This window comes from Pontibacter rugosus (assembly GCF_042678745.1).
Lineage (GTDB): Bacteria > Bacteroidota > Bacteroidia > Cytophagales > Hymenobacteraceae > Pontibacter > Pontibacter rugosus.
Map to the genome: position 1 here is coordinate 1 of NZ_JBHTLD010000008.1, position 47,744 is coordinate 47,744.

The 47,744-nt window shown below is 46.9% G+C and carries 44 protein-coding genes; 31 read left to right on the forward strand and 13 right to left on the reverse strand.

Annotated features, from left to right (window positions below; all coding sequences use genetic code 11):
• Positions 1–56: 56 nt before the first annotated feature.
• Positions 57–1,454 (forward strand): T9SS type A sorting domain-containing protein, encoded by a 1,398-nt coding sequence (locus tag ACFQ2O_RS01865; RefSeq protein WP_377522461.1) that lies wholly within the window; start codon positions 57–59, stop codon positions 1,452–1,454.
• A gap of 50 nt (positions 1,455–1,504) precedes the next feature.
• Here the strand turns inward: ACFQ2O_RS01865 and ACFQ2O_RS01870 are convergent, their stop codons facing one another.
• Positions 1,505–2,833: an amidohydrolase gene (locus ACFQ2O_RS01870; RefSeq protein WP_377522462.1), complete on the reverse strand. Its 1,329-nt coding sequence runs from the start codon at positions 2,831–2,833 to the stop codon at positions 1,505–1,507.
• Positions 2,834–2,951: 118 nt separating this feature from the next.
• Here ACFQ2O_RS01870 and ACFQ2O_RS01875 point away from each other — a divergent pair, with 118 nt between their 5' ends.
• The 3 genes from ACFQ2O_RS01875 to scpA all read left to right on the forward strand — a co-directional run bounded on the left by ACFQ2O_RS01875 (position 2,952) and on the right by scpA (position 7,476).
• Entirely contained in the window at positions 2,952–3,332 is a 381-nt protein-coding gene (locus tag ACFQ2O_RS01875) for a YkvA family protein (RefSeq protein WP_377522463.1), read from the forward strand.
• Positions 3,333–3,418: 86 nt separating this feature from the next.
• Entirely contained in the window at positions 3,419–5,257 is a 1,839-nt protein-coding gene (locus tag ACFQ2O_RS01880; RefSeq protein ID WP_377522465.1) for a methylmalonyl-CoA mutase family protein, read from the forward strand.
• 74 nt (positions 5,258–5,331) lie between these two features.
• Positions 5,332–7,476, forward strand: coding sequence for a methylmalonyl-CoA mutase (gene scpA / locus ACFQ2O_RS01885; RefSeq protein WP_377522468.1), 2,145 nt, complete (start codon positions 5,332–5,334; stop codon positions 7,474–7,476).
• 203 nt (positions 7,477–7,679) lie between these two features.
• Here scpA and ACFQ2O_RS01890 read toward each other — a convergent pair whose 3' ends face one another.
• Positions 7,680–8,222, reverse strand: a complete 543-nt coding sequence (locus tag ACFQ2O_RS01890) for an REP-associated tyrosine transposase (protein ID WP_377522469.1) — start codon at positions 8,220–8,222, stop codon at positions 7,680–7,682.
• Between the two features lie 102 nt (positions 8,223–8,324).
• Here ACFQ2O_RS01890 and ACFQ2O_RS01895 point away from each other — a divergent pair, with 102 nt between their 5' ends.
• The 4 genes from ACFQ2O_RS01895 to ACFQ2O_RS01910 all read left to right on the forward strand — a co-directional run bounded on the left by ACFQ2O_RS01895 (position 8,325) and on the right by ACFQ2O_RS01910 (position 12,675).
• Positions 8,325–8,720 (forward strand): hypothetical protein, encoded by a 396-nt coding sequence (locus ACFQ2O_RS01895; protein ID WP_377522470.1) that lies wholly within the window; start codon positions 8,325–8,327, stop codon positions 8,718–8,720.
• 88 nt (positions 8,721–8,808) lie between these two features.
• Complete coding sequence (locus ACFQ2O_RS01900; protein WP_377522471.1) at positions 8,809–9,021, forward strand: hypothetical protein; 213 nt, start codon at positions 8,809–8,811, stop codon at positions 9,019–9,021.
• A 230-nt stretch (positions 9,022–9,251) separates the two neighbouring features.
• Positions 9,252–10,889 carry an alpha,alpha-trehalase TreF gene (gene treF, locus ACFQ2O_RS01905; protein ID WP_377522472.1) on the forward strand — a complete coding sequence of 546 codons (1,638 nt, stop codon included), beginning with the start codon at positions 9,252–9,254 and terminating at the stop codon, positions 10,887–10,889.
• Positions 10,890–11,553: 664 nt separating this feature from the next.
• The gene (locus ACFQ2O_RS01910; protein WP_377522473.1) at positions 11,554–12,675 is read left to right on the forward strand and encodes a YncE family protein; all 1,122 of its coding nucleotides are present in this window, start codon (positions 11,554–11,556) and stop codon (positions 12,673–12,675) included.
• A 68-nt stretch (positions 12,676–12,743) separates the two neighbouring features.
• Here the strand turns inward: ACFQ2O_RS01910 and ACFQ2O_RS01915 are convergent, their stop codons facing one another.
• A complete protein-coding gene (locus tag ACFQ2O_RS01915) occupies positions 12,744–14,135 on the reverse strand; it encodes a DUF5723 family protein (RefSeq protein WP_377522475.1) in 1,392 nt (463 codons plus the stop codon).
• A gap of 276 nt (positions 14,136–14,411) precedes the next feature.
• On the opposite strand from ACFQ2O_RS01915, the gene meaB reads away from it, so the two are divergent.
• From meaB to ACFQ2O_RS01930, 3 genes are all read left to right on the forward strand, one after another.
• Positions 14,412–15,392 carry a methylmalonyl Co-A mutase-associated GTPase MeaB gene (gene meaB, locus ACFQ2O_RS01920; RefSeq protein WP_377522476.1) on the forward strand — a complete coding sequence of 327 codons (981 nt, stop codon included), beginning with the start codon at positions 14,412–14,414 and terminating at the stop codon, positions 15,390–15,392.
• Positions 15,393–15,540: 148 nt separating this feature from the next.
• Entirely contained in the window at positions 15,541–16,419 is an 879-nt protein-coding gene (locus tag ACFQ2O_RS01925; protein WP_377522478.1) for a hypothetical protein, read from the forward strand.
• Positions 16,403–17,062 (forward strand): ABC transporter ATP-binding protein, encoded by a 660-nt coding sequence (locus ACFQ2O_RS01930; protein ID WP_377522479.1) that lies wholly within the window; start codon positions 16,403–16,405, stop codon positions 17,060–17,062. Before ACFQ2O_RS01925 ends, ACFQ2O_RS01930 begins: the two co-directional genes overlap by 17 nt.
• 76 nt (positions 17,063–17,138) lie before the next feature.
• Here ACFQ2O_RS01930 and folB read toward each other — a convergent pair whose 3' ends face one another.
• Genes folB through ACFQ2O_RS01945 form a run of 3 tightly spaced genes read right to left on the reverse strand, consistent with a single transcriptional unit; the run spans position 17,139 to position 19,427 of the window.
• Positions 17,139–17,495 (reverse strand): dihydroneopterin aldolase, encoded by a 357-nt coding sequence (folB, locus tag ACFQ2O_RS01935; RefSeq protein WP_377522480.1) that lies wholly within the window; start codon positions 17,493–17,495, stop codon positions 17,139–17,141.
• A gap of 6 nt (positions 17,496–17,501) precedes the next feature.
• Positions 17,502–18,497 carry a DivIVA domain-containing protein gene (locus ACFQ2O_RS01940; RefSeq protein WP_377522481.1) on the reverse strand — a complete coding sequence of 332 codons (996 nt, stop codon included), beginning with the start codon at positions 18,495–18,497 and terminating at the stop codon, positions 17,502–17,504.
• Positions 18,498–18,506: 9 nt separating this feature from the next.
• Positions 18,507–19,427 carry a WD40 repeat domain-containing protein gene (locus ACFQ2O_RS01945; RefSeq protein ID WP_377522482.1) on the reverse strand — a complete coding sequence of 307 codons (921 nt, stop codon included), beginning with the start codon at positions 19,425–19,427 and terminating at the stop codon, positions 18,507–18,509.
• Between the two features lie 109 nt (positions 19,428–19,536).
• Here ACFQ2O_RS01945 and ACFQ2O_RS01950 point away from each other — a divergent pair, with 109 nt between their 5' ends.
• Entirely contained in the window at positions 19,537–20,184 is a 648-nt protein-coding gene (locus tag ACFQ2O_RS01950; protein WP_377522483.1) for a 4'-phosphopantetheinyl transferase superfamily protein, read from the forward strand.
• Between the two features lie 22 nt (positions 20,185–20,206).
• Complete coding sequence (locus ACFQ2O_RS01955; protein ID WP_377522484.1) at positions 20,207–20,788, forward strand: thioredoxin family protein; 582 nt, start codon at positions 20,207–20,209, stop codon at positions 20,786–20,788.
• Positions 20,789–20,861: 73 nt separating this feature from the next.
• Here the strand turns inward: ACFQ2O_RS01955 and ACFQ2O_RS01960 are convergent, their stop codons facing one another.
• From ACFQ2O_RS01960 to ACFQ2O_RS01975, 4 genes are all read right to left on the reverse strand, one after another.
• Complete coding sequence (locus ACFQ2O_RS01960) at positions 20,862–21,710, reverse strand: transglutaminase-like domain-containing protein (RefSeq protein WP_377522485.1); 849 nt, start codon at positions 21,708–21,710, stop codon at positions 20,862–20,864.
• A 120-nt stretch (positions 21,711–21,830) separates the two neighbouring features.
• The gene (locus ACFQ2O_RS01965; RefSeq protein WP_377522486.1) at positions 21,831–23,459 is read right to left on the reverse strand and encodes an acyl-CoA carboxylase subunit beta; all 1,629 of its coding nucleotides are present in this window, start codon (positions 23,457–23,459) and stop codon (positions 21,831–21,833) included.
• A 95-nt stretch (positions 23,460–23,554) separates the two neighbouring features.
• The gene (locus ACFQ2O_RS01970) at positions 23,555–24,652 is read right to left on the reverse strand and encodes an MlaD family protein (RefSeq protein WP_377522487.1); all 1,098 of its coding nucleotides are present in this window, start codon (positions 24,650–24,652) and stop codon (positions 23,555–23,557) included.
• A gap of 22 nt (positions 24,653–24,674) precedes the next feature.
• Positions 24,675–25,457, reverse strand: coding sequence for an N-acetylmuramoyl-L-alanine amidase family protein (locus ACFQ2O_RS01975; protein ID WP_377522488.1), 783 nt, complete (start codon positions 25,455–25,457; stop codon positions 24,675–24,677).
• Positions 25,458–25,529: 72 nt separating this feature from the next.
• Here ACFQ2O_RS01975 and ACFQ2O_RS01980 point away from each other — a divergent pair, with 72 nt between their 5' ends.
• The 10 genes from ACFQ2O_RS01980 to ACFQ2O_RS02025 all read left to right on the forward strand — a co-directional run bounded on the left by ACFQ2O_RS01980 (position 25,530) and on the right by ACFQ2O_RS02025 (position 35,321).
• On the forward strand, positions 25,530–28,205 hold the full coding sequence (locus ACFQ2O_RS01980; RefSeq protein WP_377522489.1) for a putative LPS assembly protein LptD: 2,676 nt from the start codon (positions 25,530–25,532) through the stop codon (positions 28,203–28,205).
• 79 nt (positions 28,206–28,284) lie between these two features.
• The gene (gene panB, locus ACFQ2O_RS01985) at positions 28,285–29,103 is read left to right on the forward strand and encodes a 3-methyl-2-oxobutanoate hydroxymethyltransferase (protein ID WP_377522490.1); all 819 of its coding nucleotides are present in this window, start codon (positions 28,285–28,287) and stop codon (positions 29,101–29,103) included.
• 112 nt (positions 29,104–29,215) lie between these two features.
• The gene (locus ACFQ2O_RS01990; RefSeq protein WP_377522491.1) at positions 29,216–29,884 is read left to right on the forward strand and encodes an RluA family pseudouridine synthase; all 669 of its coding nucleotides are present in this window, start codon (positions 29,216–29,218) and stop codon (positions 29,882–29,884) included.
• A gap of 210 nt (positions 29,885–30,094) precedes the next feature.
• A complete protein-coding gene (locus tag ACFQ2O_RS01995; protein ID WP_377522492.1) occupies positions 30,095–30,859 on the forward strand; it encodes an acyl-CoA desaturase in 765 nt (254 codons plus the stop codon).
• Positions 30,860–31,028: 169 nt separating this feature from the next.
• Positions 31,029–31,574, forward strand: coding sequence for a 30S ribosomal protein S16 (locus ACFQ2O_RS02000; RefSeq protein WP_377522493.1), 546 nt, complete (start codon positions 31,029–31,031; stop codon positions 31,572–31,574).
• 12 nt (positions 31,575–31,586) lie between these two features.
• Positions 31,587–32,168: a ribosome maturation factor RimM gene (gene rimM / locus ACFQ2O_RS02005; protein WP_377522495.1), complete on the forward strand. Its 582-nt coding sequence runs from the start codon at positions 31,587–31,589 to the stop codon at positions 32,166–32,168.
• 2 nt (positions 32,169–32,170) lie between these two features.
• On the forward strand, positions 32,171–32,848 hold the full coding sequence (gene trmD, locus ACFQ2O_RS02010; RefSeq protein ID WP_377522496.1) for a tRNA (guanosine(37)-N1)-methyltransferase TrmD: 678 nt from the start codon (positions 32,171–32,173) through the stop codon (positions 32,846–32,848).
• A 169-nt stretch (positions 32,849–33,017) separates the two neighbouring features.
• Entirely contained in the window at positions 33,018–33,371 is a 354-nt protein-coding gene (gene rplS, locus ACFQ2O_RS02015; RefSeq protein WP_377522497.1) for a 50S ribosomal protein L19, read from the forward strand.
• A 160-nt stretch (positions 33,372–33,531) separates the two neighbouring features.
• Entirely contained in the window at positions 33,532–34,116 is a 585-nt protein-coding gene (locus ACFQ2O_RS02020) for an inorganic diphosphatase (protein ID WP_377522498.1), read from the forward strand.
• 233 nt (positions 34,117–34,349) lie between these two features.
• Positions 34,350–35,321: a hypothetical protein gene (locus tag ACFQ2O_RS02025; RefSeq protein WP_377522499.1), complete on the forward strand. Its 972-nt coding sequence runs from the start codon at positions 34,350–34,352 to the stop codon at positions 35,319–35,321.
• A 62-nt stretch (positions 35,322–35,383) separates the two neighbouring features.
• Here the strand turns inward: ACFQ2O_RS02025 and ACFQ2O_RS02030 are convergent, their stop codons facing one another.
• A complete protein-coding gene (locus ACFQ2O_RS02030; RefSeq protein WP_377522501.1) occupies positions 35,384–36,082 on the reverse strand; it encodes a DNA repair ATPase in 699 nt (232 codons plus the stop codon).
• Positions 36,083–36,297: 215 nt separating this feature from the next.
• Between ACFQ2O_RS02030 and ACFQ2O_RS02035 the strand changes: the two genes are divergently transcribed.
• From ACFQ2O_RS02035 to ACFQ2O_RS02045, 3 genes are all read left to right on the forward strand, one after another.
• Complete coding sequence (locus ACFQ2O_RS02035; protein WP_377522502.1) at positions 36,298–36,705, forward strand: 6-pyruvoyl trahydropterin synthase family protein; 408 nt, start codon at positions 36,298–36,300, stop codon at positions 36,703–36,705.
• On the forward strand, positions 36,668–37,360 hold the full coding sequence (gene folE / locus ACFQ2O_RS02040; protein WP_377522503.1) for a GTP cyclohydrolase I FolE: 693 nt from the start codon (positions 36,668–36,670) through the stop codon (positions 37,358–37,360). The genes ACFQ2O_RS02035 and folE overlap by 38 nt, the downstream gene beginning before the upstream one ends.
• Before the next feature lie 131 nt (positions 37,361–37,491).
• The gene (locus ACFQ2O_RS02045; RefSeq protein ID WP_377522504.1) at positions 37,492–38,409 is read left to right on the forward strand and encodes a TIGR01777 family oxidoreductase; all 918 of its coding nucleotides are present in this window, start codon (positions 37,492–37,494) and stop codon (positions 38,407–38,409) included.
• 85 nt (positions 38,410–38,494) lie between these two features.
• Here ACFQ2O_RS02045 and ACFQ2O_RS02050 read toward each other — a convergent pair whose 3' ends face one another.
• Complete coding sequence (locus tag ACFQ2O_RS02050) at positions 38,495–40,822, reverse strand: penicillin-binding protein 1A (RefSeq protein WP_377522505.1); 2,328 nt, start codon at positions 40,820–40,822, stop codon at positions 38,495–38,497.
• A 194-nt stretch (positions 40,823–41,016) separates the two neighbouring features.
• On the opposite strand from ACFQ2O_RS02050, the gene ACFQ2O_RS02055 reads away from it, so the two are divergent.
• The 4 genes from ACFQ2O_RS02055 to ACFQ2O_RS02070 all read left to right on the forward strand — a co-directional run bounded on the left by ACFQ2O_RS02055 (position 41,017) and on the right by ACFQ2O_RS02070 (position 43,890).
• Positions 41,017–41,520, forward strand: coding sequence for a hypothetical protein (locus ACFQ2O_RS02055; protein WP_377522506.1), 504 nt, complete (start codon positions 41,017–41,019; stop codon positions 41,518–41,520).
• 95 nt (positions 41,521–41,615) lie between these two features.
• Positions 41,616–42,404, forward strand: coding sequence for a class I SAM-dependent methyltransferase (locus tag ACFQ2O_RS02060; RefSeq protein WP_377522508.1), 789 nt, complete (start codon positions 41,616–41,618; stop codon positions 42,402–42,404).
• An 89-nt stretch (positions 42,405–42,493) separates the two neighbouring features.
• Complete coding sequence (locus ACFQ2O_RS02065; RefSeq protein WP_377522509.1) at positions 42,494–43,372, forward strand: UbiA family prenyltransferase; 879 nt, start codon at positions 42,494–42,496, stop codon at positions 43,370–43,372.
• A gap of 44 nt (positions 43,373–43,416) precedes the next feature.
• A complete protein-coding gene (locus ACFQ2O_RS02070; protein ID WP_377522510.1) occupies positions 43,417–43,890 on the forward strand; it encodes a hypothetical protein in 474 nt (157 codons plus the stop codon).
• A 429-nt stretch (positions 43,891–44,319) separates the two neighbouring features.
• On the opposite strand, the gene rho is transcribed toward ACFQ2O_RS02070, so the two are convergent.
• Complete coding sequence (gene rho / locus ACFQ2O_RS02075; RefSeq protein WP_377522512.1) at positions 44,320–46,152, reverse strand: transcription termination factor Rho; 1,833 nt, start codon at positions 46,150–46,152, stop codon at positions 44,320–44,322.
• Positions 46,153–46,439: 287 nt separating this feature from the next.
• Between rho and serS the strand changes: the two genes are divergently transcribed.
• Positions 46,440–47,711 (forward strand): serine--tRNA ligase, encoded by a 1,272-nt coding sequence (gene serS / locus ACFQ2O_RS02080; RefSeq protein WP_377522514.1) that lies wholly within the window; start codon positions 46,440–46,442, stop codon positions 47,709–47,711.
• Positions 47,712–47,744: the final 33 nt, after the last annotated feature.

Here is a 47,744-nt window from a genome sequence, read left to right on the forward strand (position 1 = left end):
AAACTATTACAAAATATTTTATGTAAATTGTTTTACCACTACAAAAGTCTCTCCCTATGAAAACAAGATTGATTATTAGCATGATAGCGCTGTTCTTATTGCCGCTATTCGCACAGGCCACACATCTGACTGGGGGTTATATCAGTTATTCTGTAGATCCCCAGAACCCACGCAAGTATAATTTTGTGTATACGCTATATACAAACCGTGCTTCTTCTGCAGACGACCCATTCATTAACTTTGACATGGGAGACGGAAATAAAGTACAGGCAAATCGGAAGGAGGTAAAACAGTATAGCGAACAATTTGATATCAAAACCTTCTTATGGAGTTACACCTACTCAGCTAATGGAAATTATACTGTATCTCCGGTTTCACAGAACAGGGAACACGGTATTATCAATGTTCCTGCACCATCAGATCAAAACTCATTTGTAGTTCATACGAATGTGCAGGTAGATCAGTCCGTTAAAAATAAAAATGGGGTGAAGCTTGCTAGCACCCCTCTTTTCATGGCGTACGCTGGCGAAGAAATGCATCATAATTTAATAGCGTATGATGTTGACGGAGATGAATTAACGTATGATTTGGTTGTACCCAGAACCAGAATAGCAACCGGAGAAAGCATTGCTATAGCGGGATATACATTTCCAGAAGGTCTAACTATAGATAAATTTGGCGAGCTACGCTGGGAGATGCCAACAACAAAAGGCACCCACGCATTGGCTGTTAAAATTACGGAGCACAGAGATGGAAGAGTTGTGGGCTCTACTGTAGTAGACTTCCTACTAAATGTAATAGACCGCACGCAGCAACCAAGGCTAAATTTGGTAAACCAAGACCGCCTAACAGTAAATAATGATGGTTCTATACTTGCACGCCCAGCCCAGCCTCTGAAACTAGAGTATTTCCTACAGAATGCAGAAGGCTCTACTTACGCGCTTAGTGCAATGCAATTCAGCGACTTGGACACTTTAGACCTTGCCTCTCCAGTTGTAGCGGTGCGTGATTCTGCCAATGGCAAAGCTGTAACCTTAACCTTTACTCCTTCCGCCGAACTTACACGCCCAATGCACTATACAATAGGCATGCGTGGGCAGGCGGGCGTTGCTAAAGCTCCAATCACATCGGATCTGCCCTATAACTTTGACTGGAGCTATACTTACCTGATTATTGGAGAGCAGCAGCCAACGGGCTTGAGGGATGATCTTTCGAAGGCTGGCTTTATACTTTACCCGAACCCAATACACGATGAATTTGTAATCAAAGCTCCTGACATGCCTGGCATGTACCTGCAGTTGCGGGATACCAACGGCAGAACAGTACTTCGTATGAAGTTACAGCCAGGGCAAAACGCTCTCGTTCGTCCTGCTTCGCTCAGCAGTGGCATGTATTTTTACACCATCCTCAGCCGCTATAAACCTGTGGGAACGGGTAAGTTGGTTGTACAATAACAGAAAAGGCTGCCCTAGAGGCAGCCTTTCTTTTTACAACGAAATTAAGATTACTTCTTCCCGTTCATATAGTCCAGCGTCAGGTTTGTCAGTGTTTTCACACCTAGCTTCATGCCGCTTTCATCCACGTAGAAATCTGGCGTGTGGTGGGCTGGTGCTTTGGCCGGGTCTTGGCCTTTAGGCATGCCGCCTACAAACAAGTATAGCCCCGGAATTTCCTGCTGAAAGTAAGAAAAGTCCTCGGCTCCTGTCATGGCATTCATCAGCACCACTTTGCCTTTGCCAGCTGTTGCCTGAAGCGTTGGCAGCATCTTCTCGGTCAAGGCAGGTTCGTTATAGGTGATAGCAGCCATTTCTTCTATTTCTACCTCAGCAGTAGCACCGGCACTTTCAGCAATGTTGGTGGCTGTTAGGCGGATCTTATCGTGGATCTTCTTCTGCATGTCCTTGTCCAGCGTACGAATAGTGCCCTCCATCTGCACCTCCTCCGGGATGATGTTGTTACGCACGCCACCGTGGATCATACCTACTGTAATAACCGCTGCATCTTCAGTTAGCTCTGTCTGGCGGCTGATGATGGTTTGCAAGCCGTAAATGATCTGGGACGACACCACAATGGGGTCTACACCTGCCCACGGGTTAGCGCCGTGTACCTGCTTGCCTTTTACCTTGATGCGGAACACATCGGCTCCGGCCATAATGCCACCTGGCCTGTACTTAAGCGTACCTACTTCTGTTTGTGAGTTGATGTGAAGGCCAAAGATCACCTCTGGCTTCGGGCCTTTTTTTAAAACACCTTCTTTTACCATCAGTCTGGCTCCTCCCTCCTCGCCTGCAGGAGCGCCCTCTTCGGCTGGCTGGAACAGGAACTTAACCGTACCTTTTAAATCACTCTTCATACTGGATAACACCTCTGCTGCACCCAACAGCATCGCAATGTGTGTATCGTGGCCGCAGGCATGCATCACGCCAACTTCGTTACCGTTGTAGGTGCCCTTGGCTTTTGAGGCAAAAGGTATAGCAGCACGTTCGGTTACAGGCAAGCCGTCTATATCGGCACGCAGCGCTACCACAGGCCCGGGCTTGCCACCTTTAAGTATACCTACTACGCCATGTTTAGCCACGCCTGTCTCTACTTCGATGCCCATCTTCTTCAGCTCAGCAGCAATGCGGGCTGCCGTTTCGGTTTCGCGGTTGCTTAGCTCCGGGTGCTCATGAAAGTGCCGGCGCCACTCTATTACCTTCGGTTCTACTTTATCGGCCAGGTTGCTCGCTTTGGCCATTAGCTTGGTGTCCTGTGCCATGGCAGGAGCTGCTAAAAGCCCCAGCCCAAGGGCAGCAAGTATGACACGGTTTCTTAAAGTATAAGTTCTGTTCATGGTTTTGTTTTAAGGTGAAAGATCAAGATAATGAATTTAAGCTCATCTTGTACCTAGTGTGTTACAGCTACCGCCATACTTGGCCTGACTTTCCTGCTTATCTCCCGTACAAGCTAACATGCTTCGGAAATGGAAAGAGTTTGTACGGCAACTGAAAGAGGATATTTATACATTATACTTAGCCTCGCAGGACCCGCGCATGCCTTTTGCAGCCAAAGTGATGGTACTGATTACCGTAGCCTACGCCTTCAGCCCTATCGACCTGATACCGGATTTTATTCCCATTATAGGTTACTTCGACGACCTGCTGCTACTGCCGCTCGGCATTTGGCTTTCCGTAAAGCTGGTACCCAAGCCATTGCTGCACTACTACCGCCAGAAAGCCAAAGAGCAGATGCACGAGCGCAAGCCCAATTATGTAATGGCCGCTGTGATAGTTATACTATGGTTACTGATCGGCTACTGGATGTATCAGGCTTATCAGGCGCAGATAAATTAATGCTGTTTGCAGACAGATATAGCATCCGCCCAGCCTTACTTCGTAAGGGATAAAAGTCTATCTTTACAAGAAATTAGAACAAAAGCATGATGACTGACGAGCAGCAAAACCAACAGCGCCTGTTTGCAGCGTTCACCCCTGCCACAGCAGTTGAGTGGGAGCAGAAAGCACGCAAAGACCTGCGGGAAACGCCTCTGGAAAGCCTTACCTGGCATACCTACGAGGGCATCAATATAAAGCCATACTACGCCAAAGAAGATATTGCCGACCTGCCGTTTGTAAAGCAGAAGCCCGGCGACTTCCCTTTTCTGAGAGGCAATAAAAACGGAAACAACAGCTGGCTGAATGTACAGCAGATAAGTGTAAGCAACGATGGGAAGCAAGCTGTAGACAAGGCTGTGGATGCCCTGCAACGTGGAGCGGATGGCATTCATTTTATACTGGAACAACCTGATGCATTTGATATTGCTTACCTGGTAAACAGCATTGACTTAAGCAGCCACAGCGTAAGCTATACTATCACAAATCGTCCATCTGCATTCCTAAAGCAGCTTTACAATGTGTTGGAGCAAAAGCAGGTATCGCACCGTAACCTGAAGGGCTTTGTGAATTTTGACCCTGTAACCGGCAACGGCGGCCTGACAAAAGAAGAACTGGATGAAATAGCCGAGGTACTGGATCTTACCAAAGACAGCCCTGAACTTTATGGCGTAAGCGTAAATGGCACTAGCTTTAGCAGCCTTGGCGCATCTATCACACAAGAGATTGCCTATACTTTAAGTGCGGCCGTAGCTTATGTGCACAGGCTCACGTCGGCAGGAGAACCCCTGGAGTCGGTACTGCGCAATGTGCAGTTTTGCATAGCCTCTGGCACAAATTATTTCTTTGAAATTGCGAAGCTGCGTGCCCTGCGACTGCTTTGGTCAACTGTAGTAGAAGCTTACCAAACAGCTCCTGCCCTGGCTGCCCACCTGCGCATTCACTGTGCTACCTCCAGCTGGTACCAAACCACGCTCGACCCTTACGTGAACATGCTGCGTACTACCACAGAGGCTATGTCCGCTGTTATGGCAGGTTGCGACTCACTCACTGTAACGCCTTTCGACAGCACGTTTAAAGCTTCAGATGAATTTTCTGAGCGCATTGCCCGCAACGTATCCATTATCCTGAAAGAGGAGTCATACTTAGATAAAGCCATAGACCCGGCTGCCGGCTCTTACTACCTGGAGTCGCTGACGAATGAGCTGGCGCAGAAGGCGTGGAGATTATTTAACGAGGTAGAGGCGCTGGGCGGCTTTGAGGATGCCTATGACGGAGGATTTATACTTGGTTCTATCACTGAAGTCAGCCGCCTTAAATTTAAAAACATTGCCACCGGACGCGATATACTGGTGGGCACCAACAAATACCCGAACCCAAAAGAGAGCATCAGCTTTGACCCGGAGGCTCTTATACAGAGTGCCGAATTCGACACGACCCGCGCCGCTTACCCAACAGAAGTAATGCGTATGGCTACAGAGCTGCACCTGCGCAAGCGTAAACGCAGGCCAAAGGTAGTTGTAGCCTTGATAGGTGATGCTAATAAAAGAGCGGTGAATGCCACCTTTGCGCAGGAATTTTTCAGCTGTGCCGGTTTCGAAACGGAGAAGCGCCAGTTCTCATCAGTCGAGGAAGCATCTGAACAGCTCACGACTGCATCTGTGGAAGTTGTGGTTGTATCTGCTTCAGAGTCGGCTTTTATAAACGAATTTGGCCCAAGATTGCGCAACCATCACGCTAAGCCAACCATCATACTTGCCGACGATCCGCAGCACATGAAAGAAGAGATGATGGCCAACGGCTACGAGGAGTTTATCTTCGAAGACTGCGACATGAAAACACTGCTGGAAGCAGTGCAGAAGCGCCTGGCGAAAGATAATGACTGAATTTTGGATAATTGAATAACTGGATTCCTACTACTCATTCAGTCATTCAATCATTCAGTTAATCAAAATTGAACATGAAACCTGACTTCTCTAAAATAGACATAAACAAGGTAGCTGCTTCTGATAAAGCTCCTAAAGATCCGTTGCAACCAAAGCCGTGGAAGACGCCGGAGCAGATAGAGGTAAAAACTTTTTATACATCGGAAGACGCAAAGCACTTTGAGCATCTGGATTTTGCTGCCGGCTTGCCGCCATACTTGCGCGGCCCCTACAGCACCATGTATGTACAAAAGCCATGGACAATCCGCCAGTATGCCGGTTTCTCCACTGCTGAAGAATCAAACGCCTTCTACCGCCGCAACCTGGCTGGTGGGCAAAAGGGTCTTTCTGTAGCTTTTGACCTGGCTACGCACCGCGGCTACGACTCTGATCATCCGCGTGTGGTAGGCGACGTAGGTAAAGCCGGTGTGGCCATTGATTCTGTAGAGGACATGAAAATCTTGTTCGACCAGATTCCGCTGGACCAGATGTCTGTATCCATGACGATGAACGGTGCAGTGTTGCCTATTCTAGCGTTCTACATTGTGGCAGGCGAAGAACAGGGCGTGAAACCGGAGCAGCTAAGCGGCACTATACAAAACGATATCCTGAAGGAGTTCATGGTGCGCAACACCTATATCTATCCGCCGGAGCCAAGCATGAAGATTATTGCGGATATTTTCGAGTTCACCTCCCGTAATATGCCGCGCTTCAATTCTATCTCTATCTCGGGCTACCACATGCAGGAAGCAGGTGCTACAGCCGACATTGAGCTCGCTTATACCTTGGCTGATGGTCTGGAGTATGTGCGCACCGGCTTGAAGGCAGGTATGGACATTGATGAGTTTGCACCACGCCTTTCGTTCTTCTGGGCTATTGGCATGAATCACTTTATGGAGATTGCCAAAATGCGCGCGGCACGTATGCTGTGGGCAAAGCTGATCAAGCCGTTCAACCCGAAGAACGCGAAATCGCTCATGCTACGCACCCACTGCCAGACTTCCGGCTGGAGCTTAACGGAGCAGGACCCATTCAATAACGTTACCCGCACCTGCGTAGAGGCTATGGCTGCTGCCTTGGGCGGTACACAAAGCTTACATACTAATGCCTTAGACGAGGCCATTGCTCTGCCAACCGATTTCTCGGCACGCATTGCCCGTAACACACAGATCTACCTGCAGCAGGAAACAAACATTACGAAGGTGGTAGACCCGTGGGGAGGCTCCTATTATGTGGAGGCGCTGACGCATGAGATCGCTCAAAAAGCCTGGGCACTGATGCAGGAGGTGGAGGAGCTTGGCGGTATGGCAAAAGCCATCGAGACTGGTTTGCCAAAAATGCGCATCGAAGAAGCCGCTGCCCGCAAGCAAGCCCGCATCGACTCCGGAAAAGACATTATTGTAGGTGTCAACAAGTATAAGCCGAGTCAAATTCAGGAGATTGACATCCTGGATATTGACAACACAGCCGTGCGGGAATCGCAGCTACGCCGTCTGGCAAGTATAAAAGCCTCGCGTGACGAAGGCAGCGTACTGAATGCACTGCAAGCTTTAACTGACGCCGCAGAATCTGGCGTGGGCAACCTGCTGGAACTGGCGGTAGAGGCAGCGCGCAGAAGGGCCACCCTGGGAGAGATTTCAGATGCCCTGGAGAAAGTATACGGCAGACATAAAGCAGTCATCAGAGCCATATCAGGTGTGTACTCAGCAGAACTAACCGACGACGAAAGCTTTGCACAGGCCAAAGCTATGGCTGATCAGTTCGAGGAACTGGAAGGCCGAAGACCACGGATTATGGTGGCTAAAATGGGGCAGGACGGCCACGACCGCGGATCCAAAGTAATCGCCACCTCCTTCGCCGATCTCGGCTTTGACGTGGACATTGGGCCGCTGTTCCAGACACCAGCCGAAGTAGCCATGCAAGCCGCTGAAAACGACGTGCACGTAGTGGGCGTATCTTCGTTGGCAGCTGGTCACAAAACGCTGGTACCGCAGCTAATAGAAGAGCTTCGGAAGTTGGATCGCAGTGATATACTTGTAATTGTAGGCGGTGTAATTCCAGCCCAGGACTATGACTTCCTCTACAAAGCAGGCGCTGTGGGTATTTTTGGCCCCGGAACCATTATATCCGTAGCCGCGCAGAACATTCTGGAGCAGCTGATGAAGCAAGTGAAGAGTTAAGCCTTCTGATAAAGCATAAACTACAAAGCCGCAGCCGATGAATTCAGCTGCGGCTTTGTAGTTTTATACTGGCGCCGGTATCCAACCGGTGACGTGCAGTGGGTAGCGAGTCTCCAGACTCGCTTTTATACTTGCACAAGTGAGTCTGGAGACTCACCCACACCCACGGCACCGGATAGATTCCGGCGACAGAACAAATACATCTACTCAATCAGCACTATCTCTAATCTGCCTTTCTCTCCTGCATAATCCCGAGCGCTACTGTAGTACCACTGCTCAGGCTCTTCCACAAAAGCAGCTTTTACCGGGTTCTGATGCAGGTACTCCAGCCGCTGCTCCATCAACTCATTGGTGCTAAGCTCTACATAATGTCCGCCCAACTGCCAAAACTGGTATTCTCCATGGCTACTGCTTTTATCAGCAGCGCTCTTAAACATCCATAACAGCCAGTTTTTCCGGCTTTCTTTTGGGTTATTTTTTATTGCATCCACCAGAAACCGAGAAGTATATTTCTTCAGATCCCGCATCACATCCGTTAGTTTGGGCGCTGAGCAAATCAGGTGTACATGGTTTGTCATGATGCACCAGGCATACAGCGTCAGCTCTTTTTTCTGCTGGCAGTAGCTTAAGCTATCACACACCAACTCGCAGTAAGCGCGACGGGTAAATACATCAGCCCATTCTACTACTGTTAGGGTGATAAAATAGATTCCATTGGGATTGTTAGCCTTATACTTCAAGCTCATACCATAACAGACGCAGCCAAAGATGGGCAGGTTTGCATCATGCTCACAAAACTTTCCCCTATCCCACCGGTTTCTTACCCATAGAAATACCTACCTTTCGTCATGAAACTTAAACACATCATCATCCTCATTTCTGTTGCCCTTATTGGCTGGTTCATCTACGACACCGCTTCACTGCCAAGCGTAGATGATCTCGAAGGTAATTTCAAGGAGGTGACTGTATATCGCAACGAGAACAACACCGGCCCTATCACCCGTATTTATGCCGTAACCGTGGAAGATACGCTATGGCAACAGATGCAAACGTATGGTGATATGATGCCTCATACCAAGTATGGCAACACCAAAGTTTATTTCTTTCTGAGTAACAGCCCTGTGCCTACGCAAATCACTCCCGGCGATGAAAATATCAGTCCGGAGTATGAACAGTATGTGCTAGCAAAGTATGAGAAGGATGCAATGGGGCAGATTATATTTACAAAATACCCCTTCAGGTAATGCTTGATAATTTTACTAAAGCCATACTTATTTCATCATCATTAAAAATTTATCGTACAAATAAGCTCAGCAACTAAAACCGAAGACTATGAAAAGAAACTCAATATTTACCGCAGCTATAGTACTTGGCGCCTCCATGTGCCTAACCTCCTGCGGAGGTGAAAACACTGAAACTACCACAACTCCTAACTCTACATCTATTGAATCTGAAGATGCTTATGAGCGCGACAGGACACGGATAGGCGACACAGAAGCTGACACTTCTGGCATGATGATGGCAGACACAACAGCTATACAGTAGCTGAATTCACAGATTTAATTCCGCAGCTTATGAACAAGTTAAGTTTTATAGGCTGCGGTTTTTAATTTTAAGCGAAGAATAAAGAACAATTCAAGGAAATTACTGGCAGCAAATATGAAAAGTATATAGTGTGGCGGGGTAGGCTTGTGCAGTAGTGCTTCAAGTGCTATACTTGTCGCTTTGCTTCCGGATTGCGTATGAATGGCTATTCATCATAAGTTCCTTTTTACATGAAGCAACAGAAAGAACATACTTTTAGCACCCTAACATTTTTCCTTCTGCTACTATTACCGTTTACCTTCGCTATACAACCGTTGCGGGCACAGAAGCTGTATAAACCAGCTCAGGATTTAGGCGAATTGTTTGAGCAGGTGCAGCTACAGCATGTGTTTCCTGATTCCAAAACCTTTCCTGATGCTACCCCACTGCTGCCTCCTCAAGAAATATTACAGGCTTACGAGCAACAAAAAAGCCAGCTTGGCTTTGACTTGAAGGCATTTGTGATGGAACGGTTTGAAATGCCGCCACAACCTGCTTCTGGCTTCTCCACAGATACCACCCTCTCGGTAACAGAGCATATTGAGCGGCTTTGGCCTATACTTACCCGTGAACCGGGTGCCGATGGAGGCTCACTGATTCCATTGCCGAAAAAGTATATTGTACCAGGAGGTCGTTTTCGGGAGATCTACTATTGGGATAGCTTCTTTACCATGCTTGGCTTACAAGCCAGCGGTGAGACAGCACTTATCCAGAGCATGGTTGATAATTTTACGCACCTGATCAACACCACGGGCCATATCCCTAACGGCAACCGCACCTATTACCTTAGCCGCTCACAGCCGCCGTTCTATGCACTTATGCTGGAGATACTGGCACAGGAAAAAGGTAAGGCTATACTTAAAACCTATGCGCCTGCGCTGCGCCAAGAGTATGGCTTTTGGATGAATGGTGCAGATAAAATAACATCATCTAGCCCTTCACACCGTCGGGTGGTGCGCATGCCGGATGGCAGCATTCTGAACCGCTACTGGGATGATCAGCCTGCTCCCCGACCAGAATCTTATCGTGAGGACGTGGAGCTAGCCGAAGCGTCAGGTAAAAACCCAGAGGAGGTCTATCGCAATATCAGGGCCGCCGCAGAATCAGGCTGGGACTTTAGCAGCCGTTGGTTTGCGGATGCAGAAAACCTCAGCACCATCCATACAACTGACATCATACCTGTTGACCTGAACGCACTGCTTTACCACGTGGAACTTACCTTGGCCGAGATGGCCAGGCTGGAGGGCAAGCAAGCCGAGGCGAAGAAGTATGAGAAGTTGGCAAAAGCTCGCCGTAAAGCCTTACTGAAGTATAACTGGAGCGATAAAAATGACTTCTTTCACGACTACGATTTTGTAAAAGGCACGACCACCAATGTACCGAGCCTTGCTGCAGTTTTTCCGCTATACTTTAACATGGCCAATAAAAAGCAAGCCGCTGCCGTTGCTCAAAAACTAAAAGCAGATTTCTTGAAGCCCGGCGGACTGGTTACCACCCTCAACCATACAGGCCAGCAGTGGGACTCGCCTAATGGCTGGGCTCCACTGCAATGGATGGGTATTCAGGCACTGCGCAATTACAAGCACGATAAGTTAGCTGATGAGGTATCGCAGCGGTGGGTTGAGAAAAACCAGGAGGTTTTCCAAAACACGGGTAAGCTGATGGAGAAGTATAATGTCGTTAACATGAAGTTACAAGCAGGCGGCGGCGAATATCCCAATCAAGACGGTTTCGGCTGGACAAACGGTGTGCTGCTCAAACTCATTTCCCTGCACCCAGAGCTATTGGATATGACGCTGGAGGAGCTGGAGTTAGAGACACAGGATTAACAGCAGCAAAGCTAAGCAGAAGAAAGGGCACAACTAGTTGTGCCCTTTCTTCTGCTTAGCTTTGCTGCTCTGTCTATACAGCACCGTATCCTATCACCCCTGCCCCCCTTTTTAAGGAGAGGAATCTGTCATTGCTATTGCCAAAGTATAAGCGCTGTAGTTAGAGTAGTTCATTTGAACCCACCCCTAACCCCTCCGAGGAGGGGAATCAGTTCAAGCTCCGTAAGTAGAAGCTATCGAACCTAATCCCAGTCCTTGGGTTGAGCGCCTCGAGAGTTTCCGGTGACGAACGGAGTGAGGCAGCCCGAGGCACGAGGGCAGGAAAGGAAAGCAGCGCGATGCCCGAGGACGAGGCCCCGCGGCCGTGAGCGCTCCAAAGTATAAAGTGCAATGATTGGTGTTTGGGAGCTGGAGGATGAACTGGAGCTAGAAAGGATAGCTTGGCTGAAGATGCGATACGCAGAGGCAATGGAAGTATGGCCAAAGCTATACAGGCATGGCTCTGCGAGCCAATAGAAAACGCCAGCGGGAGGTATCTGGAGCAGTCGGAGGCACAAGCGGACGCTTGCAGAGTAGTCTAACCCTTGACACAAAAACATCATTCCCTCCTATACTTGGCACTAGGTTTGCAAAAGCACCGTTTAAGGAATCAAACCTCAAACCTATGAGCAGACTAAGACACATAACAGCCGCAGCCATCCTTACCTTCAGCAGTTTTGCAGCCTTCGCACAAGGCGAAAAGAATAACTGGTACTTCGGGAAAGGCGCAGGCATTATATTCTCAGGAGACACAGCTACAGCTACTAACAGCCGGTTATTTACAGAAGAAGGCAGCGCCACCCTCTCCGATGCAAACGGCAAACTTTTGATGTACACCAATGGCATCACCGTCTGGAACGGTGAGCACAAAGTAATGCCCAGTGGCAACGGCTTGATGGGTGGTAAATCTTCTACACAATCAGCCCTCATACTTCCAAAGCCCAACAGTAGCGACCTCTATTACATCTTCACAACAGATATACAGGCGCAGTCTAATGGATTGCGCTACACGGTGGTTGATATGACAAAGCAGGAAGGCAAAGGCGATGTTATTTCGCGTAACAGCTTTATGATAGCGCCAACCACCGAAAAACTAACAGCTGTACGCCACAGCAATGGCCGCGATTGGTGGGTAATAGCACACCGCTGGAACAGCAACGGCTATATGGCTTTTCTGTTGAATGAAGAGGGCGTGGAGACAAGGCCGGTGCTAAGTATGGTAGGCACTGTACATGGTGGCCCGAACCGTAAGGCAATCGGCTATCTTGTTCCTTCGCCGGACGGTACCAAGCTGGCTGCTGCTCTTTGGGACTCTGAAAGCAACTTCGAGCTCCTGAACTTTGACCGCAGTACAGGTAAAGTATCTGATCCTATACTTTTAAAGGGATATCAGGAGGCATACGGGGTGGCATTTTCACCTGATGGCAGCAAACTATACGGTACAGCCAACGGAGCTGGAGGCGGAAAAGCACAGGTAATACAGTTTGATCTAAATGCTGGAAGTGCCGATGGCATTGCTAAGTCAGCGGTGGTGGTAGCTACATCCAAGAGCCCGCGTTTTGGGGCTTTGCAAGTAGGGCCAGACGGAAAGATTTACGTAGCACGTCAGGACAATTACTACCTGGGCGTAATCAATAACCCAAATGCAAAAGGCGTGGCTAGTAACTATGTGGATGATGGATTTCACCTGGGTAAGCAAAAGAGTGACCTTGGCTTGCCGAATTTTGCACAAGGGATAAGCAAATAGCGTATAAATCAGAAGCGCCAGCCTCACAATAGAGGCTGGCGCTTCTGATTTATACCTTAAGTTAACTACTAAAGCGACTCCTGATTACCTATTTTAAAGCGAAGGAAAGCAAAGGCAAAGGATGCTCCAGGATTGTTTTCGGTAAGTGGTGCGGTTATATCGCGTGTGCTGATGCCGAACTCATAGGATTGCGCTATGAAGGCAATGCCAATCGGAAGGTTAAGCTTTTCTCCGGCTCCCGTCGATACACCAGTGCTAAAGCGGAAGAAGGAGGTTGGCATTACGTCTACTCCTAACCCGAAGAAGTCTTGGGAAAGGTTGCCCGGTGCGTTGTTAAGAGCGTGTACATAGTCTACTCCTACCTCTACTTTATTGCCAAGTTTTGCACCTACACCAGCTCTGAAGCGTGTTGGCAAATCTGTTTTAAGCTCATTTACAGGTGTAAAAGCCAGGGCCGTATCAATAATCTGCTGTGCCACATCTGCTACATCCTCAAAATCATATTCTTCCGCACTAATTATATCAGACAGGTAAAAACCTTTATCCTGCCCCTGCAAAAGGTTTTTGCTCCAGCGCATACTACCCATATCCGTCACAGAAAGGCTAACTTTTACAGTTTTGGCTATCTCAGCTGATAAACCTACGTCGTAGCCATGGCCTTTGCCAACAGGGCTTAACTGGTTATTGGCACCGCCATACCTGAACTGCGGATCATCCAGGTATCTTTCATAGTCAAAGTCCAGCACCGGCGAGGAAGCACTGTACGCTTTTACCTCACCATCCTTAGCACTTAATTCATACAAAGCCAGGCCTTGTAAATAGCGGTATCCCACACCTGCATAAATAGCAACGGCAGGTAAAGAAACCAACTTACGTCCATAAGACAGATTCCACTCATTTACCCACGATGCCTTCAGCTCAGTTCCATCAAACAACTCATGCACGTACACGCGCTCATCTTCATTTGTTTGCTGCACTACGGGAGCTTCCTGCCCTAAAAACAGTAGTTCAGAAAAATTTTTATTAAACCCTGCATGCCCCAGAATCCGCTGGCGGTTGCTAAAACCAAAGCCTCCTACTTTTGGTAGGTATACAGCTATAGCAAAAGTGTTCATGTCTACGCCTGCATTCAGTACGTTGTCTGATGTAAAAGCTTTGGCATAGCGCAGGCGGTCTTCCATCGCTAAGGTGCGCTCATCTTCTATTTTAGAAAAATCCTTGATAATAGTACGCGTAAAAGCTTGTGAACTAACGTTCAATCCTCCCTCCAGAAACGTAAATGAAACAGTAGGCGCACCAAAGCCCAGATTTGCAGGATTTACACCGATTGCCTGGTAATCACGTACAAAGGTATTCTGAACCCCGCCTCGCCCTGTTGTACTGGCATTACTCAGCTCGCTTTGCGCCTGTGCCGTTTCCATAGCCACTAAAGCAGCAGCCAGCATGAAAATCTTTTTCATTAAGTAATTGATGGATTGATAAGATGGATAGGTATTAAAAAAGCATTATAGCAGGTTTCTGTTAGTTAATTTAAAAGATGCTACACACATTTATACTTCAGACACTTACAACTAAACCGTTCTTTTGAAAAGCAAGTTCAGCCTTTTTAGGATAAATTCAATAATGCTGCCCAAAATTAAGTTTTGAATGTGTTATGGCCGCAAAGGTAGTATGGCAACCTAATAATCTTAATTTTGTAGAAGAGATACAGTTGCTGACACCAAACCCTTACCACATTGGCCAAACGATTTAGCCCTGACAAGTATGCTGAAGGTATTTTAGCCGGAGACCGAGTGCTATTGAGCCGCGCTATTACGCTGGTGGAAAGCAGGCTGCCATCTGATCAGGAACTGGCCCAGCAGGTAATAAACCTGGTACTACCGCATGCCGGCAACTCCGTGCGGATTGGCATAACAGGCGTACCTGGTGTAGGCAAGAGCACGTTTATTGAGGCTTTTGGCAGTTATGTGATTGAGGAGCAAGGTAAAAAGCTAGCCGTGTTGGCTATAGACCCCACCAGCCAGCGTTCGGGCGGCAGTATTTTGGGTGATAAAACACGCATGGACATGCTGGCCATCAACCCTAAAGCTTACATTCGTCCTTCTCCTGCTGGTAAATCGTTGGGCGGTGTCACCCGCAGCACCCGGGAGAGCATTATACTTTGCGAGGCAGCTGGCTTTGATGCTATTATTGTGGAGACGGTAGGTGTGGGGCAATCAGAAACGGCGGTGCATGCCATGGTGGATTACTTCTTGCTGCTGATGCTGGCCGGAGCCGGAGACGAGTTACAGGGCATCAAGCGCGGTATCATGGAAATGGCCGATGCCATTGCCATCACCAAAGCAGATGGCAGCAACATCAACAAAGCAAAATCAGCACGGGTAGAGTATCAAAACGCGCTACATTTATACCCGCTCTCGGCTTCTGGCTGGGTACCGCAGGTAAGCATCTGCTCTGCTCTTAAGAACAACGGCCTTGATAGCACCTGGCATACTATAGAAGAGTACCTGCAGCTAACGCAAAGTAACGGCTACTTCGACCAAAAGCGACGTGACCAGAACCTGCAGTGGATGTATGAGGCTATTCGGCAAAGCCTGGAAGAGCGGTTTTATGCCGCCCAGCAGGTAAAGGAGCAGCTGCCAGGTATAGCCAGTGCGGTAAAAGAAGGTAATAAGTCAGCTTTTGCAGCGGCGGCAGAACTGCTGAAGTTGGTGTAAAACCGACGCTTTGTTTAGCAGCAGTAAGTCTATACTTCATCACGAGCATATACTATAATCACCTACTCTATTGCAGCTCCTACAGGCATTATTCAGCATCAGAAGCAAACAGCTGATTCGGACTTTGCAAGGCCTTAGTTGGTATCATGTGCCTGTACTACTTGCTACGGCAGCCTTTCTCTCCTGGTGGTTGTTCCAGAAATTGCAGGAGGTTTCCTTTGCCATGGCCGCAGTAGCAGGCGCTGTAGTTGTTATACTGCTGCTTCATACTTCCCGCGCTGATAAAAAATTTATGCAGCACCTGGCCGCACGGCACCAGCTTGTATTTTGGGCAGAGTATAGTATACTGCTGCTACCCTTCCACCTGCTGCTTCTGTTTTCGGGGCAAGGGCTTCTGATTCTTTCTTTAGAAATGTTGCTACTGGTCGTTTCCTACCTTCACGTTAGCAGCCTTCCGAAAGTTAAAACAAGGGCTTACCCTTTCATCCATCACCAGAACTTTGAGTGGAAAGCTGGCATGCGGCAGAACCTCCTGCCTTTTCTCCTGATTTATACCTTAGGTATAGCCTTGGCCCCTCTGCCCTATGTAACGCTCTTGATGCTGTGGCTACTGCTTTTGATCGTGAGCACTTTTCTGCAGGAATGTGAACCATACAACTTGCTGTTGCTGCCAGAGAAAAGCCCCCATCTGTTTCTGAAGTATAAGATTAAGCTGCACCTGCTCCAGTACATCGTGCTAACGCTCCCGTTGCTGCTCCTGCACCTGGCATTACAACCAACGCATTTTATACTTGCCCTGGCTGCTTATACTATGTTTTTGTTAGTGCTGATGAGCGCGGTGCTGCTGAAATATGCACACTATGAGCCAAACGAAAAAGTATCTTCTGCCGCTTCGCTCCTCAACGCATTAAACCTAGCAAGCCCGCTGCTGCCATTCCTGCTGCTTTTCCCATTGGTGAGCAGCATCCGCAACTATAAAAAAGCAATTAACCGCCTCACCCCTTTTCTGCATGATTTCAGTTCATAACCTCCGCGTGTCTTATAACCGGCAGGTTGTGCTGGATAATTTGACGACTACTTTTGAAGCAGGCAAAGTACACGGCATCGTTGGGTTAAACGGCACGGGCAAAACCACCTTACTCAACACGCTTTTTGGCTTTATAAAACCCGCTACTGGTGAGATACTGTACCAAGGCGATAAACTTACCAAAAAGAATATCTCTTACCTGGAGACAACAAACTTTTTCTACAGCAACATAACGGGGCAAGAGTACCTGCGGCTTTTCTGCAGCAGCAGCGCAACGTATGAAGTATGGAACGATCTATTTAAGCTACCTCTAGACAATTTGATAGAAGGGTACTCAACAGGGATGAAGAAGAAGCTGGCGCTGCTGGGTGTACTGCTGCAGGACAAGCCGGTGCTCCTGCTCGATGAACCGTTTAACGGCCTGGACCTGGAAAGTATATGGCTTGTAAAGCGAATCATAGCCGACATCAAACCAAGCAAAACCATTCTGCTCACCTCGCACATCTTCGAAACCCTCACCTCTACCTGTGATTATATTTACCGCCTGGGCAACAACTCCATTGCCCATACTTACAGCAGAGAAGAATTTGGGCAGCTACAGGAACAGCTGTACAAAGAGCTGGACGAGAAAGCAGGCTTTTGAAGTATAGCCGCCCTAAACTAAAAGCAGCTGGCTCTGTTTCCAGAACCAGCTGCTTTACGAATCAATAAGTAAGATTTTATCTTGCTTCCTCCAGGGTAACTTTTGCCCACTTGCAGATGCCGCCCAGCGGAGGGTTGAATTTATATACATGCACCTTCACCGACTGTACGAACGGAAACTTGTCGTATACTTTGTCAATGATACGGTGGCCGAGGTGCTCCAGCAGGCGGGCAGGCATTTTCATTTCTTCCAGCACCAGCGCATACAGCACCTCATAGTTCACGGTCTCTTCTAGTTTATCAGTAGCAGCAGCGCGTTGCAGGTCTGTATCAATAATTAAATCGATGCCATACTTGTTGCCTATCTTCTGCTCCTCGTCGTAGTAGCCGTGGAAGGCAAAAAATTCCATGCCCTCCAGCGTAATCTGCCCCATGCCTCCTTAACCTATCTCGTCGAAGAAAGAACCTGTGCCTTGCTTAGCAGTATTACCGTTATAAGCGGCTGCGGCTGCATAATTATTTCGTGATGGCTCTGTAAGCGGAGGCTGAATCTCTGGCTGCTGTGGTGTTACAGGCTGCACATCCGGAATCGGTTGCTCAATGTCTGGCGCAGGCACACGGCCCGGGTAATCCGGCGCTGGCTGCTCAATCTCAGGCGAAGGCACATTTGGCACCGGCGTTACCGGCTGTGGTACCTCTGGCTGCGGCTGCGTTACATCCGGCGCAGGATCTCCAAGTGGAGTATAGCTATTTTCGCTTGCCTGCATCACAGCGACAGGAGCGTTAGATGCTGTTGTCTCTGCTAGTTGTATGGTTTTATTTTCTACGTTCGTGTTCATGTCTTTCAAGTTTTTCAGCAGCTCTGTGTTTTCAACTTCGATGTTGGCTGCCCTTGAAAGAATACTGTGTGTTGCCGCTTTTGGTTTTGCGTTCGCCTTCTCTACTTTCTCCATGGCCTCGTTGGCCAGGTGGCGCAGGTCACGCACCAGGCTATCCAGGTAGCTTTCCATGCGCTGGCAATCCTGATCCAGGGCCTTTACCTGCTCCTGCATTTCCAGCACTACACGCTCCGCCTGCTTCTTGGCATCTTCCAGCATCTGGCGTGCTTCGTTGCGGGCCTGGTTCATCAGTTCATCCGCTTTCAGCTCCGACTCACGCGCCTGCAGTTCAGCCGATTTCTTGGCCTGCTCCATGATGCTGTTACCGGTATCTTCAGCTGTTTTAAGGGTTTTGTAGAGTGATGATTCCACTTCGCGCAGCTTCTGCGTCTCGCGGTGCGAGGCGTCCAGTTTCATGCGCAGATCCTTGTTCTCGTCCTGCAACTTTTCCCATTGCTGCGAGAGCGTAAGCAAAAACGCGTTTACCTCATCCTTATCTAGTCCTCTAAATGCCTTCTCAAACGTTTTCTGCCTGATCTCTAATGGTGTAATCTTCATAACAAAACCTTAATTAATATCCCAAACTGAAATGGTGCGGTCATCACTACACGAAACTAACTGATTATGATGAGCCGACCAAAATAATTTATTTACCGAGGTGCCGTGGCTGGCATTGCGTACTTTGTCTATCACTTTCAGCAGTTTAAAAGTTTCTGCATCCCATACTTTAATAGATTTATCCATGCTGCAGGTGGCAAAGCGACGGCCATCGGGGCTATACGTGATGTGGTTGATGGTATACATATGCGCAATTACATAGCCTCGCTCCTTGTACTGCTCCCATACTTCCCACACCCGCAGGTGCGCATCACGCCCACCGCTCAAAAGCAGGCTCCCATCTGGTGAGTATACTACCGTAAACACAGAGTTTGTGTGTGACTTCAGCTCATACTTCAGCTCCAGCGTGTCCACATGATACACTCTGATACTGTTGTCGCTGTACCCTACCGCCAGCTCGTTTGTTTTCTGATTATAGGCCAGGCAGCGAGCACTTTGGTCTGAATTCCGGATGATGGTCTGAAGCTCGAATGTTTCTCCATCCAGCACACATACGGCACCATTGCCCATTGCCACAAACACCTTCCCTTGCGCTGCTGGTACATGCAGGATGTCGAATATGGCTACTTTTGGCAATGCCACTGACTTTAGTATCTGCTTGTTTGCCAGATCTATTACCTGCAGGCCTTCCTGATTCTGGCCCAGCAGCAGCAAATTGCGTTGCGGCAGGTAGCGCAAGGCGTATACCGAGGTAGTTACCCGCGCCATCAGCTCTCCGTTCTCTGGCGCGTCCAGGTTCCAGGCCACCACCATGCCGTCTCCGCCTGCAGAGTAAAAAATGTTAGTATCGCCAGCGCGTTCTAACGTATAAACACAATCGCGGTGGCCGGTTAAGGTGGTAATCTTCTCTACTTGTACTTTTATGGCCATACTGGCTGCTGCTCTTAGTCTCTGTTAAAAATCAGCTAAATTTACAACAATTACAGGTAACAGCTGATGTCTGTACTTGTAAAACCGAAACGCTTACACAATATTGCCTATGCCTCTGCTACACTCAAAGCAAATTAACTCAAACACCGTACTTGGTATCTGGCGGTTAGAAGAACCCCTGGAGGACCTGCTAAAGGCCTTGCCGCCTCATGCAAACGTAGATGAGCGGCTGGCACAAGTACACCCGAGAAGGCAGCGGGAGTGGCTGGCAAGCCGGGTACTGGCATATAAGCTACTGGAGGATTTAACACCGCTTCCGCTGCAGCTTTTGCGTAACCAGCACGGCAGGCCGTACTTCTCCGACTCCCGTTTTCATGTTTCTATCTCACACTCGCCTGCCTTGGCCGCTGTTATACTTTCTGACACGTATGAGGTTGGCATAGATATTGAATTAATATCTCCGAAGGCATTACGCGTTCAGGAAAAGTTTCTGACGGATCAGGAGAAAAACTATACCCTGGCTGATGAACGGGAGACCTGCCTGTACTGGAGCGCCAAAGAAACTTTGTATAAAATGTATAGTCGAAAGCAGCTTATTTTCAAAGAAAACCTGTCTGTGGCTCCACTGGATGAAGCAAATATTTTGCAAGGGCGCGTACAAACAGAAAATTTTTCTAAATTGTACCATATTCACCACGAAACGCTGCACAGCCACGTATTAACATACTGCATTGATAAGCAATCTGCTCAAGTATAGTACAAATAAACCACTTATAGATATGAAACACCTAGCCTCTCTTGCCACAGCCGTTTTGCTCTCGCTGAGTTCTTTTGCACAGTCTGGCGGATATCAGCTAGGCGATAAGGTCGCTGATTTTACTTTGCAGGGCGTAAATAACCAAACAACCTCTCTTAGTAATTTTACAAATGCGAAGACCGTTGTACTGGTGTTTACCAACAACCAGTGCCCATATGCTAAATTGTACGAAAACCGCTTGGTAACACTGGCCAGTACCTACGATAGCAAAGGTGTTCAGTTCGTTTATATCAACTCTGGTGCTGGCGATGCAGGCGAGACCCTGCAAGAAATGGGCACAAAGAAGTATAGCCCTTACCTATCAGACCAGGGACAGAAAATAAGCACCCAGTTTGGTGCCACAAAAACACCTGAAGTATTTGTGCTGCATAATAATAACGGAGAGTTTATCTTAAAGTATAAAGGTGCCATAGACGATAACCCGCAGGTGGCAAGTGATGTAAAAAATCAGTACCTTAAGAATGTGATTGATGAAGTATTGGCCAGCAGAGCGGTTTCTACGCCAGATAAACGTGCTACCGGCTGCTTGATCAAGAAATACTAAGTATAAATAAAATATAAAAGGGAAGGGCCACTACAAGTTGTAGTGGCCCTTCCCTTTTATATTTTGCTGAATCCTAGATTACCGGATCTTCATCTGTTATACTTGCCAGCAGTTTCATCACCTCTGTAGCTTTTTCAGGATCATCCATTTTTTCGAACGAAAAGGCAAGGTTACGCAACGCCCGCTTCACAATCTCGAGGTTAGAACACGGCTCATAGAAAATATCCATCGGGTTCAGGTCTAGCTGCAGGATGTAATTGTCTATGTCTGCTTTGCTCAGGATAAGACCTTTGTTGTACACGTTAATGTAAAACTGCATGCCGTCCAGCTTATAGGTAAGTATAAACAGGTTGGGCAGGTTTACACCAAATACCGGCATATCCAGGCGCTGCGCCAGCGTCATGTAAAGCACGCACAAAGTGAGCGGGTTTCCTCGCTTGCTCTCCAGCACCAGGTGCAGCATAGAGTTTGCCGGAGAATGAAAGTTTTTGGTGTTAGCAGAAAAACGCTTTTCCCGGAACAGCACATTATTCAAAGCCTTTACCTGATCATAGGGATGCATCTCCTCCTTCATCTGCGTCCAGGCATCAAAGTATAGCTGGTCTATTGTTTTGTTGATCGTAGCAAACTCCACATCCGGGTATAAATAGGAGTTTACCAGCCACATCCCCTCCAGTAGGTTTTCGGCACCATTTTCTTTCCAGGCTTTCATGCGGTGCAGCAGCCCTCCGAATTGCAGGTTATGAATCAGGTCCTCGATTTTCTTTTGCAGATCGGCGTTCAGCGTTTCCTCCCACTCTTCTTCCAGAAATGGAATGATACCTTCGCCTAAATGCACAATCTGCTTCTCCACATGCGACGCAACTTCGCTGTCGCTGTCATCCAGCAGCGAGATAAGCGCCTTTATTTCGTTCTTTGTCACTATACTTCGGTAATTAGAAATTCAAAATTAGAAATTAGCATGTTTGGGAATCCAAAGCTTTTTAGCTTTTCTTAAATAAACCCTCATTTCTAATTTCTAATTCACAATTTTGAATTTATCTCACGTTTGAATCACTCCTACATTGTAAGGCTTTTCGATGGGAGCGTGGTTTGCAGCCTCGATGCCCATAGAGATTACCTTACGAGTTTCCAGCGGATCAATGATGCCGTCTACCCACAGGCGTGCGGCCGCATAGTATGGCGAAAGCTCTTCGTTATACTTGTTGGTTATGCGCTCCAGCAGCTCCTGCTCTGCCTCTGGTGTGATTTCCTCTCCTTTTGCTTTGAGTGATGACACCTGAATCTGAAGCAAGGTTTTAGCAGCCGCCGCACCACTCATTACCGCCAGTTGCGCTGTAGGCCAGGAGTAGATCAGGCGCGGGTCGTAGGCTTTGCCGCACATGGCGTAGTTTCCTGCCCCGTAGCTGTTGCCTACAAGTATAGTAAACTTAGGCACCACAGAGTTAGACATGGCACTCACCATTTTAGCACCATCTTTGATAATGCCGCCATGCTCTGACTTGCTGCCCACCATAAAACCGGAAACATCCTGTAAGAACACCAGCGGAATTTTCTTCTGATTACAGTTCATGATAAAGCGAGCAGCTTTGTCAGCAGAGTCGGAATAAATTACGCCGCCCATCTGCATTTCGCCTTTTTTACTCTTTACAATCTTGCGCTGATTGGCTACAATACCTACTGACCAACCATCTATACGGGCCAATCCGCAGATAAGCGTTTGTCCGTAAAGGTCTTTATAGGGTTCAAACTCTGAATTATCAACCATGCGAAGTATGATATCCATCATATCGTATGGTTTAACACGGTCAGATGGCAGTAGGCCGTAGATTTCTTTTTCTTCTAGTTTTGGCGCAGCAGGCGCTACACGGTTAAAACCGGCTTTGGGGTTATCGCCCATCTTATCAAAGATGTTGCGGATATGGTCCAGTGCCTCTTTATCGTCTTTACACTTATAGTCCGTCACGCCCGATATCTCGGAATGGGTGGTTGCCCCGCCAAGAGTCTCGTTATCTATGCTTTCACCGATAGCGGATTTCACCAGGTATGAGCCTGCCAAAAAAACCGAACCTGTACCTTCTACAATCAGCGCCTCGTCGCTCATAATCGGCAGGTAGGCACCACCAGCCACGCAGCTGCCCATGATAGCGGCAATCTGCACGATGCCCATGGAGCTCATTACCGCGTTGTTGCGGAACATACGGCCAAAGTGTTCTTTATCCGGGAAGATTTCATCCTGCATCGGAAGAAATACGCCAGCACTGTCTACCAGGTATACGATAGGCAGTTTGTTCTCAATAGAGATTTCCTGCGCACGCAGGTTTTTCTTGGCTGTGATAGGGAACCAAGCACCGGCTTTTACAGTGGCATCGTTGGCTACTACCACGCATTGGCGGCCTTTGATATAACCTATACCAGTAACTACGCCACCGCTTGGGCAGCCGCCAACCTCTTCATACATGCCTTCTCCGGCAAAGGCGCCTACTTCCAGAAAGTCAGTGCCTTCGTCCAGCAGGTATTCGATGCGCTCGCGGGCGGTCATTTTACCTTTCTGGTGCTCTTTCTCAATGCGCTTTTCACCGCCACCGAGGTGTACCTTTTTTAGTTTGTTCTTCAGCTGAAAAATTAGCTGCTTCAGTGCGTCTTCGTTTTTGTTGAATTCGATGTCCATGCAAGCTAGTTTGATTAGTTTTAGGGTGGTATAAAAATGCGAAAATCCGCTCTTTCAAGCGGACTTTACAAATATACAATTTTTAACATTGCAGCTTAGTTAGATTTTACGCTGTCTTTTCTAACAGGCGTAAGAGCAGCACCTTGTATGGTATTCCTCTCTGGAACAGGTACATATACCGTATCCGGTACTGTACGGAATTCCTGCGGATTGGCTTCCTGCATTTCCTTCACCTCATCCAGTGTTATTACCCGGCCTGTTTCATCCACTTTATACTTGTCTTTGCGGCCAAACACGGAGAAGCTGACATAACGCTTCGGGTAAGCCTGGATATCGCGGAGCAGCAGGTCTAAAGCAGCAGAAGAACGGTTTAAGTTTTCGTACAACTGCTCATCGTTCATCAATTTGCCAATAGATCCCTGTCCTGAGTTAAGCTTTGTGGCGGCAGATTCCAGTTCCATTACAGCCTGGTTTGCGTTTCGTACCAGCTGGTTTATCTCTGCCTGCTTTAGTGTATCCGTTATTTCAGCCATGTTCTGCGCCAGGTGGTTGATGTGGCGCTGCGTTTCGCGGAGCGAGGATGTGAGTGAGCTGATATTACTGGTTATCTGGCTGATGTTTTCCTGGTTAGAGCGAAGTATTTTGTTGATAGCCTCTGTAGTAGCTTCGGTATTGGCGAGGATGTGCTGCAGGTTGTCTTTGGCATCTCCATCGAGCAAGCGGTTTACACGGGCCAGTGTCGTATCCACCTTGTCGATGATCGGTACTGTTTTAGTAGAGATAATATCAGTGATGCTGCTTGATTTGTAAGCAATGAGCTTTTCACCGCCATCATATAGGGTTGTATTTTTTCCTAGGTATAAGGTAATGGCTTTGCTACCTAATAAATCTGAGTTGCCAATAGCTGCGATAGTAGAATCTCCTACTTCTATACCCTTTAGCACCCCTATCTCTACCCTTATCTGGTTATTTTGGTCAGTCAGCAGTTTAACTGTTTGCACTGAACCGACCTGCACACCATTTAAAATAACAGGATTGGAGGCTACAAGTCCATCCACGTTATCATACACGACATAGTATGTGTTCGAATCAGAAAAAAGATCTGACCCTTTCAAGAACATGAAGCCGAAGTATAATATGACGATTGCGACAATGCCTAGTAACGCAACTTTAATTTCTTTTGATATTTTCACGTAGGAGTTTTGCTTAGCTGAATTAGTTCATGGCTTCGAGCTCTTGCTTATACTCTTTGAAGGCCCGATATATACCTGATGCAATATACGACTGGCCGGTTTTATCGTTAAGAAATTTTTCTTCTGTTGGGTTTGTCAGGAAGCCACACTCTATCAGAACACTCGGCATGTAAGACTTCCATAGCACTAAAAAGCCCGCCTGCTTCACACCACGGCTTTTTCTGCCGGCCTTTGTGCTGAATTCACGCTCAATTTTTTCAGCAAACCGAAGGCTATTATCTATATAAGCACTTTGGTGAAGTGCAAATAAAATGTGGCTCTGCGGAGAATTCGGGTCAAAACCGTTATAGTTTGCCTCATAATTATCTTCCTGAAGAATTACAGCATTCTCTCGTTTGGCAACCTGCAGGTTTCCATTAGACGTATGCAACCCCATTGTATACGTTTCGGTACCGTAAGCAGTAGCTGGGCCAGAGTTTAGGTGGATAGAGATAAAGAGGTCAGCGTTATTTTTGTTCGCGATGCCTGCCCGGTCAATCAGCTCGACGAAGTGATCTGTTTTGCGGGTATATACTACCTTTACGCCAGGCACGTTTTGCTCTATGAGCGCACCAACCTGCAGCGCCAAATTAAGGGCAACATCAGCTTCATGAGAAACTTTGCCATTACAACCTACATCCTTCCCTCCGTGGCCGGCATCAATAACAACTGTGCGCAGCTTGTATTCCTTTTTAAATTCAAGTGTATTGGAGGAGCACAGTAAAAAAACAAAAACCAGAACAGAAACAGTAACAATATTTTTCACAACGCTCGTTAGTTAAAAGCTAAAACAATAACTTTGTACAAATTAAGTAAACTTTTAGGGAACTCTGAAGATTTGCGCCACTTTTTAATCCTCTTCTTTCTGCTGCAACTCAGCATCCTCTTTCCTACGCTGGTGGCTGGCCAGGGGGTACCCGTTCCTACCGCTGTAACGCAAGACACAGCCGCTGTTGCCGGGCAAGACTCCCTTAGCCTTGCCGCACCTAAAGGCGACATCGCAACGACTATCAAATATTCTGCCAGAGACTCTATTTTGTTTGAAGTAAACAGCAGAATCGTGCATTTGTACGGCGACGCCAAAATTGTGTACGGCGACATGAACCTGGATGCTGCTTATATTGAGATAAACTACGAAACCAACACACTTACGGCAACTACCCTCCCAGACTCTACCGGTAAAGAGACAGGCACACCCATGTTTAAACAGGGCGACCAGAACTATGCCGCCAAACGAATTGCCTATAACTACAAGACCAGGAAAGGCCGAATATCTGAAGTAGTAACGCAGCAGGGTGAAGGATACATACACTCTGAGGTTGTAAAAAGAAATCAGGATAATGAGTTTTACGGGTTTCATAACAAGTATACTACCTGCAACTTAGAGCACCCGCACTTCTATATTAGCGCGCCCAGGATAAAGGCTATTCCAAATGATAAAGTCATGTCAGGGCCCTTTAACCTGGTGATTGGCGATATACCAACACCTGTTGGATTTTTATTCGGGCTATTCCCTACCCCTAAAAGCAAGCGCTCTTCCGGGGTCATCATCCCAAGTTATGGCGAAGAAAACCTGAGAGGGTTTTACCTGAGAAACGGAGGCTATTACTTTGCATGGAACGATTACATGGGCACCAGGTTAACGGGAGACATTTTTTCGTTGGGAGGCTATAACTTAAGCTCCAGCACGAGTTATTTCAAGCGCTATGCCTACCGGGGTGGCTTTGAGCTTGGGTATACTTACTTTAAGGGAGAAGAAGCCAATGTTGCAGCAGCCACCGGTGTAAGATCTACAGATGTTCCTTTAAATTCTCAGTTCTCGCGAACGACCCGCACATTCGGCATACGCTGGAACCATACGCCTGTAACCAAACCTGGAAGAGGAGCCTTTTCCGCAAGTGTAAACGCCCAAAGCCAATTGCACAACCGCCTTAACTACAACGGAACGGCACAGTACCTGGCGCCTACGCTCAACTCCAGTATCTCTTACCAGAAAACAATACCAAACTCGCCGTTTAGCTATACTATAAAAGCAAGCCATGGCCAGTCTACAACTACAGGAAGCATGAACTTTGTGCTACCGGACGTAAACTTCAGCATGTCGCAGGTGTCTTTGGCTGAGCTTTTCACAGATGCTCCTGCTACTAACAAATGGTATGAAAACTTCACTGTTTCTTATAACCTGAATGCATCCAACAGGATATCGAATGTCGTTCCTGCACGCACAGGCTCTGACTTTCCTCTTTTGGAAACCAGCCCGGCTGATACCATTGATTTGAACTTCAATAACCTTCAAAACCTTTGGGAAAGCGGACAGAAATCAGCAGTCCATACATTCAATATTGGCTTAGGTAACTACAAAATTTTACGCTACCTAACCTTTACCCCAAATGTTAACTACAGCGAAACCTGGTTAGATGAAAAGTACTCGTTCCGGTTTAACCCTGACTCACAACGCGTAGATATCGACACGACTGGTTTCGGACGTATCTATCAATATAGTGCAGGTGCAAGCTTGAACACAACTATTTACGGAATTGTAAATGTTAAAGGAAAGCGAGTAGAGGCTATCCGTCACCTGGTTAGGCCAAGTATTTCTTATAGTTACCGCCCTGACTTTGCAGATCCTCGATTCGGGTTTTACCAGCGCACGCTAGTTGGAGCAGACACCCGGACAAACCTACCTAATTATCGTCAGCTGGGTCGGTTCAGGACTGGGCTACCAGGTACAGGCCTAAGCTCTGCGCTTAGTTTTGGTATAGATAACAGTATAGAAATGAAAGTGAAGTCGCAGAATGACTCCACCGGCAACCAGTTTGAGAAAGTCAGCATCATTGACGCCTTATCTATCAGGTCTTCTTATGATTTTGCAAAAGACTCCCTGAAGCTGGCCCCTATAAGTATAAATTTAAACACTAATTTATTTAAGATTATTACCCTGAACATCAATTCAACATTTGACCCCTACAAGGCAGACAGCCTTACCGGAAGGGCCGTGGACGACTATTATTTTAACCTGAAGGAATTAAAGCTGGCAAGAATGACGAATGCCAGTATTACACTCTCAGCCAGTCTTAGCCCCGAAACGTTCCGAACTGAAACATCAACACCAACAAACCTGCCAGCGCTTTCCCGAGACCAGGACCCGTTGGTACCAGAGTATGTCGATTTTAAAATTCCGTGGACACTATCAGTCGGCTACTCCTTAAGAACAGATCGCAGTTTTGGAGTAAACGGCAGGTCTAACCTAACCCACACAGTTGACATGCAGGGCTCGCTGAATATTACGGAAAAGTGGAAAGTGCAATACATGGTGGGGTATGACTTTGTTAGAACCAACATCTCTAACGCTAACTTCCAGATACACCGCGACCTGCACTGCTGGGACATGAGCATTGGGTGGAGGCCATTTGGTTTCCAGAGAGGGTATAACCTTACCATAAATGCCAGATCGGCGCTACTGCAGGATCTAAAACTTACAAAACGAAGTAAAAACAATACTTTCTCATACTAAATACAAAAACAGCCACAGCAAAATGTGGCTGTTTTTGTTTCAGATTTTATAGCTTTACGCCTGAACACACACTTGAGCTATGTCTGTACATAAAAACGATATAAAGAAAGTTACTACACACCAGCTGCAGAACATGAAAGAGCGTGGCGAGAAAATCTCTATGCTTACAGCCTATGATTTCTCTATGGCCACTATTCTGGATGCTGCCGGTGTAGATGTGCTGCTGGTAGGCGACTCCGCCTCTAACGTGATGGCTGGCCATGAAACAACACTGCCGATTACGCTTGACCAGATGATTTACCATGCCTCATCTGTTATAAGAGGTGTACAACGTGCCTTTGTCGTGGTAGATTTGCCTTTCGGCTCTTACCAGGGCAACTCATCAGAGGCTTTGCGATCTACAATCCGCATCATGAAAGAGTCCGGTGCACATGGTGTAAAATTGGAAGGAGGCGCTGAAATAAAAGAATCTATTACCCGTATCCTAAGTGCTGGCGTGCCGGTAATGGGCCACCTGGGCCTTACCCCGCAGTCTATCTATAAGTTTGGCACCTACTCCGTACGGGCTAAAGAAGAGGAAGAGGCACAAAAGCTAATCGATGATGCTTTGCTACTTCAAGAATTGGGTTGCTTTGCCATTGTGCTGGAGAAGATCCCATCAGAACTTGCCAAGCGGGTAGCCGATACTCTTGCCATCCCTATTATAGGCATAGGCGCCGGCCCTCACGTAGACGGTCAGGTATTGGTAGTACACGACATGCTTGGCATTAACAAAGAGTTTAAGCCTCGCTTCCTGCGCCGCTATGCTGACTTGCACACTATCATGACAGAAGCCGTGCAGCATTATGTGCAGGATGTAAAAAGTAAAGACTTTCCGAACGAGAAAGAAGCCTACTAGTAACAATTATGAATGACGGATTAATAATTAGGAATGGGTGAAAAACAAAGCCTGCGCCTTCTGTTCTAATCAATTCATCATTTATAATTTCTAATTCATAATTTCTAATTTAATGCTAGATGTTCTGTTTGAGGATAACCATGTGCTGGTAGTAAACAAGCCGGCAGGCTTACTGGTGCATGGCGATGAGACTGGCGATATAACACTTGCTGATTTAGCAAAGGAGTACATTAGGGTAAAGTATAACAAACCCGGTAACGTATTTATAGGTGTAGTACATCGCCTCGACAGGCCTGTTAGCGGTGTAGTATTGATGGCCAAAACATCTAAAGCGCTCTCCCGGCTTAATGAGCTCTTCAGAAGCAAAAAGACGCAGAAAACGTACTGGGCTGTTGTGCAAAATCGACCGCAGCAAGAACAAGGCACATTAATACATTGGCTTGTAAAAGACACCTCTCGTAATGTAACAAAGGCCTATGCCAAAGAGAACCCAGCTGGCGCTCGTTCAGAACTACATTATAAGCTACTCCGTTCACAAAAAGAGGGGCACTTGCTAGAGGTAAACCCTATAACAGGAAGATCACACCAGATACGGGTGCAGCTTTCATCTATGCGCTGCCCTATTTTAGGAGATCTAAAGTATGGCGCAGCGCAGCCTTTACCCGACAAAAGCATAGCCTTACACGCACGCCAGCTTCAATTTGAGCATCCTACCTTAAAAAAACCTGTATCAGTGAGCGCTCCAGCTCCAGCCACAGCTGCCTGGGCCCCGTTTAGGTAAATTACCTTTAAACCTAGGAAGCCTCCCCTATAAACTGCTGCTGACCCTGTTACATAGCAAAAGAATGATTTTCGTCATTTTCTGAACTTTTACGCCCGCATCTCTATTTTACTAAAAAATCGTGTCGTAGCTTTGCAAAAATAGGTGGCATAGTTATGGCATTCAGCCTGCCACACAAGAAATCAAAATCAATTTTTACCTGATAAGTTAATGGCCATACTCATCTTTTTTTTAGTGCACTGGTACCTGTCACTTTTTGTACAGACATTTTACCTGCACCGCTATTCAGCCCACAAAATGTTCACAATGAACCCTTTCTGGGAAAAAGCATTTTATCTGCTAACGTATGTAGCGCAAGGATCTTCGTTCCTGTCGCCACGTGCCTATGCTATCCTGCACCGCATGCACCACGCTTTCTCTGACACTGAGAAAGATCCGCATTCGCCGCACTTCTCTAACAATGCTTTCACGATGATGTGGAAGACAAAGGAGATTTACAACAATGTGCACAAGAACCGTGTGGAGCCGGAGCGCCGCTTTGATGGCGACTACCCAGTATGGCCTGCACTGGAGAAGCTTGGTGATTCCTATTACTCCCGCATTAGCTGGGGGGTGGCTTATGTACTTTTCTACATCGCCTTCGCTACACAATGGTGGATGTTCCTGCTGTTGCCTTTCCACTTCCTGATGGGCCCTGTACACGGAGCCATTGTAAACTGGAGCGGACATAAGTATGGCTATCAAAACTTCGATAACAATGACAAATCAAGAAATTCGCTTTTCTTTGATTTCCTGACTGGCGGTGAATTGTTCCAGAACAATCACCACAAATTGCCAAACCGTGTAAACTTCGGCGTGAAGTGGTGGGAGGTTGATCCAACCTGGCCAGTTATCTGGACTTTAAACAAGCTGAGCATCATTAAGCTGAAGCCTGTAAAAGCAAAGGCTGAAAAAAGAGCTAAGGTTGCTGCCTAAAATAGCAAAGCCCTCCTACTACGGAGGGCTTTTTTTATGGCTATACTTTATATTGACATTCAGACACTTATTATTTCGGCATCTACTGTAGATTATCATAAAAAATTTATACCTTTGCGGTTCTAAACTGGTGGACGAGATCCGCCGACTTTTAAAACTCATTTAGAAAATGGCAGTAAAAATCAGACTGGCCCGCAGAGGCCGCAAGAAAGCAGCTATCTACGATATCGTAGTAGCCGACGCTAGATCACCACGTGATGGTAAGTTTATCGAGAAATTGGGCACATACAACCCTAACACAAACCCTGCGTCTATCGACTTCAACGAAGACAAAGCGTTCCAGTGGGTTATGAATGGTGCACAGCCAACCGATACTGTTAAAGCAATGCTTTCTTACCGTGGCATCCTGTTCAGAAAACACCTTCAAATTGGTGTGAACAAAGGCGCTGTAACGCAAGAAGTTGCAGATCAGCGTTTTAACGAGTGGAAAGAAACAAAAGAAGCGAAAGTTGAAGCGAAGCGCCAGCAAGTTGGCTCTGACAAAGATGCGAAGCGTAAAGCTGCTCTTGAAGCTGAAACTAAAGTTAAAGAAGCTCGTGCTGAGGCTATCCGTCAGCGTGAGGCTGAGAAGGCTGCAGCTAACGCTCCTGCTCCTGCAGAAGAGGCTACTGAAGCCCCAGCTGAAGGTGACGCGTCTACTGAAGAGCAAGCATAATTTCCGGGTGCCATGCATATTGATGACTGCTTTCTATTAGGCTATATCGTCAAAACCCATGGTACCAAGGGGCAGGTAGTTGCGTTCTTTGACGTAGACTTTCCTGAAGATTATGAAGATTTGGAATCAGTTTTCCTGGAGCAAAAGGGAAGACTGATTCCTTTTTTTATAGAGTCTATCGAGCCGCAGAACAAAGGCCGCTTCATCATCAAGTTTGAAGACTTCAAGTCTATCGAACAGGCTGAGACGCTGCGTAATACGTCTGTGTACCTCCCACTCAACGAGCTTCCAGAACTCGAAGAAGGACAGTTCTACTTTCATGCAGTAATCGGCTATCAGGTAGTGGATGCACAGCATGGCCCTTTAGGTATTGTGAAAGAGTTTTACGACCTGCCACAACAACAGCTGATGGTAATGGATTACCTGGATCAGGAAATGCTGGTGCCGGTAATCGACGAGGTTTTTGTACGGGCTGACCACGAGGCAAAAATACTGCACGTGAATATGCCAGAGGGATTGTTGGAAGTATACACACAACCATCTAACCCGAACGAAGCCGACGATCTGGATGATGCCGAGGAGGAGGAACAGTAGTAATGCGTTTTGATATTATCAGTTGCCAGCCAGATCTGCTGGAAAGTCCCTTTAGCCATTCCATTGTAAAACGCGCACAGCAGAAAGGGCTGGTGGAAATCCACCTGCATGACCTGCGCAAGTATGCCGTGAACAAGTATGGCCAGATTGATGACTACGCTTTTGGTGGTGGCGCTGGTATGGTGATGATGATGGAGCCGATCGATAAGTGCATCTCTGCCTTGCAGGCTGAGCGCGCGTATGACGCTATCATCTACATGACCCCTGATGGCAAAACGCTGAACCAGACGATTGCGAACAAGTTCTCGCTCCTGCAGAATGTGATTATACTTTGCGGCCATTACAAAGGCGTGGATGAGCGCGTACGGCAGCATTTTATAACACACGAAATCAGCATCGGAGACTATGTGCTTTCGGGCGGTGAACTGGGAGCTGCGGTATTGGCAGATGCCATTATCCGGATTATACCGGGCGTACTAAACGATGAATCATCGGCACTCACAGATTCTTTTCAGGACGGCTTGCTGGCACCACCGGTATATACAAGGCCTGCTGAATACAAAGGCCTGAAAGTACCGGACATCCTAATGTCAGGCGACACACCGAAGATTGAGGCATGGCGTTTTGAACAGGCAGTAGAACGCACAAGGCAGCGCAGGCCTGATCTTTTAGACGAGTAAAGAATTCCGGCCTGGGCTGGAGCACCATAATAAAAGCCACTTTGCCTAACATGCTACATAAGTGGTAGTTAATTTTATACTTTTTTTCTGTAAAGGTTCCTATGTAATAAATATTTACATATCTTTGCAGTCCGAAATTTGAAGGAGATACTTTAAGAACATAGCCATCATGAGCGAACTAATTAAATTTATCGAGCAGGATTCTGCTGACAAACGCGCCTCTTTTCCGGCTTTCCAAGCTGGCGATACAGTAAACATACACGTGAAAATCCGTGAGGGTAACAAGGAGCGTGTTCAGCAGTTCCAAGGCGTTGTGATTCAGCGTAAGAACGTGAACACAAACGGTGAAACTTTCACTGTAAGAAAAGTATCTAACCAAATCGGCTTAGAGCGTATCTTCCCGCTTCTTTCTCCATCTATCGAGAAAATCGAGCTGGTAAGAAGAGGTAAGGTAAGAAGAGCTAGACTGTACTACCTGAGAGGTTTACAAGGCAAAGCCGCTCGTATCAAAGAAAGAAGATAAGGATACCTGTTTTCATAAGTTTTCCATATTTTTAGTACAAAAAAAGGAGCCAATGCGTTGGCTCCTTTTTTTGTACCTTTACTTTCGTATTTGTCAAAACAAGCTCACTATCAAGATAAAACAGACATCATTAAGTATAACATCAAAAGCAACAAAGCAAATGAAAAGCTATACTTACCTCTTACTTTTACTCCTGCCCCTGCTCTTCTCCTCATGCCAAACAGATTATACAGAGCTGCCAACCTACAGCGGCAACAGGCAGCTACAGGCTATTATTGAAACTCCGGCAGGCAATACGCTCAAGTTGGTGTATGACAAAGAGAAAAAAGAATTTGTAGCCGATAAGGAAGCAGGGCAAGCTCGCAAGGTAGGGTTCCTACCCTACCCAGCCAACTTAGGCTTTATTCCATCCACAGAGATTAACAAAGACGGGAGCGGCTTGGAAGTGCTGGTGCTCTCCGAGCGCCTGGAGTCTGGCACAACCGCAGAGGTAATTCCTATTGCCCTGATGCAACTCGAGAATGCCGGTGAACTGCGCCACATTGTAGTGGCGGTGCCAGCGCGACCCAGCGAGCGCCAACTTGATGCCACCACCTATGCCTCTTTCAGCAAGGAATATGCACCGGCCAAAGCCATACTTCAAATTTGGTTCAGCAACTTTCATAAGTCGGCTGGAACACGCTTTGTAGGCTGGCGGGATGAAAAATTTGCCGAGAAAGAAGTACAGCGCTGGATGAAGCTATAGCCAGCAGCTGAGAAAAACAGTTAAATTTAAGAAGAGGTCAAGGCAGAAGCTTTGGTCTTTTTTTATGATGGAATTATTATGCTCTTAAACACCCATCCTGCTGTATAGCTAAACTGTAGCTTGTGTTTACCCCCTTTACTAGTTATATGCAAGTATAAACACCAAAAGTGCAACATTACACTAGGTTCTAAGTAATACTGTGTATTATTCACATCAACCTTAGTTTACAGTTTATGAAAGCACCTATTTTACTAGTATCCGCATGTATGCTGACAACAGGAGCAGCATTTGCACAAAACAATCAATCGGATGTGCTGCAAGAGGGGATCAGCAATCGAGCCACAGTGCAACAAGTAGGCAGAAGTAACAGTGCACTACTAGAGCAAACTAAGTACGGTAATGCTTCTACAGAGTATAATGTTGCAACCATTAGCCAGACAGGCAATAACAATACTGCTAAACTGGTACAGGAAGCACAAGCTGTCTCTAACACTGCGAGTATTGCCCAAAATGGCAACGATAATTCGGCAAAACAGACACAGGGTAACTATGCTTACAGTAACTCAGCAATTATTGAACAGAATGGGAATAGTAATTCTGCTACACAATCACAGGTATCTCCCACTGGAAATAAAACAAATAATGCTGCGCTAGCCTATCAGGAAGGCAACTACAACGTAACCGTACAGCGTCAATTCGGAGGCAATTATAATACTGCTGAAGTCAGCCAATATGGGGATAATAACAATGTATACCAGTTGCAGAATGGATCCTCTAACTATGCTACTATTGAGCAGATTGGTAACCATAATACCGCTGATCAACGTCAGTTTAATGGAGAGCATAGTGCTATTATAGCACAGACGGGAAATGGAAACGTTCATATCCAGGACCAAGAAACCAGAACCCTTCGCAACACTGCGACAGCAGTAGCAGTAGGCGATGATAACTATGGCTATCAGCAACAGGCTAGTAGAAGTAACTCCTCTGAAATTTACCAGACAGGTAATAACAACTATGCAACTTCTGTTCAGGCAGGATTAGCTTATTTTGAACTAGGAAACAACTATAACCAAACTATCCAGACAGGAGACTATAACAGGGCAGAAACTCAGCAAAATGGAATGAACCATGTAAGCAATATTGTGCAGCATGGCAACAACAACACTGCCACAGTAACACAAAGCGGAAGGCTCTTACAATAATATAAAAGAAAGGTCCGCTGCATATGCTGCAGCGGACCTTTCTTTTACCTTCATATTTGTGACTACTTAATCTCCAGCAGCTTTGCTCTAACAGCGTCAACAGATTTCTCCATATCCTGCACGCGCTGGCGGCTTAGCTCCTGCTGCTGCAGGTTTAACTGCACACCCTGCTCCAGTTTTTTCAGCTCATCTGCATTGCGCACTAACTCTGCCTCTAGCTCCTGTTTACGCTGTTTGTTCTTTTCTATACTTAGCTGTATACTGTTCGCCTCCTTCACCACACGGTCCTGCTCGTTTTTCGTTGCTTTTAGTACAGCCTCTGCTTCGTTAATCTGGCGGAACACATCGTTCCGATAAAGTACTTTAGCAAAGCCACGCAAAAAATTCTCTGCCGCTACATACTCATTTGGTGTTGCATCCTTGCTTACATAAGCAGTACCCATATCCAGATTCCACCACACGTAGCTGCCCTGTGCATCGCTGCCTGTGGTAGATAAAAGACGGAACGGTGCATGAGAAATTGTATCTATCACGGCTCCCTCTACTACCATCACTCCTTTGGATGATTTTACACGGCCTGCTTTCTGAGCCAGATAGTCTTTCCAGGTCTTTTCTACTGTTTTAGGATCAAGCTGTACCGAAAGCTGCTGTCCGCGCCTTAACACCCCATTTACCTCTTGTTCCTTCTCCACTACCTGCACTGATTGTGCCTGGCACAGGCTCCCAATCAGCAGGAATGCTGCAAGTAAAAATCCTTTCATACGGCTTTTGTCAATTGTACTTTATTAGACTGGTTTAATTTCACGAAAATAAAGAATCAAGCGGAGAAAGAAAGAAGAGAGCCGAATTAATTTAGCCAAAAATTGGTTTGGGAATCGGAAGGACTACCGTAACTTTGCAAACTTGTAGCATTCGCAGTCTGAGCAGCTTATACCTACGCCAAACAATTGCACCACCATACCTGTTGAATCACTCTATGAGAATAACCATCTGCCGAAAAGAGCATTTCAACGCCGCACACAGGTTACATAACGCAGCCTGGTCGGATGAGCAGAACAAGGCTGTATTTGGCCTGTGCAACAATCCGAACTATCATGGCCACAACTATGAATTGATTGTGAAACTGACCGGAGCTGTAGATGCTGACACAGGCTATGTGTATGACATGAAAAAGCTTAGCGAGCTGGTAAAGCAGGAAGTGATCAGCCAGTTTGATCATAAAAACCTGAACCTGGATACAGAGGAGTTCAAGAACCTGAACCCAACAGCCGAAAACATAGCAGTAGTTATCTGGGATAAGCTTCGTGCACAAATCAGCACCGATTACGAATTAGCAGTAGTACTGTATGAAACAGAAAGAAACTTTGTGGAATATAATGGATAACCACGACTTGGAGAACGAAGAAGCCATGGATGACCATGTGATGAGTTCACTGGATACGCCCTTGCGCAAAGATGCCTTTGACTTATCTGATAACGAGAAAATTGCTATCATTGAGAAGCATTTTTACCAGATTATGCATACGCTTGGCCTCGACCTGACAGACGATAGCCTGAAAGGTACGCCTGCGCGCGTAGCCAAAATGTATGTGAAGGAGATTTTTCATGGCCTGCACCCGGATAATAAGCCGCTGGCCAGACGCTTTGAAAATAAGTACAAGTATAACAAAATGCTGGTGGAGCGCGACATTACTGTTTACTCTTCCTGCGAGCATCACTTTGTTCCGATTATCGGCAAGGCGCATGTGGCTTATATCCCGAACGAGCATGTGATTGGCTTATCTAAACTTAACCGTATTGTGCATTACTATGCGCGCCGCCCACAGGTACAGGAGCGCATGACCATGCAGATCTCGAATGAATTAAAGCAAGCCTTAAAAACAGATAACGTAGCTGTGCTGATTGAGGCTGATCATTTATGTGTAATGAGCCGAGGCGTAAACGACGTTAGCAGCAGCACCATTACAGCTGAGTACTCAGGCCTTTTTGAGCAAGAGCAGTATCGCAATGAATTTTTAGGGCATGTGCGCTCTAAATAAGAAGACCAACTGCGGTAATTTACCCCTGTAAATCAGCTCCGGAGTCTCCTATTTAATATTAAAAAACTTAAATATACCTAAGTTGCGTATAGTGTTAATTATACTTCACTGCGCTAACATGTTCATATCTTATGCCAGGTAAAATTTTAATTACAGGAGGATCAGGTTTAATAGGGATGCGTTTATCAGAAATGCTGATAGACCTGGGCTACGAAGTGGCGCACCTAAGCAGGAGCCCTGATAAAGTTTCTACTTACAAAACCTTTAAGTGGGATGTTAAGGAGGGATATATTGATGAAAATGCCATCACTTACGCAGATTATATCATCAACCTGGCTGGTGCAAGCGTAGCTTCTGAGAAATGGACAGATGAGCGCAAAAAGGAAATCCTGAACAGCCGTACTGCCAGTATAAACCTGCTGCACAGAAGTCTGCGAAATGCAGAGCACCACGTAAAAGCTTTTATTTCTTCTTCAGCAGTGGGCATCTACGGCAACTCCGGTGAGCAATTAATGTCTGAGGAGAGTAACTCGGCCGATGATTTTCTGGCAGAGGTATGTAAGGCCTGGGAAAGCGCTGCCTGGCAAATGCGTGACCTGAACATACGCACGGTGATTATGCGGCTGGGCATAGTGCTAAGTATAAAAGGAGGCGCTTTACCGCAAATAGCCAGACCTGTAAAAATGATGGCTGGTGCGCCTCTGGGTTCCGGTAAGCAATATATGTCCTGGGTGCACATTGATGATGTATGCCGTTTGTTTATTCGTGCCATCGAAGACAAGCAGTTTGAGGGCGTATACAACGCTGTAGCCCCACACCCGGTTACGAATAAAGAGTTTACAAAGGAATTAGCTGAGGCTATGAAAAAGCCATTGGTGCTACCTAAGGTGCCTGCCTTTGCTATCAACCTGATGATGGGCGAAATGAGCGAGGTGATACTAGCCGGCCAACGGGTAAGTGCAAACAAAGTACTTCACACCGGCTTCACCTTTGAGTATACTTATGTAGAAGATGCCTTGGAATCCTTTTATGAAACCGAGAAAGATTAAGTGAATCCTACTAAATAAAAGCAGAAGGGCCAGCTATACTATAGCTGGCCCTTCTGCTTTTTAACTTATCAAATCTTTTCTGCTGCTACAGCATATTACCCATGTTCAGCAGCTCCAGTACCGAATCTACGGCAGCGGAGTCTGGCACAGTCTGCCTGGGCAGTACGGTGGTGCAGTTATACTTCTTATTGATTTTAACTGTAGGCCCCGGAAAGCGGCCCATAGTATAGCCTAAGGAGGTGTCTTTATACATACGCTCCATAAAGAGACCAAATACCGGCAGGGCCGTTTTAGAGCCCTCTCCTAACTGAGAGGTGCGGAAGTGGACACTGCGATCTTCGCCTCCTACCCAAACCCCTGTTACCAAATCTTTTGTTACTCCCATAAACCAGCCATCAGAGTGGTTAGAGGTAGTACCTGTTTTACCTCCAATCTCGTTTCCTTTCCAGAGGTCATACTCCCAAAGCGCCTGCGATGTACCACCTGGTTCCTCCATGCCCCCTTTCAGCATGTGCATCATCAGGAAAGCTGTTTCCTCGCTTAATACCTTCTTTTGCTTTGGCGTGAACTGGTGTATCAGGTTGCCGTTGCGATCTTCGATACGCGTGATGAACATTGGATCAGTGTGAAAGCCGTGGTTCGGAAAAGTACCGTAAGCCCCTACCATGTCAAAGATAGAAACATCGCTTGGACCCAAACCAATGGAGGGAACCGCTTCTAATGGACCATTTATACCTAATCGCTTTGCATATTTCACCACTGTTTCCCAGCCTACTTTCTCTGTTAGCTGTGCCGTAACGGAGTTTACTGATTTGCCCATGGCACGGCGCAAGGTCATAGGGGCACCCGTATATTCCCAATCGGCATTAGTAGGAGACCAACTCTTCTTCTCGCCCTTCTCTACATAATTTATGGTAATGCGCTTGTCAACAATCTTGTCGCAGGGCGAGTAACCATTGTCGATAGCCGATACATAGACAAAAGGCTTAAACGTTGAACCTGGCTGCCGGCGTGCCTGCTTCACGTGATCATACTTAAAGTACTTGAAGTTGATACCGCCTACCCACGCCTTGATATGTCCGGTAAAAGGATCCATGGTCATCATACCGCCATGCAGAAAGTGCTTGTAATACGCCAGCGAATCCAGCGGGCTCATGGTAACTGTCTTCTCTAAAGAATCATTGTCCCAGGTAAACACCTTCATTTCACGTGGGCGGTTCAACTCACGATTAATAGCCGCCTTATCATCGCCATACTTGTCTTTCAGGCGCTTGTAGTAGGCTGTACGCTGGATAGTCTGTTCAATGAACCCCGGAATTTCTTTGTCTTTTTCGTCAACCCACGGATTTCTTCCCTTCCAGTGGTTATCAAAGCGTTTTTGCAGCTTTCGCATGTGCTCTTCCATAGCTGCTTCGGCATGCGCCTGTATGCGGGAATCGATGGTGGTGTAGATCTTGAGCCCGTCGCGGTACAAGTCATACCCGTTTTCTTTGCACCACTCTTGCAGGTAATCGGCCACGGCACCTCTAAAATAAGTAGCTGGGCCATCGTAATGGTTTTCTACGCTATAATCTAGCACCAACGGCAACTGGCTTAGCGAGTCTGCATCGGCTTTTGGAAGGTAGCCATACTTCACCATCTGCCCTAAAACCGTGTTGCGGCGGCGTGTAGCGTTGTTTGGGTTAAAGCGGGGGCTATAATAAGTAGGTGCCTTCAGCAAACCGATAAGTACGGCTGCCTGCTCTACCTTCAGGCTATCTGGCGATGTATTAAAAAAGGTGTTAGACGCTACTTTTATACCAAATGAGTTAGAGCCAAAATCGACCGTGTTCAGGTACATCGCCAGAATTTCTTCTTTGGTATAGCGCTGCTCCAGTTTTATAGCCGTCAGCCACTCCTTTGTCTTGGAAATAACAATATTTAACCCGGGGATATAGCCTAAAGCCCCCTTTGAGTTATCGGTACGTGTTTTATAGAGGTTTTTAGCCAGCTGCTGCGTGATAGTACTCGCACCCCGGGCATCGCCTTTAAAACTGCCATATACAGCTGAGGCGATAGCTTGCGGATCTATACCTGCGTGCTCATAAAAACGTGCATCCTCTGTAGCAACTAGCGCCTGAATGAGCCGGGGAGACATTTCTTTGTAACCAACAGGGCTGCGGTTCTCACGGAAGTACTTTCCTATTAGCTGCTCATCGGCTGTATATAGCTCCGAAGCCTGGTCAGAGCGAGGGTTCTCTAATCTGTCGAGGCTTGGGGAGGAGCCAAACAAGTAGAATAAGTTATACTCTACACTTAGCAGGTAAATAAGCAGGATTGCTGCCCCCAGGAAAAAAAATTTCCAGACGAAGCGCACTACTTTTTTATAGGCTGGTGTTTTAGGCTCTTGTACTTTTTCTTGCTCTTTCGGCATTGCTATCAAACAGAGGTTTCCCTGCAAAAATTCCTTTTCACATTTCAAACAAAACGACTGCAAAGATACCTTTTGTACACAACTTACAAGGAATATGCTGTACAAAACTTCGTGAATGGGACACAAAGCTACCATCTGTGGCAGGCGCTGGTTATCTTTGCCGTAAACGCTACAGATCACTTACCTGGTTAAACATGCAAGCAACAGTACAACAGGCTTTTAATAGAGTAATAGGATTACAGCTTACTAAAACTACCCGCACCGAGGCAGTGCAGTACTTTCACTTTGGGCATACCCACTATACTACCCCACAAGGTCTGGTGCTGGATGTAGGCGAGCTAACACTGGCCCTGAACTGCCCGTGGCAACTTCTCCAGCCTTCTGGGGCCACCATCAAACAAGAGGAAATATTTATCCGCAGGCGCGAAACAGGTTTGCCATCCCCGGTATGGGACTGGAAGAAGCCGGGCTCCAGCATGAGCGACCAGCGCTTGATGGAGTTGATAAACGATAACCCGAATCTGGTAGTGGAGCGCATAGAGCAGCAGGACGCATTAGGCTTAATGCTATACTTCAGCGATGGCACCCGTTTATCTGTATTGCCTGACCCCACAAAGGCAGTTGCGGAGTACTGGCAGATTTTCAGTAACACTGGAGACGGCCTCCGCGTTGGAGCCAGCGACGAAGGTATAGCTTAACAAGCTTATACTTGTTGCAGGCCTCCTGTCAGCGACAGAAACGGAAACAGCAACTTTTAAAGCGGAGGTAGAGTAACTCATCTTAAAAAGAGCCTTTGAACCTCCGCCTACAGCTTTTCGAGTTAGAAGACCAGCCTTGGTTTCCGCACACCATCAGGCAGGGCATGCTTGATTTTCTTCGCTTCATGATTACGAAACTAAATGCGTATGAAGCCGCGCTGCCACTCTTGCAGGAGTTGCTGGAACGAACGCAGCAACAGCACATAACCGACCTTTGCTCTGGTGCAGGCGGAGGCATAGCTGCCATCCAGCAGCAACTGAGCGAACGCATGGGCAGTACCATTGGCATTACACTTTCCGATCTTTACCCAAACATTACAGCTTACCAGTACCTGCACCACAAATCCGGAGGCAGTATAGCCTATATTCCTGAACCTGTAAATGCCACTGCTGTGCCTGAAAGTGTAGCTGGCGTACGTACCATTTTCTCCTCGTTTCATCATTTTCCGCCTGCCACAGCCAAAGCCATACTACAGGATGCAGCAGACAAGCGGGCAGCCATTGGAATTTTTGAAGGCGCTCGAAAAAGTTGGCTGGAAATGCTGTTGCTATGGCTGGCTTTCCCCTTCCTTATACTTGTAGTAACGCCTTTTATAAGGCCATTCAAGATCAGCAGGCTGTTCTATACATATATTATTCCGCTTATTCCGTTAGGTATAATCTGGGATGGCACAGTTTCATTGCTGCGTATATACCCGCCGGAGCAGCTGCAACGTATGGCAGAAGAGGTAAACGTTACCGACTATACCTGGCGCTCAGGCCGTGCTGGAGCTGGAGTCGGTAAAAATGTTATTTACTTAATAGGATACCCTAAGCCTATCTAATTTAATCTGCTTCGGTTAGTAAAGTGCTGCAGCCAATGTTAAAGACTTTTATAGTATACCAAACAGCTAAGCTATATAATTCATGGTAAATGACTAGCTACCGAAATGCCCTCACGCTCATGCGGATTCCTTTTTCGGTATACCTGATGCCGATTTTCTGGTTTGCCCTCAGCACGATGCATCATGTTGAGCTAAAGCGGGCAATCGCTGTTTTCCTGATTCTGCACCTCCTCGTTTACCCCGCCAGTAATGGCTATAACTCCTATTTTGATCGGGATGAAGGTAGTATTGGAGGCCTCAAGCATCCGCCGAAGGTAACACGCCAGCTAATGCACCTCGTGTTAGTATTCGATATACTTGCAGTACTTTCGGCACTTATACTTTCTCCGCTGTTCTCTAGTTTTATTGCTTTATACCTGCTCATCTCAAAAGCTTACAGCTACGATGGCATTCGCCTTAAGAAATACCCTTTCCTGAGTACCTTTGTGGTTACTTTTTTTCAGGGAGCCTTTACATACACGTTGGTGCAAGTAGGTACAGGTATGCCACTTAAACAGGTGCTTCAAACACCTAATGTATGGTTTGCGCTTGTCAGCACCTTGCTGCTCTGCGGCTCCTACCCCCTTACTCAAATTTATCAACACAAAGAAGACTACCAACGTGGCGACCGCACCCTTAGCCTAATATTAGGCATCAGAGGCACTTATCTTTTCTCAGGGCTAAGTTTGCTCACAGGAGCCAGCTTACTGTTATGGCTATACTTGACTACCGAGCAAGCCCGAAACATATTTGTTTTTATAGTGTGTACAGCACCCATCGTTTACTTCTTTGCAAATTGGGTAATGCGCGCGTTACGAAACCGGCAGGCAGTCAATTATGAGAATACAATGCTGATGAACAAGCTTTCTTCTATCTGCATCAGCACTGCTTTTATCCTGATCCTGCTGATGCGGATATGGATGCCGTAAACTTAGCTCTGTAAAAGCGTATAAAAAACATAAAGCATGTCCCTATGAAATTTTTAGATGCCCTAGTAGCAGGCATAGCCGGTACAGCCGCCATGACTGCCTTTTTATACTTGCTCTCTTTTGCTACACGCCGGGTAATGAAAGTTATCCGCATCTTAGGCACGATGCTGCTCAACCGCACACAAGCAGATGGCAGCTTATCAGGCGACGCTAGCACTAAAGTAGTAGGCACGCTGGCACACTATGCTATAGGCATCTTTTTTGCCCTGCTATACCTGGCTCTCTGGGACGCTGGCGTGGGTGCCATCACTGCTTCCTGGGGCTTATTTTTCGGATTTGCAAATGGGTTAGCAGGTATGGCCGTATGGTTCTTCTTCTTTATGCTACACCCTCACCCACCACTCATAAGGCTCCGCACGTACCTGAACACCCTTATTTTCGCACACATCATTTTTGGGTTTGTTGCTACCTACACTTTTTACCTTCTGCTACAGCCAGCTTATGATTTCTGGTGGTAGATCTTCTTCGCAATTATGAATCAGGGATGGTTACTTTGGCAGCAAATACCTTACATGTTCGCAAGAGTTGAGTAGGTGGCAAGTTCCTTAAACTGATGTGCATAGCTGCTGTCATGCTATCTAACTACCCCTAGCCCCTCCTTGCCTAAGGAGGGAAATTTACCTTGTCCCGACTGTCTCCTCTGTAGCAAGTATAGCCAGCGCTAAGTAGGTATGGCTCTGCGAGCCAGTAGAGCTGGAAGCTCTACAACATAGTAGGCATTAGCTACAAGCTAGCGTCAGCAGGAAATAAACAGAAACTATGGAAGAATAGCAGCGGCAGACTAAGGCTAAAGATCAGAAAACTTTAATGGTTAAGTATAAAACAAAACAGCCTGCCACACATAAAGTATGGCAGGCTGCAAGTATAAAGTATGTTAACGGCTACTGTTAGCTGTTCATTGAAATCAGGAACTCCTCGTTGCTCTTGGTGCCCTTCATTCTGTCTTTCAGGAACTCCATAGCTTCGATAGAATTCATATCCGACATGAACTTGCGCAGTATCCAGATACGGTTTAACTCGTCTCTGTCCATCAGCAGGTCTTCGCGGCGTGTACCAGAAGCAGGCACGTCGATAGCAGGGTAAACGCGTCTGTTCGCCAGTTTGCGATCCAGCTGCAGTTCCATGTTACCAGTACCTTTAAATTCTTCGAAGATTACCTCATCCATCTTAGAACCTGTATCGATCAGGGCAGTAGCGATGATCGTAAGTGAGCCGCCGTTTTCAACGTTACGGGCAGCACCGAAGAAGCGCTTCGGCTTGTGCAGCGCATTCGCATCCACACCACCTGATAAGATTTTACCAGACGAAGGAACTACAGTGTTATAAGCACGCGCCAGACGTGTAATAGAGTCAAGCAGGATAACTACATCGTGGCCACATTCTACCATGCGCTTCGCCTTATCCAGCACAATGCTTGATACTTTTACGTGACGCTCTGCTGTTTCGTCAAAGGTAGAAGCGATTACCTCTGCCTTTACACTACGGGCCATATCTGTTACCTCTTCCGGACGTTCGTCAATCAGCAGGATCATCAGGTATACTTCCGGGTGATTCTCTGAAATAGCGTTGGCAATCTCTTTCAGCAACACAGTTTTACCTGTTTTAGGCTGCGCCACAATCATACCACGCTGGCCTTTACCTATTGGGGCAAAAAGATCCAGAATACGTGTTGACATTTGGCTTGGGCGGGTTGTAAGCTGTAAGCGCTCCTCTGGGAAGAGTGGCGTAAGGTGCTGAAACGGAATGCGGTCACGGATTTCCTCTGTGGTACGTCCGTTTACAGTTTCTACTTTAAGCAGGGCGAAGTACTTCTCTCCTTCTTTCGGTGGGCGAATCTGGCCTTTTACCGTATCACCTGTCTTTAATCCGAAAAGCTTTATTTGAGATGGAGATACATAAATATCATCCGGTGAGGCAAGGTAGTTATAATGGGTGGAACGCAGGAAGCCATACCCATCCTGCATCAGTTCCAATACGCCCTCGTTCAGGATAATGCCATCAAACTCTTTAAAGTTGTTTGAATTAGCATTCTGTTGTGAGTTGTTACGGCGTTGGTTATTTTGGTTATTATCGTTGCTGCGGTTGTCGTTACGGTTCTCTCTGTTGTCCGTTCTCTGTTCCCTGCTGTCGTTGCCGCGGTTGTCGTTTCTGGATTCTCTTGTATCCTGGCTACGAGTATCCTGACGGTTATTGTTATCTCTGCTATTATCGTTGTTGCGGCTTTCGTTGCGGTTGTCGCGTGCATCGCTGCTACGGTTGTCCCTGGTATCGTTGCGGTTTTCCTCTTTGCTTTCGCTACGAGGGTCGCGGCGCACACGCTCCCGGCTGTTCTGGGAACCATGATCTTTTACAGGTGACTCGGCAGGAACAAAAGCTTGCGGTGCGCTTTCAGCGCTTTTTACTGTTTGCGTACGTGCGCGTTTTTCCGTTTTTACGGGTGCTTCAGCACGCTTTGTTTCTACTATAGGAGTGCTAATGGTTGGCTCAACAACAACAGAATCTGTACTTTCAGCTGGTGCAGCAGGCATAGAAGAGGCTTCAGGCGCAGGTGAGTTGTATTTTTTGGATAAGCTTTCAGGTGGGGTAACGGCTTGCTGATCCAGAATTTTGTAGATGATTTCTTGTTTGCTAAGTTTTTTAAAGTTCTTAACGCCCAGGTCCTCAGCAATTTCTTTGAGTTCTGAAAGAAGCCTATCTTTCAATTCTTCAATTTTATACATAAATAATGGTATGGTAGTTAACTTAACTTGCCAGGTTCCGCGGTACACGGCCAAAGCGAGAGATTTAGTTTTTTGTCAGGAAATATAGAATAGATTGCGAAAGAGTCAGATAGGCACAGGAATACGGCCCTCCTCAATTGTACCACAATGTTATTGCAATGCCTTTTAATTAACAAATATTACGGGGCATTTTATACAAAAAGTTTCAAATTTCACTTAAAATATTTCGTAAAGGCCTCTAGATAGCTAAAAAAGTCTATTTTTGTGCTTATACATAACCCTTAACTATGCTACAGCTAACAGTTTTAAGAGAGCAGACCGAGCAGGTAATTGCTGGTTTGAACAAGAAAAACTACAAAAATGCGGCCGAAGAAGTAGCCGCTCTGCTGGAGCTCGACCAGCAGCGACGCCAAACCCAGAACGAGCATGATTCACTTCAGAGCCGCGCCAACTCCCTTGCAAAAGAAATTGGTATGCTCATGAAGAATGGCGAACGAGAAAAAGCAGAATCCGCTAAAGCCGAAACGTCCGAGCTAAAGCAGAAAACCAAAGCACTAGCTGAGCAACTCTCATCAGTAGAAGATGAAATTCAGAAAGCTTTATATAAACTACCGAACCTGCCGCACGAAAGTGTGCCTGCCGGCAGAAGCGCAGAAGATAACGAGGTAGTACTGGAGCACGGCACCATTCCGCAACTACACGAAGGAGCGCAGCCACATTGGGAGCTGATCCAGAAATACGACATCATCGACTTTGAACTTGGCAATAAGGTTTCTGGCGCTGGATTCCCCTTTTATAAAGGCAAAGGTGCCCGTCTGCAACGCGCGCTTATCAACTTCTTCCTGGATGAAGCCATGAACGCTGGTTACGTAGAGGTACAGCCACCTATTTTGGTAAACGAAGCTTCTGGTTACGGTACTGGCCAGTTACCAGACAAAGACGGCCAGATGTATCATGCTACCGCAGATAACCTGTACCTGATTCCAACGGCTGAGGTGCCGATTACGAATATGTACCGCGACGAGATCGTTCCTGTAGATAAACTGCCGATCAAGAATACTGGCCACACCCCTTGCTTCAGACGCGAAGCTGGTTCGTGGGGTGCTGATGTGCGCGGCCTGAACCGCCTGCACCAGTTTGATAAGGTGGAGATTGTACAGGTAACGCTGCCGGAAAAATCTTACGAGGCGCTGGAGGACATGAGCCAATACATTCAGGGGCTGCTGCAGAAACTGGAATTGCCGTACCGCGTGCTGCGCCTATGCGGTGGTGATATGGGCTTTACCTCTGCCCTCACCTACGATATGGAAGTATACTCTACTGCCCAGGGGCGTTGGCTGGAAGTGAGCTCTGCCTCTAACTTTGAAACCTACCAGGCCAACCGCCTGAAGCTGCGCTACAAGAACGAGGGAAAAACGCAGTTGCTGCACACGCTTAACGGCAGTGCACTGGCCCTGCCACGCATTGTAGCGGCCATACTTGAGAATAACCAGACGCCGGATGGCATTAACATGCCAAAGGTGCTGCACCCGTACTTAGGGTTTGACAAAATTTCTTAGCTTTTTTAAAAGAGTTACTCAGATACTCTTTAT

Excerpts from the sequence above, each read along its gene's own strand:
- ACFQ2O_RS01865 (WP_377522461.1), top strand. The coding sequence starts at position 57 with ATGAAAACAAGATTGATTATTAGCATGATAGCGCTGTTCTTATTGCCG.
- ACFQ2O_RS01870 (WP_377522462.1), bottom strand. The coding sequence starts at position 2,833 with ATGAACAGAACTTATACTTTAAGAAACCGTGTCATACTTGCTGCCCTT.
- ACFQ2O_RS01875 (WP_377522463.1), top strand. The coding sequence starts at position 2,952 with ATGCTTCGGAAATGGAAAGAGTTTGTACGGCAACTGAAAGAGGATATT.
- ACFQ2O_RS01880 (WP_377522465.1), top strand. The coding sequence starts at position 3,419 with ATGATGACTGACGAGCAGCAAAACCAACAGCGCCTGTTTGCAGCGTTC.
- scpA (WP_377522468.1), top strand. The coding sequence starts at position 5,332 with ATGAAACCTGACTTCTCTAAAATAGACATAAACAAGGTAGCTGCTTCT.
- ACFQ2O_RS01890 (WP_377522469.1), bottom strand. The coding sequence starts at position 8,222 with ATGAGCTTGAAGTATAAGGCTAACAATCCCAATGGAATCTATTTTATC.
- ACFQ2O_RS01895 (WP_377522470.1), top strand. The coding sequence starts at position 8,325 with ATGAAACTTAAACACATCATCATCCTCATTTCTGTTGCCCTTATTGGC.
- ACFQ2O_RS01900 (WP_377522471.1), top strand. The coding sequence starts at position 8,809 with ATGAAAAGAAACTCAATATTTACCGCAGCTATAGTACTTGGCGCCTCC.
- treF (WP_377522472.1), top strand. The coding sequence starts at position 9,252 with ATGAAGCAACAGAAAGAACATACTTTTAGCACCCTAACATTTTTCCTT.
- ACFQ2O_RS01910 (WP_377522473.1), top strand. The coding sequence starts at position 11,554 with ATGAGCAGACTAAGACACATAACAGCCGCAGCCATCCTTACCTTCAGC.
- ACFQ2O_RS01915 (WP_377522475.1), bottom strand. The coding sequence starts at position 14,135 with ATGAAAAAGATTTTCATGCTGGCTGCTGCTTTAGTGGCTATGGAAACG.
- ACFQ2O_RS01930 (WP_377522479.1), top strand. The coding sequence starts at position 16,403 with ATGATTTCAGTTCATAACCTCCGCGTGTCTTATAACCGGCAGGTTGTG.
- folB (WP_377522480.1), bottom strand. The coding sequence starts at position 17,495 with ATGGGGCAGATTACGCTGGAGGGCATGGAATTTTTTGCCTTCCACGGC.
- ACFQ2O_RS01940 (WP_377522481.1), bottom strand. The coding sequence starts at position 18,497 with ATGAAGATTACACCATTAGAGATCAGGCAGAAAACGTTTGAGAAGGCA.
- ACFQ2O_RS01945 (WP_377522482.1), bottom strand. The coding sequence starts at position 19,427 with ATGGCCATAAAAGTACAAGTAGAGAAGATTACCACCTTAACCGGCCAC.
- ACFQ2O_RS01950 (WP_377522483.1), top strand. The coding sequence starts at position 19,537 with ATGCCTCTGCTACACTCAAAGCAAATTAACTCAAACACCGTACTTGGT.
- ACFQ2O_RS01955 (WP_377522484.1), top strand. The coding sequence starts at position 20,207 with ATGAAACACCTAGCCTCTCTTGCCACAGCCGTTTTGCTCTCGCTGAGT.
- ACFQ2O_RS01965 (WP_377522486.1), bottom strand. The coding sequence starts at position 23,459 with ATGGACATCGAATTCAACAAAAACGAAGACGCACTGAAGCAGCTAATT.
- panB (WP_377522490.1), top strand. The coding sequence starts at position 28,285 with ATGTCTGTACATAAAAACGATATAAAGAAAGTTACTACACACCAGCTG.
- ACFQ2O_RS01990 (WP_377522491.1), top strand. The coding sequence starts at position 29,216 with ATGCTAGATGTTCTGTTTGAGGATAACCATGTGCTGGTAGTAAACAAG.
- ACFQ2O_RS01995 (WP_377522492.1), top strand. The coding sequence starts at position 30,095 with ATGGCCATACTCATCTTTTTTTTAGTGCACTGGTACCTGTCACTTTTT.
- ACFQ2O_RS02000 (WP_377522493.1), top strand. The coding sequence starts at position 31,029 with ATGGCAGTAAAAATCAGACTGGCCCGCAGAGGCCGCAAGAAAGCAGCT.
- rimM (WP_377522495.1), top strand. The coding sequence starts at position 31,587 with ATGCATATTGATGACTGCTTTCTATTAGGCTATATCGTCAAAACCCAT.
- trmD (WP_377522496.1), top strand. The coding sequence starts at position 32,171 with ATGCGTTTTGATATTATCAGTTGCCAGCCAGATCTGCTGGAAAGTCCC.
- rplS (WP_377522497.1), top strand. The coding sequence starts at position 33,018 with ATGAGCGAACTAATTAAATTTATCGAGCAGGATTCTGCTGACAAACGC.
- ACFQ2O_RS02020 (WP_377522498.1), top strand. The coding sequence starts at position 33,532 with ATGAAAAGCTATACTTACCTCTTACTTTTACTCCTGCCCCTGCTCTTC.
- ACFQ2O_RS02025 (WP_377522499.1), top strand. The coding sequence starts at position 34,350 with ATGAAAGCACCTATTTTACTAGTATCCGCATGTATGCTGACAACAGGA.
- ACFQ2O_RS02030 (WP_377522501.1), bottom strand. The coding sequence starts at position 36,082 with ATGAAAGGATTTTTACTTGCAGCATTCCTGCTGATTGGGAGCCTGTGC.
- ACFQ2O_RS02035 (WP_377522502.1), top strand. The coding sequence starts at position 36,298 with ATGAGAATAACCATCTGCCGAAAAGAGCATTTCAACGCCGCACACAGG.
- folE (WP_377522503.1), top strand. The coding sequence starts at position 36,668 with ATGAAACAGAAAGAAACTTTGTGGAATATAATGGATAACCACGACTTG.
- ACFQ2O_RS02045 (WP_377522504.1), top strand. The coding sequence starts at position 37,492 with ATGCCAGGTAAAATTTTAATTACAGGAGGATCAGGTTTAATAGGGATG.
- ACFQ2O_RS02050 (WP_377522505.1), bottom strand. The coding sequence starts at position 40,822 with ATGCCGAAAGAGCAAGAAAAAGTACAAGAGCCTAAAACACCAGCCTAT.
- ACFQ2O_RS02055 (WP_377522506.1), top strand. The coding sequence starts at position 41,017 with ATGCAAGCAACAGTACAACAGGCTTTTAATAGAGTAATAGGATTACAG.
- ACFQ2O_RS02065 (WP_377522509.1), top strand. The coding sequence starts at position 42,494 with ATGACTAGCTACCGAAATGCCCTCACGCTCATGCGGATTCCTTTTTCG.
- ACFQ2O_RS02070 (WP_377522510.1), top strand. The coding sequence starts at position 43,417 with ATGAAATTTTTAGATGCCCTAGTAGCAGGCATAGCCGGTACAGCCGCC.
- rho (WP_377522512.1), bottom strand. The coding sequence starts at position 46,152 with ATGTATAAAATTGAAGAATTGAAAGATAGGCTTCTTTCAGAACTCAAA.
- serS (WP_377522514.1), top strand. The coding sequence starts at position 46,440 with ATGCTACAGCTAACAGTTTTAAGAGAGCAGACCGAGCAGGTAATTGCT.